This is a genomic window from Pseudoduganella namucuonensis, from assembly GCF_900116645.1.
Classification (GTDB): Bacteria; Pseudomonadota; Gammaproteobacteria; order Burkholderiales; family Burkholderiaceae_D; genus Rugamonas; species Rugamonas namucuonensis.
Genome location: NZ_FPBO01000011.1, coordinates 78964 through 136634 on the forward strand (window position 1 = coordinate 78964; position 57671 = coordinate 136634).

The following is a 57671-nucleotide window of genomic DNA, read 5'->3' on the forward strand; positions in this document are numbered from 1 at the left end:
CTTCCCGACCGGCGTGGAAGTGTCGACCGCGATGGTGCACGGCGGCCCGTTCCCGGCGACGGCCGACGGCCGCAGCACCTCGGTGGGCACCGGCGCGATCACGCGCTTCCTGCGCCCCGTGTGCTACCAGAACCTGGCGCAGGCGCTGCTGCCGGAGTCGCTGCGCGACGGCAATCCGCTGGACATCTGGCGCCGCCGCGACGGCGCGCTGGGCAAGGCCTAAGGCATAGCACCTGAAGCCCCGGGCGGACCGCGACATCGCGGTCCGTTCCACACAATAAAAATACTGGAAGAGACACCATGACAGAACTGGCCAAATTCGGCAGCCTGCGCGGGAAACGCGTATTCATCACCGGCGGCGGCACCGGCATCGGCGAAACGCTGGTGCAGGCGTTCTGCGAGCAGGGCGCGCTGGTCGCCTTCGTCGACATCGCCCACGACGCCAGCGAGGCGCTGTGCGAGCGCGTGGGCGCCGCCGGGCACACCGCGCCGCTGTACCGCCACTGCGACATCACCGACATCGCCGCGCTGCAAGGCACCATCGCCGAACTGGCGGGCAAGCTGGGCGACTTCGACATCCTCGTCAACAACGCCGCCAACGACCACCGCCACCAGACCGAAGAGGTGACGGTCGAATACTACGATTCGCGCATCGCCATCAACCAGCGGCCCATGTTCTTCGCCGTGCAATCCGTCCTGGAAGGCATGAAGCGCAAGGGAAGCGGCTCCATCATCAACATCAGCTCCATCTCCTTCCACACCAAGAGCGGCGGCTATCCGGTCTACGCCACCACCAAGTCGGCCGTCATCGGCCTCACGCGCGGGCTCGCGCGCGACCTGGGCCAGCACGGCATCCGCGTCAACACCGTGACGCCGGGCTGGGTCATGACGCAGCGCCAGATCGACCTGTGGGTCGACGACGCCGCCGAGGCGGAGATCAAGAAGGCCCAATGCCTGCCGGGCAAGCTGCGCCCCGAGCACATCGCCTCCATGGTCATGTTCCTCGCCGCCGACGACAGCGCCATGTGCACCGCGCAGGAATTCATCGTCGACGCCGGCTGGGTCTAAGGAAAAAAACGTTGCCCCCATCACATCGGTGTCAGGCGCGACATTCGGACAAATCGTGCGCTATGCGCCCAGAATGTCCGAATGTCGCGCCTGACACCGATGTAGGCGGGGAAAGTTTTGCTGCTTTTTTGAGATGAGGTTTGTATGACTTTGCATCGCACGCTGTATCCGGTGCTGGCGCTGGCGACCGCCGCGCTGGGCGCCGCCACGCCTTATTCCTACGCCGCGCCGCTGTCCAGCCCGGACCAGCGCCTGGCCGTCACCTTCGCCATCGACGCCGGCGGACTGCCCGTGTATTCCGTCGCCCTCGACAGCAAGCCCGTGCTGCTGAAGTCCTCGCTCGGCTTGAAGCTGGATGGCGCGGACTTCACCCGCGGCCTGTCGCTGGCGTCGTCCTCGCAGCCGGCCGCCATCAGCGACCGCTATGAGTTGAACACCGGCAAGCGCCGCGTCAACATCTACAAGGCCAACGAACAGGTCTACACGCTGCGCAACGCGCGCAAGCAGAAAATGGACGTGGTGTTCCGCGTGTCCAACGACGGCGTGGCCTTCCGCTACGTGGTCGCCGAGCCTTCGCTGCCGCTCAAGAAGTTCGTCAGCGAGGAGACCAGCTTCGCGTTCGCGAAGTCGGCCCTGGCCTGGCTGCAGCCCATGTCCAACGAGCTTACGGGCTGGATGAACACCAATCCGTCCTACGAGGAGCATTACAAGATGGGCGTGGCGGTCGGCACGCCGTCGCCGTTGAAGGCGGGCTGGGTGTTCCCCGCGCTGTTCAAGACCGACGCCGCCTGGGTGGCGCTGACCGAGGCGGGCATCGACGGCAGCTTCCACGCCTCGCGCCTGCAGGCGCAGTCGCCGGACGGGGTGTATCGCATCGGCGGCCCGGCCAAGACCGAGGTGTTCACCGGCGGCGGCCTGCTGGCGCAGACGCGCGGTACCTTGACTTCCCCGTGGCGCGTGCTGGCCATCGGCAGCCTGCCCACGGTGACCGATTCCACGCTGGGCACCGACCTGGCCGCGCCGGCCGTCAAGACGCCGGTGTCGCTGGCGCAGCCCGGCCACGCCTCGTGGAGCTGGGCGATCATGAAGGACGACGCCACCGTCTACGACGTGCAAAAGCGCTTCATCGACTACGCGGCCGACATGAAGTGGGACTACACCTTGATCGACGCCGACTGGGACCGCAAGATCGGCTACGACAAGATCAAGGAGCTGACCGCCTACGCCGCCACGAAGAACGTGGGCGTGCTGGTGTGGTACAACTCGTCCGGCGCCTGGAACCAGACCGAGTACTCGCCCAAGGGCAAGCTGCTGACCCGCGAGGCGCGCCGCGCCGAGTTCGCGCGCATGCAGGCCATGGGCGTCAAGGGCGTGAAGGTGGACTTCTTCGGCGGCGACGGCCAGTCGATGATCGCCTATTACATCGACATCCTGAACGACGCGGCCGACCACGGCCTGCTGGTGAACTTCCACGGCGCCACCTTGCCGCGCGGCTGGTCGCGCACCTACCCCAACCTGATGACGGCCGAGGCCATCAGGGGCTTCGAGTTCACCACCTTCGAGCAGCGCGACCAGGACGCGGTGGTCAAGCACGTGTCCATGCTGCCGTTCACCCGCAACCTGTTCGATCCGATGGATTTCACGCCCATGGTGTTCGGCGACATCCCGAAGATCAAGCGCGCCACCCGCAACGGCTTCGAGCTGGCCGAATCGGTGCTGATGGTGTCGGGCATCCAGCACTTCGCCGAGATCCCGGAGGGCATGGCCACCGTGCCGGCCTACGTGAAGAGCTACCTGCAGGACCTGCCGCGCAGCTGGGACGATTCCAAACTCGTCGACGGCTTCCCCGGCAAGTTCGCGGTCATCGCGCGCAAGGCCGGCGACAGCTGGTATGTGGCGGGTGTGAACTCGGAGGAGTCGGACAAGGCGCTGGAACTGGACCTGTCCTTCATCGGCGACCGCCAGGGCGTGCTGATGACGGACGGCGCCGGCGAGCGCGAGTTCGCGCAGTCCGCCATCCAGGCGGGCAAGGGCGTCAAGGTAAGCATCAAGCCGCGTGGTGGTTTCGTCGCGGTATTCAAATAAAAAAGCAATCAGGAGGGTAATAAAATGAGCATCATCCGCAACAGCATTCTCGCAATCACCATGGTCAGCGGCGCGGCATGGGGCCAGGTCTCGGTCACCATCGATCCGGCCAAGCCGGGCCCTGTCATCAACAAGAACGTCTATGGCCAGTTCGCCGAGCATCTGGGCACCGGCATCTACGAGGGCATGTGGGTCGGCCCGGACTCCAAGCAGCCCAACACCAAGGGCTGGCGCAACGACGTGCTGGGCGCGCTGAAGGAACTGAAGGTGCCGCTGGTGCGCTGGCCGGGCGGCTGCTTCGCCGACGAGTACCACTGGCGCGAGGGCATCGGCCCGCGCGGCGAGCGGCCGGTCAAGGTCAACACCATGTGGGGCGGCGTGGCCGAGACCAACGCCGTCGGCACGCACGAATTCTTCGACCTGGCCGAGCTGCTGGGCGCCGACACCTATGTGAACGGCAACCTGGGCACCGGTTCCAACCAGGAGATGGCCGAGTGGATGGAGTATATGACGTCCGACACCAAGTCCACGCTGGCCGAGTTGCGCCGCAAGAACGGCCGCGACAAGCCGTTCAAGGTGGACTTCTTCGCAGTCGGCAACGAGGCCTGGGGCTGCGGCGGCGACATGACGCCGGCGCACTACACCAACCTGTACAAGACGGCGGCCAGCTTCATCAAGGCGCCGCACGGCGCCAGGCCGAAGTTCATCGCCAGCGGCGGCAACGACCATGACTCGAAATGGACCGAGACGCTGTCCAGGGAAGTCAAGAACAATATGGACGGCATCAGCTTCCACTACTACACCATCCCGACCGGGAAGTGGGACGTGAAGGGCGCCGCCACCGGCTTCCCCGAGACCGAGTGGATCTCGACGATGAAGAACACGCTGGCGATCGACGGCATGATCCGCAGCAACGTCAAGATACTGGACAAGAACGATCCGACCAAGAAGGTCGGCTTCATGGTCGACGAATGGGGCACCTGGTACGACGTGGAGAAGGGCACCAACGCCGGCTTCCTGTATCAGCAGAACAGCCTGCGCGACGCGGTGGTGGCGGCTTTGAACTTCAACATCTTCCACGCCCACGCGGAACGCGTGCGCATGACCAACATCGCGCAGATGGTCAACGTGCTGCAGGCCATGATCCTGACCGACAAGGACAAGATGCTGCTGACGCCGACCTACCACGCCTACCGCATGTACGTGCCGTTCCAGGACGCGACCTCGCTGCCGGTGTCCATCAAGGGCAACGTGAACTACAGCCTGGGCAAGGTCTCGGTGCCGCAGGTGAGCGCCTCGGCCGCGCGCGGCAAGGATGGCAAGATGTACCTGGCGCTGGTGAACACCAATCCGAACAAGGACGTGGACGTGACGGTGAACGTGGCCGGCGGCGCGGCGAAAGCGGCGCAGGGCAGCGTGCTGACCGCCCCGGCGATGGACGCGCACAACACCTTCGCCGCGCCTGACAACGTGAAGCCGGCCGCCTTCAGCGCGCAGGCCGCCGGCGGCAAGCTGTCGGTGAAGGTGCCCGCCAAGGGCGTCGTCGTGGTCAACGTCGAGTAAGCGATGAGAACCTCCATCCTGTTCCAGGCGCTGGCGTTGGCCGGTGTGGCCACGCTGGCCGCCTGCGGCGGCGGTGGAGGTGGCGGCAGCCCAGCCGCCATCTCCCCGCCGGCCACGACGGCGCCGGTGACGCCAACGACGCCCACCACGCCAACCACGCCGACGACGCCCACCGACCCGGTGACGCCATCCGTGCCGTCGCAGGCCGCGCTGGCCTTCGCCAACGTGTCGGTGCACGACCCGGCCGTCATTAACGCGGGCGGCACGTTCTACGTGTTCGGCTCGCACCTGGCGGCCGCCAAGTCGCCGGACCTGATGAACTGGTCCGGCATCGCCGACGGCGCCACCGCCTCCAACCCGCTGTTCGCTGACGTGACCAAGGCGCTGGCCGCGACCTTCGCCTGGGCGCAGACGACGACCCTGTGGGCGCCGGACGTGATCCAGCTGGCCGACGGCAAGTTCTATATGTACTACAACGCCTGCAAGGGCGACTCGCCGCGCTCCGCGCTCGGCGTGGCGGTGGCCGACAAGATCGAAGGCCCGTACGTGGACAAGGGCATCATGCTCAAGTCCGGCATGTGGGGCGAGATCAGCGAGGACGGCAAGACCGTCTACGACGCCACCAGGCACCCGAACACGGTCGACCCCAACGTCTTCAAGGACAAGGCGGGCAAGCTGTGGATGGTCTACGGCTCCTACTCGGGCGGCATCTTCATCCTGGAGCTGGACGAGGCCACCGGCAAGCAGAAGGCCGGGCAGGGCTACGGCAAGCACCTGATGGGCGGCAACCACGCGCGCATCGAGGGCGCCTACGTGCTGTACAACCCGGCGTCGGACTACTACTACATGTTCACGTCCTTCGGCGGGCTGGACGCCAACGGCGCCTACAACGTGCGCGTTTCGCGTTCGCGCAACCCGGACGGCCCGTACCTGGACGCCAAGGGCACCGACATGGCCACCGTGAAGGCGAATCCGGCGCTGCCGCTGTTCGACGACGCCAGCATCGCCCCGCACGGCCAGAAGCTGATGGGCAACCACCGCTTCGAGCTGGCGGCGGGCGAAACCGGCACCGCGCTGGGTTACGTGTCGGCCGGCCACAATTCGGCTTATTATGACGCGGCGACGAAACAAAGCTTCATGGTCTTCCACACCCGCTTCCCCGGAACGGGCGAGGCCCACGAGGTGCGCGTGCACGAGCTGTTCATCAACGAGGACGGCTGGCCGGTGCTGTCGCCGTTCCGCTACGCGCCGCTGAGCAAGGCGGTGCCGGCGCAGACGGCGGCGGTGTCCGCGGCGCAGGCGGCGGGCAGCTACAAGCTGGTCAACCACGGCAAGGATATTTCGGCGGCGGTCAAAGTGTCGCAGAATATCAAGCTGAACGCGGACGGCACGGTCACTGGCGCGGTAACGGGCAAGTGGTCGCACAAGGGATCGAACAACATGTCGATCACCTTGGACGCGGGCGGCGCGTACAGCGGCGTGCTGTCGCGGCAGTGGAACACCAACGCCAGCGCCTTCGTGGTCACGTTCTCGGCGCAGTCGGCCGACGGCGTCTCGCTGTGGGGCGCGCGCACAGGCAATTGACGTCGTCACGGGGGCAGACCCAGGGTTCGTCCCGTAGGTCTGTCCCCGGTTTGAAGTCCAGAGGTAAGCAATGAAACAAGCAATCCGATACGCGGCGGCAGTCGCGCTGGCCGCGCTGGCCACCTTTTCCCAGGCCGCCCAGGTGGGCGTGCACGACCCCGTCATGGCCAGGGAGGGCGGCAAGTACTACGTCTTCAGCACCGGTCCCGGCATCACCTTCTACAGCTCCACCAACATGAAGGACTGGAAGCCGGAAGGCCGCGTCTTCCCCGGCCATCCCGCCTGGGCCAAGAACGCCGCCCCCAGCTTCGACGGCCACATCTGGGCGCCGGACATCCAGCACTTCAACGGCAAGTACTACCTTTACTATTCCGTCTCCGGCTTCGGCAAGGTGACCTCCGGCATCGGCGTCACCATCAACAAGACGCTGGACCCGGGCTCCCCCGATTACAAATGGGAAGACCAGGGCATGATCCTGCAATCGGTGCCGGGGCGGGACCTGTGGAACGCCATCGACTCCAACATCGTGGAGGACGCCAAAGGGCAGGGCTGGATGAGCTTTGGCTCCTTCTGGTCCGGCCTCAAGCTGGTGAAGCTGAACGCCGACCGCACCAGGCTCGCCGAGCCGCAGGAATGGCACACCATCGCCGCCCGCGCGCGTCCCGCCTTCACGCCGGACGAATCCGGCGGCCCGGCGGAGATCGAGGCGCCGTTCATCTTCAAGAAGAACGGCTATTACTACCTGTTCGCCTCCTGGGGCCTGTGCTGCCAGAAGGAGAAGAGCACCTACCACGTGGTGGTCGGCCGTTCGAAGAAAGTGGCCGGCCCCTACCTGGACAAGAGCGGCAAGGGCATGGTGCAGGGCGGCGGTTCGCTCGTCATCGAAGGCAACAAGGACTGGAAGGGCCTGGGCCACAACAGCGCCTACACCTTCGACGGCAAGGACTACATGGTGTTGCACGCCTACGAGACCGCCGACAAGTATGAACAGAAGCTGAAAATCATGGAAATGAAATGGGACAAGGACGGCTGGCCGACGGTCGATCCGGAAGACCTCAACCGCTACCAGAGCAAACTGCTGCCCAAATGAACACACCCCAACCCCGCCTGGCGCTGCGCCGTATCGCCTTCGCCGCGGCGCTCGCCCTGGGCGCCGCCATCCCGGCCGCCGCCGCCGACCTGTTCCCGCTGTCCGATGTGCGCCTGCTGCCCGGCCCCTTCCTGGAGGCCCAGCAGACCGACATGCAATACCTGTTGGCGCTGGAGCCGGACAAACTGCTCGCTCCCTTCCTGCGCGAGGCCGGCCTGCCGCCCCGCAACGCGAGCTACGGCAATTGGGAATCGACGGGCCTGGACGGCCACCTCGGCGGCCACTACCTGTCCGCCCTGGCGCTGATGTACGGCTCCACCGGCGACACCGAGGTCCTGCACCGCCTGAACTACTTTGTCGCGGAACTCAAGCGCGCGCAGGAAAAGAACGGGGACGGCTACATCGGCGGCATCCCCGGCGGCAAGGACGCGTGGAAGGCGATCGCCGAGGGCAAGCTCCAGGCCGACAACTTCTCCGTCAACGGCAAGTGGGTCCCCTGGTACAACCTGCACAAGGTGTACGCCGGCCTGTACGACGCCTGGCGCCTGGCCGGCAACCAGGAGGCGCGCGGGATGCTGGTCGCCCTGTCCGACTGGGCGCTGGAGCTGAGCGGCAAGCTCACGCCGGAACAGATGCAGCTGATGCTGCGCAGCGAGCATGGCGGCATGAACGAGGTGTTCGCCCAGGTCGCCGAGATGACCGGCGATAAAAAGTACCTCGAGCTGGCCATCAAGTTTTCGCACCAGGCCATCCTGCAGCCGCTGGAGCAAAAGCGGGACAAGCTCACCGGCCTGCACGCCAACACGCAGATCCCCAAGGTGATCGGCTTCAAGCGCATCGGCGACATGACGCACGACCCGAAATGGCAGGAGGCCGCGCGCTTCTTCTGGCAGACCGTGCGCGACAACCGCACCGTGGCCATCGGCGGCAACAGCGTCAAGGAGCACTTCCACGACGACAAGGACTACAGCTCCATGGTCCAGGAAGTGGAAGGCCCCGAGACCTGCAACACCTACAATATGCTCAAGCTCACCGGGCTGCTGTTCCAGGGCGACCAGAACGGCCGCTACGGCGACTACTACGAGCGCGCGCTGTACAACCACATCCTGTCCTCGCAGCGGCCGGACACCGGCGGCTTCGTCTACTTCACGCCCATGCGGCCCAACCACTACCGCGTCTACTCGCAGGTGGACAAGGGCATGTGGTGCTGCGTGGGCTCGGGCATCGAGAGCCACGCCAAGTACGGTGAATTCATCTACGCGCACGAGGGCGACGCGCTGTTCGTCAACCTCTTCATCCCGTCCACGCTGGACTGGAAGGAGAAGGGTGTGCAACTGCGCCAGGAAACCCTGTTCCCGGACGAGGACCGCACCCGCATCACCGTCGACGGCGATGGCGCCTTCACGATGAAAATACGCTACCCCGAATGGGTGGCGCCGGGCGCGCTGCGGATCAGCGTCAACGGCAAGCCGGTGAAGGTGGACGCGGCGCCGGGCGGCTACGCCGGCATCGCCCGCCACTGGCGCGCGGGGGACAAGGTGGAGGTCCGCCTGCCGATGAAGACCCGCCTCGAACAGATGCCGGACAAGTCCAACTACTACGCGGTGCTGCACGGCCCCATCGTGCTGGCCGCGAAGACGCAGCCCTTCGCCGGCGAAAAGCTGAACTACTTCTCGGACGATTCGCGCATGGGCCACATCGCCCAGGGCCAGGTTTGCCCGCTGGAGGCGGCGCCGCTGCTGGTGAGCGACACCAAGTCCTTCATGAACCGCTTCAAGCCGGTGCCGGGACAGCCGCTGACCTTTACCGCGCCGGGACTGGTGCAGGGCAAGGGCGCGGAGTCGATCCGCTTCATCCCATTCTTCCGCCTGCACGACTCGCGCTACATGATCTACTGGCAGCACGCCACGCCGGCCAACATGTCCGTGATGCGCGCCAACACAGCGAAGGCCGAGGCCGAGCGCCTGGCGCTGGACGCGCGGACCATCGACCAGGTGGCGCCCGGCGAGCAGCAGCCCGAGTCCGACCACTTCTTCAAGGGCGAGGGCGCGGACGCCGGCATCAACAAGGGCCGCCACTGGCGGGACGCCAGCAAGTGGTTCAGCTACGAGCTGACGGACAAGGAGGGCAAGGCCAGGACGCTGCGGCTGGCGTTCTCGCGCGCGGACGCGGGGCGCAAGTTCGACATCATCGTCAACGGCGCGCTGCTGCAGAGCGTGGAACTGAAGGGGGACGCGCCGGAGGAAATCTACACTCGCGATTTCGCGGTGCCCGAGGGGCTGGGACAGAAACTCACGGTGCGGTTCGAGGCGCGGCCGGGTTCCAAGGCGGGGGGCTTGTACGGCTTGCGCCTGCTGCGCTGAAAGGCGCTACCGAGCGTCGTCCGTGATGAACAAGGACGGCGCTTCGGGATCGCCTATTGTGTTTGTCCAGCCGACTTTCTTTCGTCTACCGATACCGACTGCCAAATGGTGTACAGATGCCGCTTATATGCGGCATTTTCTGGAAGCAGAAGGGCCCGGTCAAACGTGTGCGTGCCACCAAACGGCGCCTGTCCCGGCAACTTCACCAACGATTCACCGCGCACCGCTAATTTGGTTGGTCCTTCCCTCAGCACAACCTTGATGGTCGAGCTGTCAACGCCGCCGCCGCAGAATAGCTGGTAGGGCAGGGACACCTCGGTAACGCCGTCATTGTTCAAATCCGTAAAGCTCACGGCCGACTTGAAGAACGACGCCTCGGAATCCAGTTCCCGACAGTCCACAAAATCGTGAACCTTCCACTCGACAGTCCATCTCCCTGGGCGGCGCAGGTGGTAGGTTCCGTTGAGTTCTATACGTCCGAACCTGCCGGAGCGTGGATTTGTGGGGGCGGGCATGGCCTTGCGGTCCAACACCAGCAGGTGCTCGCCTTTGGCATCCATGGTGAGATACGCACTGATGAGTGCGCCGTCAGACGATATCCTTTTCCTCCGCTCCTAAAATACTTCCAGCGGGCGAACGACTCGGCTCCGGGAACTACCTCGAAAGCCGGAAGATGCACAACGAGATTCAGTTTTCGCAGTTAAATCTCATTCAAATATGAACGGACCACTTACTTTGTTATACGTATTGTAAAAATAAGTTTCCTGCCCGTCGAGAATGATCTCAGCTTCTACTTTTCCCCATTTGGCTTTTTTTGAAGGTTAAACAATGCCGGTCTGTTGAATCGTTACCAAATTTTTCGGAAACGAACGGTTTACTTCCGTAAAATCAAGAGTGATGAAGTGTTTAGTGTAGGTGCCTTGGCCGACAAGGATGACCATGCGTTTTGTTTCAGTCTTTCCTGTTTGACTTGGCCGTCTTGGTAGACGTTCACGCGAGATGTTGGTCATCATTTCTGACATGATGGAGATGGTCCCCACCCTGCTTGTCAACTTGATCCTTGGCAGAGAGTAGCATTTCGTTATTCAAAAGGAGTTTTTCAGCGGTTTCGCGCAGCTTGCCATCCCATCGAATGAATAAAGCATGTAGTAAAGTAATTTGATTTAATCATGGTTTCTCATCGAATGGAGATTGTCACGTCCAACAGTGAGCGAGCAGCGGCTAATTTAGATGAGTCGCACGTCTTCTTGTGCAAGTTAATTTTGTCGGTGACGAGCTCCATCGTGCTCAAGCAGCGGCCGATGGGTAGGTCTGATGCCTAACCCTGCACAGTATCCCATTGCCAAATGGTTGCGCCATACTCGGAGGCCACCTCTGGCATTGCCTCACCAGCGTTGAAGTGGCGACGGGAGTTCATATGCGCTGGAGTAAAATAGAAGCCGCTCTGGGGACAAAGCTGACCGGCCGGAACTCGGATAACCGTGGCGTTGCTTTCTGCATTGTCTTCTTCGTTACTTTCATACTCCCCGGGTACCACTTCGACGAACACCCACTCACATGGCTCATATTTGAACGCATGTCGTGCGACCAGACTTGGTGCCAAACTTGCCTTTTTAAGGGAGCGTTCAAGGAAAGAGTCGCTTTGTAATCCAGCGTCATTTAAATTTGCCTTGACGAAATTGAACATCTTGTCATCGCTTGCCCATAGATCAGATCTGCCAACCTCTCTCAAAGCAGCCAACCCCAGACCGTTAAATGTGGCACAGTCAAGCAATTCTCCGCCAGGATTGCCAGCCCAAGCGAATTGGGGACTGCCGTTGGCATCGCTTTGTGGGACATATACTCCAGTTACCGGTGGTGCCTTACCCGACATACCGTTAATGTCGGGTCGAAGGCGAAGCTTTGGCAACTGTGGGATTTGCTTGGCGTAAGCACACCATGCTAGATGGAGACGAAAGTCATCCCACCCGTGTTGTGGATAGTTTCTCTGGACGGTGGAGTCTATCTGGCCGGCATGATCTGAAATTTCTTGGAATTTTTTGTTGAACACGGCCTCTTCATCTGGCGTGGCCCAGTCCATCGAGTATTCGGCAAGCCCACGGGCGCAGTAATTTGCATCGGTGATGCTGTATACGTCAGATCCGCGTCGGGCAATATTCTTGGATATGGATTTTTGAAAATCCACAAGGAGTTGCCAAGCGTGGTTTCCCCAATTTTGAGATGTGTTGCGATATCCCCACTGTTTATTTATTAAAAGATCGTCGCGTCGTTGAGTATTTGCTTTGTCGAGCGTTGCATCCGTGAATTCGATCAGATCATTTATCCGTGCCTGAAGGTTTTCAAGAAACTCAAGTGATGAGAAATGATAAAGCAGCGCTATTTGTTTTTTTTGCCAATGGCCGAGTTCATGCGTAATTTTCATATTGTTTGTCGTCCTGCGTAGGAATTGCTTGTTAAGGCTGGCCACTCAGGGTTGTCGCCTGACCAGGTAACGTGGGGAGGCCTATACGGTCTGGCATGCCCGCGCCGCCAAAATCGGAATATCCCCAACCTGTGTCAAATGGTCCGCTAATACTTGGGTGATTGATTGACTCCCTGATGCCAACGTAAGAGCTTTGCTTTTCTTTGGGAAGCTTATAGAACGCTTCTTGGCTAAGAGGGCGCTGCAGCCGGTCTTTACGGCTTCCGCCTAGCTCGTAGTAACGCATGACATCATTTCTTGTGTCGTTGCGTGCTACGTTAAAGACGATCTGCTCCCATCCGCCCTCCAAATGTATGTTTTCCAAGCTTTCTTTGACTTGGCTAGAGGCTTTTCCCCGCCATACCTTTAATGTCTCTCCGGGCTTCACATCATAGATAACGAACTGCCCATTTACGTTCCAGTCCGGCCACACAGCTAAGTGCTTTCGCCATGCAGCACGTGGATTTGGCGCGCTTTGTATCTCCCGATACACTGCCTCGCTAACCCAGCAATCGCTCATTGCCCGGCTGTTTGGCGACAATACTCGGTAGAGACGGGCAGGTCCTTTGATCTCAACGGCGGCCAGATCGTGGAAGGATTCCACATTGTGCTTCTGTAGCGGCGGCCACCCATCCTTAACCGCGTCGTCAACGGAACTCTTCAATTTAGCATATTGTGCAGGAGGGAACTTTCCATTACTCCCTTTGCTAAGCCATTCCGGCAATGGCTCAGCATTGCGCATCAGTGTAACCGCCGCAGACTCTGGCAAGCCGCCACGGTAATGGATGTTATTGACGTTCACGATACCGTGCTGCTTGGCAATCGATTCCCTCTCCAGGCGCATGATAATCGTATCCAGGATATCTTGCACTGGCCTCAGCGCCTTCGCAAGGTAGTCGTCTGCCACTTCACGTATTTTTCTGACCTGCTCCAGACACGCACGCGCCTTTGCTCCGGCAGATGGAATCAGGCTGACCTTATCCGTCAACTGTTGAAGTAGCGTAATCCCCCGGTCGAATGCTTTGAGCAGCGCGCCGATGTTGACCTTCCCTCGTAGGTCTTTGATCTGGATGGCCAGCCACTTGAACACCTCGTCGACGCGAAGTTGTTTCAAGTATTTTTGCACGTCGCGGCGTCGCAGGAAGGTGATTACCCACGTCATGGCCATATCGACGGCCTTGATCGTGGCGTCGCCACCCATGCGCCGGACAAATGCAAAAAAGATCTTCAATACACCTTTGACCAGCGAGCCCAAGGTGGGGAAAAGCCCAATCAAAGTAAGTGCCAACGCGACCCAAGCCCACGTATCCTTGACGTCCTGACGCAGTTTATTGCAGTTCGCGATCAGGTCCCTCACATCGCATACCTGATCGACCAGCGGAATCATGGAGATCGCCGCATCCATGACAATTTGGCCGGTTGATCGTTCTTCATTGAAGTCGCCTTGTATCGCTTCCCAAAACCAGATAAACGGATTGGTGCCTGGGTCTTCTGCTTTAGGCTGATCGTTGGTGAGCCAGGCCAGGGCGTCCCGTAGTTGGGTGGTATTAATTTCGGCCATTCATCGCTTTCGATTATGCATTTGCCAAGTCTTCCAATGGCGAGGCAGGCTTGTCCTGCTCGGGGACGCGTGGCTTGTAGACAATTTTCTTCACGGGCTTGTTGAGCACGTTTTCATGGCGTGCCTTGCCGGTCTTGTCGAGCAAGCCGGTGAGCGGTGCGCCTTGCTCGAAGTGAATTTCGTACTCAACGTCGGCGATGCCCTCGGCGGTTTCTGGATCGATATAGTTCAACGCGATCCAATGAGTCGGCTCCGCACTCAGGCCCGTGGGAAGTTTGGGGAGCTCCGCAGCCCCGCGCGCACCGCCGTCGAAGACGTGCTGTCCGCCCTTGACGGTGAAATTGCCGGGACAGGCAAACGTGATATTCCCGCCATCCAGCGTGATGCTGGACTCGCCCGCCTGCAGCACGATCTTCTGGCTCGCCTTGATCTCGATTCCCTCGTTGACCGAGATAACCGTGATCTCCTTGTCCGCCAAAATCTCCAACTGGTCCGTGTGCGCTTGCAGCGACACCGGGCCATTGCCCGCGAACGCCTGCACGCCCCCCGCGTGGCTGTAGAAGCCCGCCGAGTTGCCCGCCACCGACGCCACCGTGTGCGCGGCGGCCAGGTGCAGGTCGCCCTGCGTGGTCCATTGCAGCTGCTTGCCCGCGAACAGCACGGTGGAGGCGGGCGTGGCCCAGTTGACGCTGGAGGGCGCGTCCATCAGCACCAGTGGAGCGCCGAACTTCTCCACCGGCTGCGCGTTGTCCGGCTCGCGCGTATCGGCCAGCGACTTCACGGCCTGCTGGCCGTTGACGGCGCCCCCGTGCTTGCCTTTCTCCTTCGGATCGATCTGCGCGATGAAGTCCTTCAGTGCGTCCGCGGCGTCCGCGCTGGCGAGCGCCTGCTGCTTGACGGCTTGCTCCGCCAGCCGCTTGCCCAGCTCCCCGGCCGCTTTCATACGTCCGAGCGCGTCGGCCGCGTCGAGCTGGGTGGACGTGATGCCGCTACCCTTGGCGTTGCGCGCGCTGGTGGTGAGCAGCACGCCTTCGCCGCCGCGCACCACCGCCCAGGCGTCGGTGCGCAGTTCGAAGCCGGATCCGCGATAGGCGCCGCGCTGCGCCGAGCCAGGCGCCTGCTGGATCAGGTAGCCGAGGTTGAGTTGCGTGGCGGCGCCGCTGGTGGCCAGGCGCGTGCGCACCTGCTTGGGCGTGTCGTCCAGCTGCCACTGGCTGTAGCCGCCGCCGTCGAAGTTGTGGCTGTGGATGCCGGACAGTGTGCCCGCGTGGTTGACGCCCGAGTCCACGCCGGCCGCGAACGGCGGCGCGTCGGCGCCGGTGTAGAGCTGCGCCACCACCACGGGCCGGTCCATGTCGCCTTCGATGAAGGCCACCAGCACCTCGGTGCCGATGCGCGGCGTGAACTGCGAGCCCCAGTTGGGTCCCGCCAGCGCCTCGGCCACGCGCACCCAGGCGCCGGCGCGCTCGTCGCCGGGGGCGCTGCCCTTGGTGTCCGTGTTGTGCCGCATGCCGCCCGCGCTGGCGCCTTCGCCGCGCTGCCAGGGGAATTGCACGCGTACCTGGTGGTCGCGGTTGGTGGTCGACACGCTGTCGGCCAGGCCCACCACGACCGCCGTTTGCGGGCCGAGCGCCGTGCTAGCGTGCGGCGCGGCCGTCGCCTCGGGGACGATGGCGACCGCCTCGCGCACGCAGCCGAAGCTGTTGCGGTAGGTACCAGGCTCCACGCCGTACTGCGGGCCGCCCGCGATGGCGGACCGGTAGTTGTTGCGCGCCTCGTGCTCCACCCACAGCACCTTGAATCGGTTGGCGCCGTCGGGGTAGCGTTCGTGCTGTGTGAGCTGGAAGCCGTGGCCGTGGGCCAGCCGCCGCACCGCGCCGCCGCCCTCGAACACCTTGTTGCGCAACTCCAGCGCCTGCAGCATCAGGGCGCTGTGCGGGTCGGCCGGCCCGTGGCCGGTCCGGGCGCCGGTCGCGATGCGTTCGCCGCTGCCGTCGTAGATGGCCAAGGCGGGCAATTCGCCCGCGTCCAGGCTGGATCGCTGCTCGGCCGATGGCGCCAGCAATTGCGCCGGGTCCCAGCTGGCGATGCCGATGGCGTTCGGCCGCAGCTCGCGGCGCGCCGCGAAACGGTCGATGGCGTCGTCGGCCTCGGTGGCGCGCACGCCGTGGAAGCGGATCTCGACGCCGCCCGGCGTGGCGGGCGCCGCGGCGGCGCCGTCGAAGAAGACAACCTTGTGCCTGGCCTGGCCGTCGCCGCCGCCGCCGCCATCGTCATCGTCCTCGCCTACCGGATCGTGCTCGAAGCGCCAGCTCAGGCCCTCGGAGGCCAGCAGGCGCTGGAGGAATTCGAAGTCGCTTTCGCGGTACTGGGTGCAGATGGGCCGCGGCGCCAGTTCCCGCGTGATGTCGAACTCGAATCGCACCAACGGATAGTCCGCCAGCAGCTCGGTCAGGATGTCCCGCGCGCTCTTGTCCTGGAAGATGTAGCTGTCGCGGCGCAGGCGCAGCAGGGCCAGCGCCGGCTCCAGCAGCAGCCGGTAGCGGGCGACGCCGCCGTCCGCGCCCAGCCAGGCCGCCTCGGTGCAGACGCCGTGCCAGGCGCGCCGGCCGCCGTCCGGCTGCAGCAGCGAGACGGTGAGTTCCTCGCCGATGAACTGGTCCAGCTCCAGATTGGTCGAGGTGCTGAGCGCGTGCACCTCGAACGCATACAGTTCGTTGACGGCTTCGCGCGCGCTGAAGTGCTCGGGCATCAGCGATTCCGGCAGGGCGCGGTCCTGCGCGCCGGCCAGCGTGATCAGCCGCTCATGCTGGCTCAGGCCCGTGCCGAACGGGCCGGGCGCGGCGGATAGGTCGGACACCAGCCGCATCAGGGCAGGGTGATGGTCAGGTTGGCGACGCGCGGCGCCATCTTGACGACATCGTTGTAGGCGTGCAGGCGCTCGTCCGTGTGGCGGCCCAGCGAGGTGCGCAGGCCGATGTAGCCCAGCACGCACACCAGCGCGAACACGGAGCACAGCACCCACACCGGCAGGTCGCTGCGCAGCTTGTGGACGATCTGGTCGGGCCGCTCGGCGTGCGGCGCGAAGCCGCCGCGCTTGCCCTTGAACTGCGCGATCTCGTCGCCCAGGCGGCTGGTGAGATAGGTCAGCTTTTCCGAGCCCTCGAGGATGTAGCGGCCCTGGAAGCCCAGCAGCAAACACATATGGAACACCTCCAGCGCCTGCAGGTGCGCGGCGCCGCGCGCGCGCAGCGATTCCAGGCGGTTGTAGAAGTTCTCGCCGGCCAGCTGGTCGCCGAACAGCTGCAGTTGCAGGGGGCGCACTTCCCAGGCGTCGCGGATCGAGTAGTTCGAGCGCAGGATGATCTCGTCCACCGTGGCGCAGAAGGCGTATTTGGCGGCGTCGATGTCGTCGGCGGAGGCGCCGTGCTTGCGCGCGCTGCGGCCGAACTCGTCCAGGAACTGCGTCATCCTGGCCGCGAATTCGGTGTTGTCCAGCGGGCCGCTGCCGTTCTTCAGCATGAACAGGGCGTAGAAGCCGTCATACATCAGGTCCTGCAGCGTTTGCGGTTTGTTAGAGGCCGGCGCCGGCGCGGCCGCCGGACCGGCGGAGAACAGCGAGGGCGCGAGTGATGGGGTGGCCATGGTGTTCATGGTGACGGGTCTCTCAGGAGGTGACGGCCAGCAGCTCCAGCTTCAGCTCGCGCAGGCCGGATGGCACATAGATGGAAATGGATTGGGCCTGCAGCATGCGTTCGTACATCTGGCCCTTGCTCTCGATGACGAAGTAGCAGGCGTCCGGCCGCACGGGGATCGCCGCCGGCACCTGCGGCGCGTGCTGCAGCCGCACGCCCGGCATGGCCGACAGCACGAACTTCTCCACGTCGTCCGGCGCGCCGATCTTGAAGCGCAGCGGCACCACGTCCACCAGTTCCACGGCAGGCAGGTCGGCCGAGACGGCGACGTAGAAGGTGGTCTTGTCGTCGATCTTGCCGGAGTCCAGCATGCCGTGGTGGTAGGAGGGCTTGACCTCGTTGAGCGCGATGGCGAAGTACTTGGACGAGATCACCGTGTCCAACAGCTCGCGGATGATCGTGTGCAGCCGCGCGAACGCGGGGCCGGGATCGGCGTGCTGGTAGGGCGGCAGGTCGGACAGGGTCCAGCTCTTCGAGAACGTCATCAGCGCGCCGGCCAGCGACAGCAGCTGTTCGTACAGCCGCTCCGGGTGCAGCAGCGGGTGGTGGAAGTAGTGCGTCAGGCCCGCGAAGGCGGAGCTGGCGGTGTGCAGCAGCCAGAACGAGGACATGTCGCCGGAGCGGAACTCGATCACGTGGCGGCTCGGTTCGCGGTGGTGGCCCTGCAGCGCGGCCACCTTGGCCTGCAGCGCGTCGATCAGGCGGCGCAGCTGCAGGAACAGCTGCGGCGCGGCGCGGATCGACAGCGACGGCGGCACGAAGGCCGGGTCCAGTTCGAAGCCGCCGCTGGCCGCGCGGCGCAGGCGCAGCAGCGGGAAATGGGTGTAGGAGTCGCGCGGCTCGTGCTCCGGCACCAGGCGCACGGCCTTGGTCAGGTAGCTCAGCTGCGCCTCGGCCGCCTGGGTGTACAGGTCGGGCGTGTCCTGGTTGGACTGGATGAATCGCACGCCACTATTGGTGGCGTTTCCCGCTTGCCCGGCCATGCCGAAATTGCCCCCGAAGGGCTTGAAGGCGGGCAGGGCGGCGTGGAAGGTCACGCTCTGCTGGTTCTGCGGCAACTGGCCCAGGTCCACCGTGTCCGGCAGCGCGTCGGCGCCGGGCGCGTCGTACAGCTCGCCGTCCTGGAAGCGCAATGACAGCTCCAGCAGGCGCAGCGTGTTGTTGGCCAGCGCCTCCCGGTCGATCTCGATCTGGTTCACGCCCCAGGCGTAGGGATGCAGCGCCTTCACGCTCTCGTGCAGCCGCTGCTCGTGGTAGCGGTCCTGCTGCTGGAAGTGCTGGGGCCGCAGGAACAGGCCCTCACCCCATAGTACTTTGCTAGTCATCTTATCAAAAGAGAAATTTTTAAAAGTGCCAGAACACTAACATTTCTCAAAGAAACTTGTCGCGAGCGAGCGCGTCAATCGTGCGCGCTGAAAAAAGGCGGTATTGCCGCGCCGAATTCAATCGAACGCGCGAAAAAATAAATTTCTGATAACGTGTCGGCCGTGAAACAATTGGTAATTAAACATCTTTTTTGCAAGTCAGTCCGAGGGAACGTATGAAACCAGTACTTACATTGAGTCGTCTGGCCGCCGCCGCGTGCGCCGTGGTCCTGAGCGCGTGCGGCACCGCGCCGCAAGTGGCCGAGGTGCCGAAACCGACCATCGGCGCGTTGATGTCGCAGGCCAGCCAGGCCGCGTCGTCCGGCCAGAAGGAGCAGGCCGTCGCGCTGTGGAAGCAGACCGCCGCCGCCTTCCCGGCGGAGAAGTCGCCTTGGGTGAACATCGCCCAGACGCGCTACGACGCCGGCCAGTACGGCGAAGCCATCGTCAGCGCGCAGGAGGTGCTGGTGCGCGACCCCAACGACCAGCTGGCCAACAGCATCATCGCCATCAGCGGCCTGCGCCTGTCGACCCGCGCGCTGGCGGACCTGAGCCGCCAGAACAACCTGAGCGGACCGCTGCGCACCGAGTCGCAGGACCTGGCCAAGCTGCTGCGCGAAAGCCTGGGCGAAACCGTGCTGGTGCCGCCGCAGCCGGCGCAGCAGGCCGCGCCGGCGCGCACCGCCGCGCGCGGCGCGAAGAAGCCGGCCGCCAAGCCGCGCGAAGCTTCCAGCGCCGATCCGTTCGGCGCGCTGAAGTGATCCACAAGTAATCCTTACCAGTCGAGAACAGGGGAACCCCATGGCTAAAAATGAAAGTGTCCAGAAGCGCCTGCAGAAGGTCCGTCCGCCGCGCGTTCAGATGAGCTACGACGTCGAGATCGGCGACGCCATCGAGAGCAAGGAACTGCCCTTCGTGATGGGCGTGGTCGGCGATTTCGGCGGCAATTCGGAGGTGGAGCAGAAGCGCCTGAAGGACCGCCGCTTCGTCGGCGTGGACCGCGACAGCTTCGACGAGGTGATGAAGGGCGTCGAGCCGCGCGCCGCCTACCGCGTGGCCAACGAGCTGACCGGCGAGGGCGGCGAGTTCGCCGTCGACCTGAAGTTCCGTTCGATGGAGGACTTCCGCCCCGAGTCCGTGGTGCAGCAGGTGGAGCCGCTGCGCAAGCTGCTCGAGGCGCGCACCAAGCTGGCCGACCTGCGCAACAAGCTGGCCGGCAACGACAAGCTGGAGGACATCCTCAACGATGTGCTGAGCAGCACCGAGAAACTGGCGGAGCTGAGCCGCGCCAACCCGCAAGCGAAGGAGTGAGCATGTCCGCCATTTTGAGTTCCGAGTCGAGCACCGCCGCGCCGGCGCAGGCCGCCGAGTCGGCCCTGCTGGACCAGATCGTCGAGCAGAGCAAGGTCGCCAAGTCCAGCGTGGAGCACGCGCGCGCCAAGGACCTGATCGCCGAACTGGTGAGCCAGGTGATGGAGGGCACGGTGGTCGTGTCCGACAACCTGGCCGCCACCATCGACGCCCGCGTGGCGGAGCTGGACCGGGTGATCTCGGCCCAGCTGTCGGCCGTGATGCACGCGCCCGAGTTCCAGAAGCTGGAAAGCAGCTGGACCGGCCTGCACTACCTGGTGCGCAACAGCGCCACCGGCCAGAACATGAAGATCAAGATGCTCAACGCCACCAAGCGCGAGCTGGTGAAGGACTTCCAGAGCGCGCTCGAGTTCGACCAGAGCACCATGTTCAAGAAGGTCTACGAGGAGGAGTTCGGCACCTTCGGCGGCGCCCCGTTCGGCGCGCTGCTGGGCGACTTCGAGATCACCCGCCAGCCGGAGGACATGTACTTCGTCGAGCAGATGTCGCACGTGGCCGCCGCCGCGCACGCGCCCTTCATCAGCGCCGCCTCGCCCGAGCTGTTCGGGCTGGAGAGCTATAGCGACCTGGGTCGCCCGCGCGACCTGTCCAAGGTGTTCGACACGGTGGAATACGCCAAGTGGAAGTCCTTCCGCGAATCGGAGGACTCGCGCTACGTCGGCCTCACGCTGCCGCGCTTCCTGGGCCGCCTGCCGTTCAACCCGGCCGACGGCGCCGTCACCGAGGGTTTCAACTTCGTCGAGGACGTGGACGGCACCGACCACCACAAATACCTGTGGTGCAACGCGGCCTACGCCTTCGGCGCCAAGCTGACCGCCGCCTTCGAGGACTTCGGGTGGTGCGCCGCCATCCGCGGCGTGGAGGGCGGGGGCCTGGTGGAGGACCTGCCGACCCACACCTTCAAGACCGACGAGGGCGAGGTCGCGCTGAAATGCCCGACCGAGATCGCCATCACCGACCGCCGCGAGAAGGAGCTGAGCGACCTCGGTTTCATCTCGCTGGTGCACTGCAAGAACACGGACTACGCGGCCTTCTTCGGCGCGCAGTCGGCCCAGAAGGCCAGGAAGTACAACACCGAGGCGGCCAACGCCAACGCGGTGCTGTCGGCGCAGCTGCAGTACATCTTCGCCGTGTCGCGCATCGCGCACTACATGAAGGCCATGATGCGGGACAAGATCGGCAGCTTCGCCGCCGCCTCCAACGTGGAGGACTTCCTGAACCGCTGGCTGACGCAGTACGTGCTGCTCGACGACAACGCGACGCAGGAACAGAAGGCCCAGTTCCCGTTGCGCGAGGCGTCGGTGCAGGTGGCGGAGGTGCCGGGACGGCCCGGCGTGTACCGCGCCGTGTCCTTCCTGCGCCCCCACTTCCAGCTCGACGAGCTCTCAGTTTCGCTCCGATTGGTCGCGGAGCTTCCCGCTTCGACCAAGACCTGATCTTCAAGTCGCAATAGTAGTTTTTAACCCACTGAAAGGAATAACATGGCAATCGACGTCTACCTGCAAATCGACGGCATCAAAGGCGAGTCCAGCGACAACGCCCACAAGGACTGGATCGAAGTCAAGTCCGTTGACTTCCAGGTGCTCCAGCCCAAGTCGGCCACCGCGTCCACCGGCGGCGGCCACACCGCCGAGCGCACCGAGCACAAGGACATCGTCGTGTCCAAGCTGGCCGACCTGGCCACGCCCATCCTGCTGCAGACCTGCTCGTCCGGTAAGACCATCCCCAAGGCCAAGCTGGAGTTCCTGCGCGCCGACGGCCAGGGTGAACGCATCAAGTACTTCGAGATCGAACTGGAAAACGTGCTGATCTCCAGCGTGGCGCCCAGCGTGCAGGCCGGCGACATCCTGACCGAGGACGTGGCGCTGAAGTACTCCCGCGTCAAGTGGAAGTACACCCAGCAGAAGGTCGGCGGCGGCTCCGGTGGCAACACCTCGGGCGGCTGGGACCTGTCGGCCAACCGCACCATCTGAGCCATGGCTGAACAGTCGATTCCGCGGCCATGGCGGTGAAAGGCTACACGCCCGGGCTGTTCGACCGGCTGTTCGACGAGCCCGCACACGGCGCCGGTAGCGGCACCGTGGCGCGGCTCTCGGTCGAGGAGATGAAGGACGCGGTCGCGCGCGACCTGGAAGCGCTGCTGAACACCCGTTCGGTCCTGCGCGAGGAACTGCTCAAGCGTTATCCCGAGTGCGGCCGTTCCATCGCCAGCTACGGCCTGAGCGACTTCGCCGGCCTGTCGCTGTCGAGCACCGACGACCGCGCCCACATCTGCCGCGCGCTGGAGCGCGCCATCCTGCGCCACGAGCCGCGCCTGCGCAACGTGCAGGCCTCGCTGGAGGTGCGCGAGGGCGCCATCAACCGGCTCGGTTTCAACATCACCGCGCTGCTGGTGGCCAGCGCCACCCAGGAACCCGTGAACTTCGACGCAGTGCTGCAACCGTCAAGCCTGCATTACACCATCAGCAAGGGGCGCCGACCGGCGCAGCCAGGAGCCTGAGATTGGAACAGCTGTTACCGTATTACGAAAGGGAGCTCGGATTCCTGCGCCGCTATTCGCGCGAATTCGCCGAGCGCTACCCGAAGATCGCCGGCCGCCTGCTGGTGGGCGGCGAGGTCTGCGAAGACCCGCATATTGAACGCATGATCGAGTCCTTCGCGCTGCTCAATTCGCGCATCGCCAAGCGGCTCGACGACGACTACCCCGAATTCACCGAGGCGATGTTCGAGGTGATGTACCCGCACTACCTGCGGCCATTCCCCTCCTGCTCGATCGCCCGCATGGACTACAGCGGCGCCGCCTCCCAGCTCACCACCGCCAGCGAGATCCCGCGCGGCACGCAACTGGGCACGCGCCCCGTGCGCGGCGCCGCCTGCACCTTCCGCACCGCCTATCCGGTCACCGTGGCGCCGCTGGCGCTGACGCAGGCCGCGTTCTCCGCCATCATCGCCGTGCCCGAGGCGCTGCGCGCGCCGGCCGGCGCCACTTCCAGCATCAGCATCACGCTGGCGGCCACCTCCGAGCAGGCCGGCCCGCTGCAGCTGGGCCTGGGCAAGCTGCGCTTCTTCATCGACGGCGAACCGTCGTTCTGCGCCGCGCTGCGCGACGCGCTCTTCATGCGCACCGTGGCCGCCTACGCCGAGGCCGACGGCAACGGCCGCTGGCGGCCCTTGCAGGCCTCGCCGCTGACGCCGGCCGGCTTCGAGGAGGACGAATCGCTGATCGACTTCTCGGCCCGCTCGCACGCGGCCTACCGGCTGCTGACCGAATACTTCTGCTTCCCCGAGAAGTTCAACTTCTTCGACATAGACCTGGCGGCGCTCGGCGCCGCGCTGCCGTCGGGCGCGCGCAGCGTGACGCTGCACCTGGCGCTGTCCGGCCTGCGCACCGACTCGAACACGGCCCGCATCCTGGGCACGCTGTCGACCAACAATGTGCTGCTGGGCTGCACCCCCGTGGTCAACCTGTTCCGCCAGCGCGGCGAGCCGATACGCCTGACCCACACCACCGCCAGCTACCCGGTGCTCGCCGACGCGCGCCGCGCCTTCGCCTACGAGGTGCAGGCCATCGAGTCGGTGCGCCTGGTGCGGCAGACGCCGCAGGGCGAATCCATCACCACCTTCCGCCCCTTCTATTCGCTGAAGCACGGCCAGACGCCCGACAAGAACGGCCACTACTGGGTGGCCCGCCGCAACGAGACCACGGCCGAGAAAAGCCCCGGCTATGAAACCGAGATCTCCATCGTCGATATCGACTTCGATCCGGCCGAGGTGGAGACCGACACCCTGAGCCTGGAGCTGAGCTGCACCAACCGCGACCTGCCGTCCATGCTGTCCTACGGCATGCGCGGCGGCGACCTGTTCATGGAGGGCGGCTCCAGCGTGCGCTCCATCAGCATGCTGCGCAAGCCGACCGCCTCGCAGCGCTTCGAGCGCGGGCGCGGCGCGCACTGGCGCCTGATCTCGCACCTGTCGCTGAACCACCTGTCGCTGGACGAGGACGGGCTGGACGCCTTCCGCGAAATGCTCGCCCTGTACGACCTGCCGCGTTCCCCGGCCACGCAGCGGCAGATCGGCGGCGTGCTCGGCATCGCCCACAAGGCCGCCAACACCTGGCTGCCGGGGAACCCCTTCGCCTGCCTGGTGCGCGGCGTGGAGGTGCGGCTGACCATCGACGAGGAAGCCTTCGTCGGCAGCGGCATCCACGCCTTCGCCCACGTGATCGAGCGCTTCCTGGGCCTGTACGTGCACGCCAACAGCTTCACGCGGCTGGTCGTGGTGTCCCATAAAACCGGAGAGGAACTGCTGCGATGCCAGCCACGAAGCGGCGATTTGAGCCTGCTGTAATCGAGCGCCTGTTCGCCGAGCCTTACCGTTTCGAGTACTTCCAGGCGGTGCGCATGCTCGAACTGTGGCTCAAGCGCCGCGGCGTGCCGCAAGAGGGCGCGATCGCCAACTTCCTGCGCTTCCAGAATTCCACCTCGCTGTCCTTTCCCGCCAGCGAGCTGGAATCGCTGCAGCCGGAACCGCGCGACACGGCGCGCGACGCCCGCGGCCTGGGCGAGGCGCTGCGGGCATCCGAGCTCAAATACGTGCGGCTCACGCCCACCTTCATGGGCTTCCTGGGCAGCAGCGGCACGCTGCCGGCCCACTACACGGAGCGCGTCGCCGCCCACGCGCAATACCAGCGCGACGACGGCCCGCGCGCCTTCCTCGACACCTTTTCCAACCGCGCGCTGGCGCTGTTCTACGAGGCCTGGCGCAAGTACCGGCTGGAGCTGAAGTACCAGGGCACGGGCAAGGACGGCTTCCTGCCGCTGCTGCTGTCGCTGGCGGGACTGGGCAACGCCTCGCTGCGGCGGCGCATGTCCAACCACGGCGACGGCGTGCTGGACGAGTCGCTCGGCTACTTCGCCAGCGCGGTGCGGCAAAAGCCGGCGTCGGCGGCGCAGGTGGCGCGGGTGCTGTCCGAGTACTTCGGCCAGCAGGTGCGCGTCACGCAGTTCGTCGGCTGCTGGTACGACGTGCCGCAATCCCAGCAAAGCACGCTGGGCGGCAACAACGCGGTGCTGGGCGGCGGCGCGCTGGCCGGCGCCCGCGTGTGGCAGCGCGACCTGCGCATGCGGCTGGTGATCGGCCCGCTGGACCGGGCCAGCTTCGAATCCTTCCTGCCGGGCGGGAAGGCGGCGGGCGCGCTGAAGAACATGCTGGCCATGTTCACCGGGCTCACGCTGGAATACGAGGTGCAGCTGGTGCTGCGCGCGGCCGACGTGCGCGGCATCAGCCTCGACGGAAACCGCAGCGGCGGGCGCCTGGGCTGGGACAGCTTCGTGCTGGGCGGCGGCCAGGCGCAAGACCGCGCCGACGTGCGTTACGAAATCCATACATTATAAGAAGGAGCGCTACCCCATGAGCATCAACCTGAAGACGCTGATCGGCAAACTGAACGACACCTGCCGCGTGGCCGCCACCCGCGCCGCCGGCATTTGCGTGTCGCTGGGCCAGTTCGAGGTCGACATCGAACACCTGTTCCTGGCCCTGCTGGAGCAGCCCCAGAGCGACCTGGTGGTCATCGCGCGCCACTGCGGCATCGGCGTCGGCATGCTGGAGGCCGACCTGCAGGCGGAACTGAGCCGCTTCAAGAACGGCAACACGCGCACGCCGGTGTTCTCGGCGCGCCTGCCCAAGCTGCTGGAGAACGCGTGGCTGATCGCGTCGCTGGACATCCAGTCCGGCCGCCAAGTGCACATCCGCAGCGCCCACCTGCTGCAGGCGCTGCTGACCGATTCCGAACTGTCGCAGCTGGCCCAGCGCAGCTCGAAGCTGTTCGCCAGGTTCGAACTGGACCGGATCCGCCACAAGCTGGACGAGATATCGGCCGGATCGCAGGAAGCCGTGCCCGCCGCGGGGGGCGACGCGGAGCCGGGCGACGACCCGGTGGGCGAGGCCGCCGCCGGCGCGCCCGGCAAGACCCCGGCGCTCGACCAGTTCACCACCAACCTCACGCGGCGCGCCGCCGACGGCAAGGTCGATCCCGTGATCGGCCGCGACGACGAGATCCGCCAGACGATCGACATCCTGATGCGCCGCCGCCAGAACAACCCCATCCTCACCGGCGAGGCCGGCGTGGGCAAGACCGCCGTGGTGGAGGGCCTGGCGCTGCGCATCGCGGGCGGCGACGTGCCGGACGTGCTGAAGGGCGTGCAGATCCACACGCTGGACATGGGCCTGCTGCAGGCCGGCGCCAGCGTGAAGGGCGAGTTCGAGAACCGCTTGAAGAACGTCATCGACGAGGTGCGCAAAAGCCCGCACGCCATCATCCTGTTCATCGACGAGGCCCACACCATGATAGGCGCGGGCGGCCAGGCCGGCCAGAACGACGCCGCCAACCTGCTCAAGCCCGCGCTGGCGCGGGGCGAGCTGCGCACCATCGCCGCCACCACCTGGGGCGAATACAAGAAGTACTTCGAGAAGGACGCCGCGCTGGCGCGCCGCTTCCAGGTGGTGAAGGTGGAGGAGCCCAGCGAGGAGCTGGCCTGCGCCATGCTGCGCGGTATGGCGCCGCTGATGGAGAAGCACTTCAACGTGCGCGTGTACGACGAGGCCATCACCGAGGCGGTGCGCCTGTCGCACCGCTACATCATGGGGCGGCAGTTGCCGGACAAGGCCATCAGCGTGCTCGACACGGCCTGCGCCAAGGTGGCGCTGGGGCAGAACGCCACGCCCGCGCTGCTGGAAAACCTGGCGCGCAAGCTGGAACGCCTGGACGCGGAGACGGCGTCGCTGGAGCGCGAGCAAAGCGCGGGCGGCGGCGCGAACCACGGCGAACGCCTGAAACAGCTGGCCGAGGACCGCGCGGCGGCCGCGCAATCGCACGCGGAGCTGTCGGCGCGCTGGGAACAGGAAAAACAACTGACGGAGCAGATCAAGGCGGCCCTCGTGGTGCTGGAGGCGGGCGGCGAGTCCGACCCGAGCCAGGGCAGGGATTTGCGGGCGCTGCTGGACGAGCTGAAGGCGCTGCAGGGAGAAACGCCGATGGTGCCGGTGCAGGTGGACGGCAACGTGGTGGCCGGCATTGTCGCCGGCTGGACCGGCATCCCGCTCGGCAAGATGGTGAAGGACGAGATCAAGACGGTGCTCAAGCTGAAGGACATGCTGGAGGAGCGCGTGCTGGGACAGCCGCACGCGCTGGAGGCGGTGGCGCAGCGCGTGCGCACCTCGCGCGCCAACCTGGACGACCCGAACAAGCCGAAGGGCGTGTTCCTGTTCGTCGGCCCTTCCGGCGTGGGCAAGACCGAGACGGCGCTGGCGCTGGCGGACGCGCTGTACGGCGGAGAGCGCAAACTGGTGACGATCAACATGAGTGAATACCAGGAGGCGCACAGCGTCTCCGGCCTGAAAGGCTCGCCGCCCGGCTATGTGGGCTACGGCGAGGGTGGCGTGCTGACCGAGGCCGTGCGCCGCAACCCCTACAGCGTGGTGCTGCTCGACGAGGTGGAGAAGGCGCACCCGGACGTGCTGGAGCTGTTCTTCCAGGTGTTCGACAAGGGCGTGATGGACGACGCGGAAGGCCGCGAGATCGACTTCCGCAACACCATCATCATCCTCACCTCGAACGTGGCGTCGGCGACGCTGATGCAGGCTTGCCTGAACAAGACGGCCGAGGAACTGCCCGCGCCGGACGCGCTGGAGGAGATGATCCGTCCGCAGCTCAATAAACAGTTCAAGCCCGCCTTCCTCGGGCGCCTGAAGGTGATTCCCTTCTATCCGATACCGGACGACGTGCTGGCCGAGATCATCGAACTGAAACTGGCCCGCATCGGGCAGCGCATCGGTGTCAACCACAAGGCGGAGTTCAGCTGGGACGAGGCCTTGGTGGACGCCGTGCTGGCGCGCTGCACCGAGGTGGATTCCGGCGCGCGCAATGTGGACCACATCCTGAACGGCACGCTGCTGCCGGAGATCGCGGAGTCGGTGCTGGCCAGGATGGCGGAGGGCGCGGCGATCGGCAAGATCAAGGTGGGGGCGAACAAGCAGGGGCAGTTCAAGTACACGATCCGCTGACGCGCGGAGGGCGCGGCCCATGTGTATCGCCGGCGTCGGGGGAATGGTGGCCTGATTACTTCAGGTTGTATTTCCCCCAGAGTTTTTTAAGTATGCCGGCGTTTTCCATGTCTGAAAGGAGCTTGTTGAGCTCGGCGACATCGGGATTGATGCCTTTGCGGACAAGGATGGTGTACGAATTGACTGCGTCAAACTTTTTTGAGACCAGAATCTTCTTGTGCACTTCCGGATGCTTGGAGAGGTAGATTTGCAGGTATTCCTTCACCACCACCGAGATGTCGGCGCGTCCGGTGACCGCCGCCTCGATGAGCCCGTCATGCGAAGTCGTCATGTGGGCGTTGAACGTTTTCTTCAAGAATTCATGGTCGGCGTTGAAATTCGCGAATCCGTAGTGGTAGCCAAGTATCCCCCAAATCGTTTTTCCTTTGAAGTCGTCAAAATATCGCTGGTCTTTGGATTTGTCCGCCCGTGTAATGTAGACGGTGCCGCCGTGCATGATGGCGTCGGTCGCCTCGATCGCTTTGCCTTGCCATCCCCATTCCAGAGCTTCAAAAAATATAAGATCGTACTTTTTTTCGTCAAAATTGATAAAACGACGCTTGGATGATGTGTCCACGAATTGAAAATGGTACTTTTTCTGAAACGTGTTCAGGGCGGCAATCAGATCGAGCGTCAAACTCGTGCTTCCCGCCGTCTTGTCAACGAACGGCGGGAATTCATAGCCGCCGACTTTGACGACTTGCTGCGCATTTGCCGGCATGACGTAAAGCCCAATAAGGAAAACAAGCAGCCAAGTCAAACCCATGCTTATATTCTTCGTCCATCGGCCCGGTCGCGCGCGGAACTGGGGAGGCAAAAATCCAACACTTGGATGGGCGGGCATCGCGATTTTCCGTTCTGGCAAACAAGCTGAAAAAGGGGACTGTGCCCTGGGCTCCGCTTCGATTTTAGACACAGGAGCCACAACATGGAAGCGCTGCGGTTCTGGTGGCGGCCCCGGCCGTTGCTTTCGCATCTTTATGCTACGTGGACGAGTGCTTTCGGCATCCCATATTGCGGGGTCGCGGTTAAGGTATCAGGCAGCGAAACGTCACCTTCACCATCGACCGGGAGTCACTTGATGTCCAATTTGCAGCATGCCAGCGTCGGCGCCAGTCCGCCATCCTTCATCGATTTGCGCGAGTTCGCGGATGATAAGACTCTAGGGGCGCCTTCGCCCGTCGGAGCCGAGTCCGACGACCGTTTTCTTCGCGACCGGCGCTTGCTCGATCTGCCGCCAGGCCCAGTCACGTGCGGCGTCATCGCGCTCGAAGCGGGAAGCGGCACGGTGCAGTCCCTGCCGGCCGACGAATTCGTCATCGTCCACGAAGGCGCGCTGACGATCACGCGCCAGGACGGCACGCTGGTGCTGGGAGCGAACGACAGCGCAGTGCTTCAGCAGGGCGTGGAATTCGGCTGGTCCGCGGAGGGACCGGTTTCGCTGATATTCATGCGCTATGGTGGCGGCACGCCGGGCGAGGGCGGATTGACGCCGATTATCAAGTCGCCAACGCTGGAGCCGTCCGGTCCGCCGCTGGCCGAGCTGCTGGTGGGGCCGACCCCGGCCTGCCGCAATCACACCGACTATCGTTCCCCCGACGGCGTGTTCACCTGCGGGACCTGGGACTCGACGCCCTATCACCGCCGCGCCATGTCGTATCGCCACTATGAATTGATGTATCTGCTGGAAGGCAGCGTCACGTTCGAGGATGAAACCGGCCGCCGTGGCACGTTCTCAAAGGGGGACATCTTCCTCGTCGAGCAACACGCCCAATGCAGCTGGGAGAGCCGCGAGCATGTGGCGAAGGTCTACGCGATCTACCGGCCGCTATAGCCCCGGGCGCCTCAGTCCCGCGGCCGGCCTTTGACGCCCAGCAGTTCCTCGATATGGTCCATCGACGCCTGGTCCTTGACCACGGAACGCAGCCAGCTATGCAAGTCCTGGTCGGCCGCGTCGGCGGCCTTGTCGGCGAAGTAGGACACGGGGCTGTGCGGTTCCGTGCGGCGGAAGAACTGGGCCACCAGCCGTAACTGCGCCACGGCCTGCGTGCGGTTCTGGATCGCGCCCGGGGGCGAGGATGACGCCAGGTGTATGGTCGCGATCTGCCCGATGCTTCCTTCCTCCGCGTGGATGGCCTGGCCGCTATCGTTCATAGCCACTCCTTCGTCGGCCACCTGCACGGCCCCGTTATTGACCGCGCTTGGCGGCAGCACGTGTATCAGCGCTTGTAACGCCTCCCGCGCGGCGGAGAAGCCCGGGCTGTCGTCGCCCAGGCGAGCATCGGCGGCCTTCTCGAAGGCCTGCAAGGCCTCCATGCACGCCGCGGCGTCCGTCGCCAGCGCTTCGCGGAACTGCGGGGACGAGTTGCGGCGCGCGGCTTCCAGGTCCGCCAGTTTCAGGCCGCCCGGCGGTGGGCCGCCATTCGCGGCCTGCTTGCGCGCGGTCTCGAAATCGACCATGGAATAGGCGCTGCCGCGGCCCTCGGTCAGCGGGATGGCGCGCAGCAGCGCGGGCGTGCGCGCCAGTATCCAGCTCAGGTTGCCGACGCGCTGCTCGTTGTCGCCGTCGGACTCCGGAAACAGGCCGTTGTACCAGTAGTCCTCGCACAGGCCCGCCAGCACGCGGAAGCCCTCGGCCAAGCCGCGCAGGTGGTGCTGCCTGGCCGCGGCTTCGGCCAGCCATACGGCCAGCCGCAGGTCCTTGCTGCGCGTCTCCAGCAGGGCCGCGCAGCGCTGCACCACGAAGCCCCAGTCGGCCTCCTTCAGTTCCGTCACCCACTCGCCCTGGTCGAGCGACGGGTCGTCGAACTGGCGGGCCTGCGCGATGGCGTCCAGCTCCGGGGAAAAGGCCAGGTCGCTGCCGCCGGGGTGGGTGGCGCTGACGGGTTGTAAGATCTGTTCTGCTGAAAACATGGTGTCCTCTCTGATGCCGGCGCCTATTGCTGCGCCATGCGGAATTCGATGCGGCGGTTGCGCGCGCGGCCCTCGGCGGTGTCGTTGCCGGCCACCGGCCGGTCCGGTCCCTGGCCGGACGCGGTCAGCAGCTCGCCGTTGATGCCGCGGCTGGCCAGGTAGGCCTTGACCGCCTCGGCGCGCGCCTGGCTCAGGCCCTGGTTGGTGGCGCGCAGGCCCAGGCTGTCGGTGTGGCCGATGATGTCGACCTTGCGGCCCTTGAGCTTGACCAGCGCGGCCGCCATCTCGTCGAGGATGGCGCGGCCGGCCGGCGTGAGGCTGGCCTTGCCGCTTTCGAATTCTACGATGCGGTTGGCCAGCGTGCTGTCCAGGATGCCCTGGTCGCTGGCGGACACGCGCAGGGCGTTGTTCACCGTGTAGGTGGGGTTCAGGCTGGTGGCCGCGTTGCTGGCCAGCTTCTGGCGCTGCGCCTCGTTGGCGACCTCGCCGCGCAGCGTGACGGTGCTGCCGTCTATCTTCAGCTGGCCGCGGCTGATCTGCTTGAGCTCCGGCGTGATCAGCTTTTGCACGTAGGTGTTCCAGTTGGCGGGCGTGACGACCTGGCCGACCGAGATCTGGTCCACCACCTTGTCGGCGCCGTAGACTTCGCGCAGCTTGGCCAGCACGCTGGCCTTGCTGGCCTCGTCGGCGACGGTGCCGGCGGCCAGCACCTGGCCGGGTTGCGGGGCGGGGGCCTGGGCCAGCGCTGTTCCGGCGACGGACAAGGCCAGCGAGAGCGAGATTAGCTGCGGGAGGAGGGCGGTGTGGCGCATGTTCAGCTTCCGATATAGGCCGCGTGCAGCGAGTCGAGCGCGGACTTGAGTGACAGGTTGGGTTGCGACAGGTAGGTCGAGGCCTTCTTGCTGGCGTAGTCGGCGTGCACCTGGTCCTCCACCCAGTCCAGCTGGTCGAAGGCGATGTGGTGGTCCACGCCGACCTGCGGGTCCATGATGGCTTGCAGCGTGTGCGCCGAGGCGCCGCTGAAGCCCAGCACCAGCACCGGACGGTTGGCCACGCGTGTGAGGAACAGCGCCAGTTCGAAGTCGGCGCGCGCCAGGAACGGCGTGATCAGGTGCATCCAGTAGGCCGCCACCAGGTTGCGGTACATGGGGTCGTTGGGCAGCGGCAGCAGCAGGCTCTTTTCGAGGCGGCTGGAGCTGCTGGCCAGCACCGGCTGCAGCAGCATGCCCAGCGCGAGCAACATCTGCCGCACGGAACCGGCGAAGCCGGCCTGGGACAGCATGGCGTCCAGCGCGCCCACGGTCTGCAGCTCCATGAAGTCGTTGAAGGCGGCGTCGTAGGCGGCCGGGCGCAGGTCCAGGTCCACCACGTGGCTGGCGGCGGCGTGCAGCGCGGACGTCGGTTCGGACGCCTGCAACACGCCGGCCGTCAGGCTTTCCAGCCGGGTCCACAGGCGGCTCAGCACCAGCGGCGCGTTCGGCACGAAGCCGGCCGGCTCGGGCGCCTCCATGCTGCTCATCATGAGGAAGGGGAAGCGGCGGCTGGACTGGTCGCTGCTGGCCACGATATGTCCGCCGATCGCATGGCGGCGGCGTGGCCCGACGAAGGCGAAGTGCAGCGGCGCCAGGGCGTCGTAGGTGAGCTTCCAGCGCGCGTCGGCGCTGAGCAGGTCCATGGCCTGCGCCAGCCAGTTGTCCAGCACCTTGATCAGCGCGGGGTTGTCGCTGCCCTTGACGAAGTCGCCGCGGCTGGGGATCTTGCCGAAATAGCCGACGGCGGTCGGCGTCACGTTGCCCTTCATTGCCGCACCTCCGCGATGGTGGCGCGGCCACCGGCCATGGTGGAGGTGGACGGCGCCACCGGCGCGGCCGGGGGCGGCACGGAGGGGCGGCCGGGAATGCCGGATGGAGACGTTCCGGGAGCGGGCGCCGGCTGTCGCGGCGCCGAGCCCGGCGGGGTTCCGGCGGGCGGCGCGCCCGGTGCGCCGGATGGCGCTCCCGGTGGCGCGCCGGGCGCACCGGCTGGACCGCCGGCCGGAGCACCGGGTGACCCGGCCGCAGGCGTTCCGCCGGCCGTTCCGGTCGCCGCGCCACCCGTCGCCGCGGCGGGCAATGCCGACGGCAGGACCACGGTGTCCGGCAGGCGCAGGCGCTTGAAGCCGGACGCCTGCTGCGGCACGGGGGCGGGAGGCGGCGCCGGCGTCGGGTTGATCTTCAGGTTGGCGGTGACGGCGACACCGGCGTTGTTCCAGGTCAGCTCGAACACGCCGCCGTCTTTTTTCTTGCGGGTGGATGCGTCTATCATTTTCTTCAGGCCGAAGTGGCCGGTTTCGTTCAACAGCACCACCTGGCGGCCTTCCGGCGTGATGGCGGTGATGCGGGCGCCGGGCACGCCCTGGGGATTCGGCCACACCATGTTCACCCATGGTTGCGGCTGGCCGCGCCAGCGCAGCGCCTGGCCGTCGATCTCGATGGTGAACTCGGTGGCGCCGGCCGAGCCCAGCGCCTGCAGCTCGAAGCGGGTCTGCGCCTCGCCGGCGGTGGACGCGACCGCGTTGGCCACGCCGGCCGCGTTCAGCGGCGCCACCCAGGCCGGGAAGCTGGCCGCGACGGTGGGCGCCAAGTTGATGCCCATGTTGGCCCAGGTCCTGCCGCTCAGCGTGTCGCCGCGCCGTACCACCAGCGGGCCGACGGTGGTGTTGAAGAACTTGGCGATGGCGCCCTCCGGTCCGAAGATCTCGCCGATTTCGGCGTTGCTCGCCTCGGCCTTGGACTCGGTGGCGAACGGATACTTCAGCGCCAGGTTCTGGCGGAACGGCGCGATCACCTGCGCCGCCCAAACCTTGTTGATCTCTTCCTCGGTGGGACGGACGATGACGGCGAAGGTCTGCATCAGCGGACGCACGAGGATGGGGCGCAGCGCCTCCTTCTGGGTGTCGGTCATCCCGGTCAGCATCTGCTCGTCCACGTAGCGCAGCGCTTCGGCGAGTTCGGAGCCGCTGCCGTCCAGCGTTTGCTGCATCAGCTGCTTGGCGCCGGGGCCGGTGTCGCCCTGGTTCTTGATCTGGTTGATGCGGCCGCGCAGCTTGGCCAGCTGCTCCATGTAGCCGCGCATCAGCGAGGCGTCCTTGTCCTTGGCCACCACCAGGCGCGCCACGCCGGCGAATTCACGGCCCACGGGGCCGAGCGGCAGGGCGGCGTTCTGCGCCGACGTGTTGGAGATGTTCACATTGATCTGCGACGGCGCCTGGCGCAGGATGGTTTCGCGGAACCAGCCGGCCACGCCGCGCTGCGCGCGCTGCATGCCCGCGTCCAGCAGCGACGGGTTGTCCCACGAGGTCTGCTGGTAGACGGTGGAGACCAGCTTGTTCAGCGGCGACACCTGCGGGTCGCCCAGGCGGTTCATGGCCGCCGCCGCGTGGTCGAAGCCGCCCAGGTCGCGGATGGTCACGCCCTGGACGAACTTCTGCCATTCCCTGGCGTAGTCGTTCTTGTACAGCTCCACCAGCGATTTCTGGATCTGTTCCGGGCTGCCCTCCAGGGTCAGGTCGTCCTTCGACGCCGTCTTCAGCACCCAGTCCGCGCTTTGCAGCTCGCCGTTGGCGGCCTCCTTGAACGCGTCCTGCACGAAGCCTTCCCAGGCCTCGCGGGTGAAGCCGCCGGGGATGGCGTAGCTGCCCAGCAGCAGTTCCTTGTCCTGGTCGCCCACGATGCGGGCCACGGTCATCGACGGATAGCGGGTGGCGGCGCGGGCCTTCACGTCGGCGTACACGCGCTCGCGGGCGGGCAGGCCGCGCACCACGCGGCGCAGCTTGTCGCGGCTCTGGTCCACCAGGGCCAGCTTGGTGTCGATGGTGGGCCAGGAGGTGTCGTTCACCTGCGCCAGGTAGAAGGAGATCATGCGCTCGGCGCTGCGTATCATCTGCTCGCGCGGCATGGCGCCGCGGTTCGAGTCCAGCCATGAGCGCCAGAAGCGGGTCAACTGGTCGTTCAGGTGGCCGGCCTCGGCGCGCGACTTATCGCCCAGCATCAGATAGGTTTTCAGCGCGTTGTAGGCGTCTTCCGCGTTGGCGGGCGAGGCGTCCTTGAATTGCAGGGACGCGTTGGAGAGCACCGCCGGGCTTGCGCCCGCGCCCGTGGTGGCGACGGCGGCGACCGGGCGCGCGGCGGGTTGCAACGCCTCCGTTCCCGCGTTCAGATCCGTCAGGAAGGCTTCCAGCGACTGGCCCACTGGCTTCAGCATCACCTCGCGTACGCCGTTGAAGTATTCCTCGCGCAGCTTGCGATCCAGCGTCTGGCCCTGGTACAGGCCCAGGCTGAGCGACAGCGGACGGCTCTTCTTGTAACCCTCCAGCTGCTCGATGCGGTCCTGCAGCACCTCCAGCGCCTGGAAACGCGATTGCAGGTCGAAGCGCTTGTCCTGCAGGCGCACGGCCTGCTGCAGGTCCGCCTCCACGTTCGCCACCAGCTGGCGGTTGTTCATATAGGACCAGCTCCAGCCGCCCAGGGCCAGGCCCACCACCGCCATGGCGGCGAAGAAGGCCGCGTAGCGCATGCGGGTGCGGGCAGGGCTGGCGTATTGCGCCACCAGGTTCTTGTCCGCGAAGATCACCTGGCGGAACAGGTTGAGCAGGAAGTAGCCTTTCTGCTGGTGCGCCGCGTCGTGGTGCGGCGGCTGCAGTTTCAGGTCGAAACGCTGCGCCACGCGCTGCGACGAGGCGGACACCGCCTCGCCCTCCTGCAGCGCGCTGGTGAAGTAGAAGCCGCGGAACACGGGCTTGAACTGGAAGGGGTTTTCCTCGAACAGCGTGGCGATGAAGGTGCGCAGCGGACCCTTGATGGACGCGAACTCCAGCGGGAAGGTGAACACGCCCGGCGGCATGCGTTCGCGCCACTGCAGCGCCATGCTGGCGCGGCTCATGTCCTTCAGGCCGTCGTGCAGCTCGTCGAAGCGGGTGTCGAACTGGTCCAGCACCTGCGAGCTGGTGGTCTGCTGGCTGTAGGGCAGGGTGGCGCCCCACACGCGGTCGCGCTCACCGAGCTCGCTGTCCTGGAAGAATTCGTTGAAGCCGTTGATCAGATCCGCCTTGGTGAACACGATGTAGACGGGCGCGTGCACGGCCAGGCGTTCGGTCACTTCCTGCACGCGCTGGCGCAGGTTCTTGGCCAGGTTGATGGCGAACTCGGGACGGTTGCCCGCCAGTTCGGCCACGCTGACGGCGATGATGACGCCGTTGATGGGCGCCTTCTTGCGGTACTTCTTCAGCAGGTCCAGGAAGCCGAACCACTCGGCGCGGTCCTCGTCGGCCACCGAATAGCGGCCGGCGGTGTCGAGCAGGATGCCGTCGGTGGTGAAGAACCAGTCGCAATTGCGGGTGCCGCCCACGCCCTGCACGATCTTGCTGTCGGCGAAGGGGAACTGCAGGCCGGAGCTGGCGATGGCGGTGCTTTTGCCGGCCGCAGGATTGCCGATCACCATATACCAGGGCAGTTCATACAGCGCGTCGTTGCCGGAGAACTGGCCCAGCTTGGACTGCTTGATGGTGGCGATGGCGTCCAGCATGCGCTTGCGCAGCGCGTCCGTCTCCTGGCGCTGCAGCGCGTCCGCCTTGGGCGGGGCCTGGTGCGCCTGCTGTTCCAGCATGTCGCCCAGCTGCCTGGAGGAGCGCTGGTGGCGCTGCCGGCGCCACAGCCAGACGGCCGCGCCGATGGCCAGGGCCACGGCGTAGACGGTCCAGGCCAGCGAGGAGGGCAGCCGCAGCAGGGCGGCGCCGATCCACAGGAAGGCGCCGAGGGCGATCCATCCGAGCAGCAGCAGGGCGGTGCGCGAGGTGAGGGAATGCCGGAGCTTGTCGATAGTCATAGTGGTCATGGTCTTGGTCATGCAGGCGTCGCGGGCCGGATCAGGGCCGCGCAGCGCAGGTAGGGATCTTCGTTGGCGATGCACAGCACCGGCTCGCCGCGTTCTTGTGTTTCGTGCCAGGCCAGCGCCAGGGCCGCCAGGAAGCCGGCGTTGCCCGCCTGGCCGGTGGCGTTGCCCAGCGCGAGGATGTCCTTGGCCGGGTCGAGCCGCGGCTGCAGCGCATGGCTGGCGGCCATCAGTTCCATCACACGCGCGCCGCGGTGGCCGGTGTCGGCGACGATCAGTGCGACGGCCGGTTCGGGCGCGACATCGTCCGGCGCGGCGGCGGGTTGGCCATCCGGCGGAGTTGCCTGCGCCGCCCGCGCGGAAGCTTCTTGTTCCAATGGCTTGAGCGCTTGCCGCGCCAGTTGCTTGAGCAGCGCGCACTCGCCGCTGCGGGCCTTGTCCACGTCGTCCCTCCGGCTGCCCGCCGCGACGGCGGCCAACAGCGGGTAGGGGCCGGCGCCGAGCAGCCTGGCCTGTTCCTCGTCCGCCAGCAGCAGGCCGGCCGCGCCCTCGCCGGGCATGGCGCCCTGCGGCTGCGACGACGTGAACAAGAGGTTGTCCCCGGCCCACGCGTCGATGGTGGCGGCGCCGATATGCGACGCGCAGGCCAGCAGCAGCGCGATGCATGGCTCGGCGCTGTCTCGCAGCGCGGCCAGCAGCGGGCCGGGATGTTGGTCCGGACGGGTGTTGACGGAAACGCGATCTTGCGGCCAGCCTGCCAGCACCAGTTGCTGCCGCAGCCAGCGGCCGGCCACGTCGCGCCATTGGCCGTTCCAGTCCGGCGGCAGCAGGGCCGCCAGTTGCAGCATGGGGATGGCGTTCATCGCGCGGCTGGCCTGGCCCGGATTGCCATGGCCGCCAGCCAGCGCGGCGGCTTCCGCCAGCCGCTGGTGGCCGGCCGCCGACAGCGCCAGTTCCTCGACCACGGGCGTGGCCAGCGCCAGCGCGCGCCAGAACTCGGCGCGCGCGTTCAGGGCGGCCTGGCCGTTGTCCTCCAGCCACTGGTTGACTTCCCGAGCGATGGCCTCTTCATCCACGCCATCGGCCCGCAGGCTCATGACGGGAAAGCCGTCATCGTCATGCAAATCCTTGTCCAGTTCCGGACGGGCCTTGTTGGAGGCCATGGCTTCGGCAAGCGCCGCGGCCGACTCGCCGTGCGGCGCGCGCAGCGCGGCGGCGGCTATCCGCAGTCCGGCCACCGGAAGCCGCGCGGCGGTGTCCGTCGCCGATGCGGCGGACACGCCAGATGGCGCGTTGGCCCCGGTTGCGGCGGGCTCGCGCGCGCTCCACGTCTCCGCGCCCTTGCGCAGCAGCCAATACCCCATCAGCAGCGCCAGCGGCAGCGCGAGCAGATACGCCGCCAGCTCGCCGGTGGCGGGCATGCGGTTGGTGCTGCGCCAGTACCATATGGAGCCCGTCCAGCTGCCCCCGAAGGCCAGCACGGAGAGCAATGCGCCCCTGAACCATGCCTGCATGGCGTTCAGACCTGGTCCGTGGTGGCTTGCTGGGACGCGATCAGCGACGCGCCGCAGCTGGTCTTGTCGCCCTGGCGCGCGGCGGGCTGGCCGTCCACCAGCATGGTGGCGTCGCCTGTGACGATCACCCCGGGACCGTGCACCGCGCACGCGACCTTGTCGCCGACGCGGGCGATGCCGATGCCCGCGCTGTCGCTATGGGGCGACGCCTGCACCACGGCGCCGCCGTGCGAGAGCTTGTCTCCCAGTCTGATGAAAGGCCCTGCCATATCTATGCTCCTGTCTATCGTTTCATCACGCCGGCCACACGCAGTTCCGTGTGACCGAAGTCGCGCATCTTCCAGCGGCCGCCCCACGTCAGGCCCAGCGACTCCGCCACCTCGCCATACAGCTGGTAGCCGCGCATGGCCCACGGGTCCTGCTCGCTGATCACCAGCCTGCCGTCTCGGACGAAGGCGCAGTCGGCGGCAAGCCCGTACTGGTGCCAGCTCTGGAACGCCGCCGCGTTGGTCACGCCGGGACCCAGCCTGGCCAGGGTGTCCTGGCGCTCCGGGCTGCGGTAGCCTTCCAGGATCGCCATCTCATATCCGTGCCGCTCCTTCATGATGCGGAACGCCATCAGCAGGCGCTGCGCATAGGTCTTGTCCAGCAATGCCCAGTCGCGGCTAGCGGTGGCGATCATCGGCCGCTCCAGCTGTACTTCCGCCGTGGTGAAAGCCAACGGCGGCAGCGGGGGGGGCGGCACCAGCTGTTCGCCCTCCAGCAAGCCGGCCACCTGCGGGTTGACCTCCCGCGTGGATGCCTCGAATCCGCTCAGCGAAGGACGGCCGCCGGCCAGCAGCGCGATCAGCGGCGGCACGCAAACCAGCAGCAGGCCGGCCGCGCACAGCATGTAGTTCCTGCGCAGGAAGGCCGCCACGCCGGCCAGTTGCGCGCGGCCCGAACGCTGCAACTCCATCGCGCCCTGTTCCTGGCGCTGCGCCAGCGTGGCGAAGCGGCGCCGCAAGCGCAGCCCGGTGCGTTCCAGCGTGCCCACGAACAGATCGCGGCCGGCTGGAAACAGCACCAGCCAACTGATCAGGCAAGCCAGCAGGAAATACATCGCCACCGCTAACAAAAACACACAGCACCCCGTCGTCTGGCCCGAAAAAGTTATCCTAAAAGCATTGCTCTGAGTATATCTTAAGCTTCTGACAATGCCGCGCACGATTGAAACGCGGGGCGCGCTGTTATCTTTTCTACCATGCGTCACGTTTTTGTTGTTTAAGGTAGAGTCGCGGGAAAGTTAATAAGGAGTCAATCTTGCAACATGACGAACCGCAGCGGCCGGCGGCCCGGCCCAGCCTGTTGTCCAGCGAACCGGCCGCGGCCGGGAACGAGCCAGGCATCCTGAGCGACCTCGATGGCGGCCGCAAGAAGAAGGCCGCCCCGGCCTCCGCGCCCGGCGTGAAACGCCGCCGCAAAGGGCTGGTGTGGGGCGGCGTCGCCGTGCTGGTGGCGCTGCTGGGCGGCGCGACGGCGTGGGTGATCGACGGTCCGCAGAGCGGGACGGTGCTGGCGCAAATGGAGCCGGCCCCTGCGGATAAGCTGGAGCCGCTGTCGAGCCCCGAGGATACCGGCACTGTGGCCTTGGTCGACAACGGCGCCGGCGTCCCGGACCCCGTCCATGCGATGGCTGGGGCGGGCGAGGCGGCCACTGCGGCGGTGGATGCGTCTGCCGCTGCTGGCGCAGGCGCCTCGCCGGCGGCTACGGTCACTCCGCCAGCCGCCGCCGCGTCTTTGGCGAATACTGCAGCCCCGCCCGTCGTAGGCGCATCTGAATCGGCGCCGGGCAATAGCGCCGACATCGCCGCCGCGCTGGCCGCGCCGTCGCTGGCCAAAGCTGCGGCCGCACCGGCGGTCGCCACCATACAGGACGCGCCGGCGGCCGAGCGCGAACAGTCGCTGCATGAAATGCTGAACGGACCGGCGCCGGTTCGCAAAGTCGCGGAAGCCAAGCCGGCCGAGACCAAGGCCGCCAAAAAGAAAACCAGCGAGCGGGATATACGCGTGGCGGCGCAGGCGAAAGCCAAATCGTCCGCGCCGAAATTGGCCAAGGCCACCACGACGCGCAAGAAAGAGGCGAAGCCGGCGCCAGTGAAAGATAACGACGTGGAATTGCTGGCCGCGCTGGTGGCCCATACGCGGCCGGCGAAAATGGAATCACTGGCCTCGCGCCTGAAACAATGCCGCCAATTGGGTTCCAAAGGAGCGGATCAGTGCCGCGCGCGGGCTTGCGCCAATGCCGCGGATGATCAGCAGTGCAAGCCTCCGGTGAGTTTGGCGAAAGAAACGCCCGAGGCGTAGCGCGGCCTTTCCGAGCGTCTTCAGCTAATGGACCATTCCATTTAGTAAGCGCGTGTTCCGCTTACTAAAGGGGATGGTCAAGGACTTCTTGATTCATCGGCTGATGTGGTCTTGTGGGTCTTGTATTGTTCCGCGCTGACTCCGACCCTAATGCCGTTAAGTTAAGGTCCGTTTGGGCCCCGTAGGGCGGGGCTTTAGTTCCGCCGGATGTATGCAGGCCCGCACGCATCCGGCGGAATAGCGCTGCGCGCTACTCCGCCCTACGTGTCAATTGGCTTAACTTAACGGCATTAGACTCCGACCCGAGTTTCCATTATTGCTGTGCCATCCTGGGCGGGTATGTGAGTGGGATTATTTTTTCATGACTGGATCCTAGGGCAATTACGGTTCGACTTGCAGGTATGCCATGGGCGTTGAAGCCGTATTCAATGATTGCCATTTGCCAGGAATGGGGCTCTGGCTTTCATGCGAAGTTCATTGCAGAGATGGAAAAGACGCCGACTTGATCCTAACTGAAATCTGCTTGATAGCTGAACGGCTGGCGCCCATTCTTCTGATTCTCCGTAGCTGACTCCTTCCAACGGCCGCAGATGCGTCGCAGCGCCTGCGATTTTCGCCTCGTCAGGCCAGTTTCTAGCATGATCAAGCCAGAATTTGATGCGAAAAGGGCTTTAAACAGCGTTTCAGCATCACTGCGGACGAAAAAAAGCCGCCCAGCGTGCGCGGGGCGGCTCTCATAGACCGGGGACAGACCACGATTTTCGAGCAATATTTCCTCAAAAACGTGGTCTGTCCCCGGTTTGGAAGCCTGGCTTAATTGGAGGACAGTGGTGGCTTAGCCAAGATATTTCCAAATCGTAAGGCCATAGTGTGAACCGAGGTTCGGAATGATTTCACCTTCGGTGAATGTATTGACTTGATGTGGGATGTCCAGGGATTCCCACTCGCCCGTTCTGGGGCATGGGTCACCGGCTTTTGTCCTTAATTCGTTATCCTTGAGTGGCGCTGTTCCTGCAGGTGTGTACTGAACCTCCGCATCGTGTGCGAAATCAACCAAGTCCTTGGGGTAAAACGCTGCATTTTGAAAACATGTGTCATCTATCCCTAGTATGAAAGTGATGGCGGCCGCTTCCCATGACCAATATCCTTTAAACACAAGATTGCGTTTGTGACTATCGTAATAGGCTTCGCGCCGACTCGCTTGATACCAGTCTTCCAGATATTCGCGCATTAGATCCGAGCGTTGTGGGGCGTCGGCATCAAATATCTTGATAGTTTTAAAATAGGGAAGGTGTCTTATACATTCGCTGGGCGGCGGAGTCGCCCTGTCAATGCTGGTTGTGAGTATGCGTTCCAACATGCCGTCTTGCTGCGGGTTGTTGTAGTCTATCCAGGACGCGATTTCTTTAAGTCTATTTGAGTACCCGAAAAGAAGAGCAAAACTTAGAAGCTGGTTTGCGTAGCTGTAGTCATCGTCGCCGAGCGGAATGTGCGCGGAATGAGTGCTGCCGTCAGGGAGACTGTCGTTATATACTTTGGAGTACTTTGTATACTCTTCCCAATAATTCAGCACAGAGGCAAAGAAACTACGCAGCTCGATCAATGGATGGCCCGCGCTGTAACAGCTTACAACGAGGTCCAGCGACATCCAGGCCCCTTGGCTTGTTGTCATCATAATATTTTCAGGTGGCAGGGCATCGAGCCGCTCCTTTGGAAGCATGAGCGACTCTCGGACAATCTCCAGCAACTCTGAGGTTTCATCGAAGTTCGACGAATACACCTTGTAGTCAAGAAGTTTTTCTCTTTTGTTGTTTTTGAAAAATTCAGGGCTGAGTTTCTGCATAAATTACCTATTTAAAATATTATCCGGCAAGTGCATTATCACTTGGATATCGTGCGCTGCGCCTTTGGATTGTTGGTGTTTGTGTAACTGCCGGCCCGTCACAAGCGATATCCATCGCTGATACGGCGCTGGAGCATCTGGCGATAGGGTTCGCCGTGTTCGAAATCGATTGATCAACGGTAATAGGAGCTGACCATTGGCGGTTAAATTCTCCTTGGCCACGCCTCGAAGGATCCACTGGTGACTCATTTGGGTGGCTAAATTGGTCGGATTTCCGTCCTTGTCCACACCCGGCTTGTTGACGCCTTTTCTCACAGACTCGTCATTAGCGGGGCTACCGTCAATGGGCACACGCTGGTTCGCGTGTTGATCCCGGTTTTGATTGTGGAAGATGTTCGGTTGCCCACTTGGCGTGGGATTTGCCGCTTCGTTCGCACGCAATACGTCGAAATTGGCCTTCAGATCCGCTGGCAACGCGGCCATCAGCTTGAACGAATCGAAGATGCTCGATTTCGTTTCGCCTACGACAAAAGGCTTGGCGATGTTGACCTTGTTATGCCACAAATGGTCAATGCCATTGTGCGGCACGCTGTACTCTTCGGTCAGTTTTCCGCCGTTGTTGGATTTGCGGAAGCCGACATGCTTGGTCTTCACGTAATAGTCCGTGATGTGCTCCGCCGGAATGCCGCTGAGCCAGTTCCGCTTCTTAGGCTGTCCCTTCTTCTTGGTGCTGGCCGTTGTCGAATTCGGCGAGGCCCGATTGGCTTTCACGTCCTGGCTACGCTTCGCCACCAGCTTGCGCTCGGTCCGTGCCGCTTGGATCTGCTGCCGCGACGCGGTGGCGCCGAACGCTTCCTGCGCTTCACGGCGCGTGGCCTTGCTGGTCGTCGCCGCCACGGCCGCCGTGCTCCCCGGCAGCTCGTGCCCCATCATCTTCGCGTGCATGGCCTTCAGTTCGCCGAAGGCCTCGTCTATCATCTTCGGCGCGCTGCGCTGCACCGCCTGCAATTCGCCGATGATCTGCCTGACCTGCGGTCCGCCTGCCACCGCCTTCACGATCCAGCTGTCCAGCCCATCGATGAAGGCGGCGATCACCTTGGTGAACAGGCCTTTGGCCTCGCCGGCCAGCATGCCCCAATCCACCTTGCGCATGTATTTCTCGACATTGCCGCGCAGCTTGGGCGACACCGCCTCCAGCACGCGGCCGAAGCTATGGCCCTGTTTCATCAATTTGAAGCCGACCTTGAGCGCGTCGCCCGCCGCCGGCACGCAGCCGACCAGCGTGATCGCCAGCTCCACCCAGCCGCCGATGGCGGCCGGCGATTTGGCGATCGCGATGATGCCCACGATGAGATCGCGCGCATCCATCGCCTGGCCGACGCCGGGCACCACGCCCAGCACGCCGGTGACGATGATGTGCGACGGCGACGAACCGGCGCCCGTCACCAGGTCGGTCAGCCAGGTGCCTATGCTGTTGTCGGCGCTGCGCAGCGCGCGGGAGGCCGGTCCGGCCGCTGGTATGGTGCTCATGCCTGTTCCTCGTCGCCTTCGTGCAGCTCGCGGTAGCCGCGTTCGGCCTCGCGCGATGCGGGGCTGTCCTCGTCCGCGTAGCGGTAGTCGTCGTAGTGGAAGTCGTATTCCAGTTCGCTGACGCCGTCGCCCATGGCGTCGGCCATTTCCGCGATCTCGTCGGGGAAGAAGTTGTCCTTGTAGTAAGCGTCCTCCTGGGCCAGGTAGGCGTCCAGGATGGCTTTCGCTTCCTCGTCGGTCTTGGGCTTGGCGCCGGCGACCGCGTTGGGCTTGAGCGGCTTGCGCAACACGGCGTCGCGCTCGTCCTCGCCGTAGACGACGGTGGCGCCGGCGTTGGGGATGTTTTCCAGGCGCGCGAACCCTTGGGCATCCAGCTTGCCCGCGATAGTGACGCCGGTGTCGAACAGCACCTTGTAGGGCGCGCCGACCATGGGCTGCATGTCGTCCCAGCGGTAGTTCAGTTCCAGGAAGTTGTCCATCTCGCCGGCCTTGGGCATGTGGGGCAGGGTGGGGCTGGCGCTTTGCGGGCCGGTGAGTTCCTTCTGGCTGGCCTTGAATTCCATCTTGCCCGGCCCGTGCACTTCGATGTTGCCGCCTTCGAGCTTGATCCATGCGCCTTGCGCGGTGAGCCGGACGTGGCTCTTGGCCGCGATGTTGATGGACTTGGCGGTGCTGGCCACGGTGATGCCCTTGTCGGCCGTGACGCGCGTGGGGCCGGCTTGGCTCTGGCTACTCAGTTTGCCGCTGGCGGCGTGCAGCTTCAGGCCCGTTTCCTGGTTCGGCTTGTCCGCCTTGGACGCTTTCCCGTAAGTGAACAGGGAGATGCCGCCGCCCACGGTGTGCAGCGCGTTGCCCTGGACGGCGAAATTGATGTCCTGGCCGGCCGTCACGCTGCTGTTCGAGCCGGCGCCGAGGATGGCGTTGGCCGGTGTCAGGGCGGCGATGCCGGATGGGGTGGACAGTTGCAGCAGCGCGGCGCCGTAGCTGATGGCGCTGCCAGCGCCGCCCTCGGCCTCGCCCGCGCCCGCGCCGTTGTCGCTGGCGCTGGCCGCTTCCGCCGTGCGGGCCAGTTGCTCGATGGCGGGCAGGGAGCTTCCCGCCTCCGGGGCCGCCGCACCGCCGGCGCCGGATCCGCTTCCGGAGGCGCCACCGGACGCGCCGCTGGCGCCACCCGCCCCGCTCGACGCCCCGGCCGCGCCAAGTACCGCGTTGTGCTTGGCCGCCGTGTCGGCCAGCGCCGCCGCCAGTTGCTGGCTTTGTTCGATCTGGCCGACCGCTTCGCGCGAGTCCAGTTGCGCGCCGCTGGCGCCCTGGCGCTGGTCGGCGGACAGCAGCATGCCGCGGCCGGCGCGCAGGGCCACGCTGTGCTCCGTCTTCAGTTCCGCGCCGAAGCCGGATGGCGCCAGCCGTTCGTTGTCGCTCTGGTGGCGCAGGTGGCCCAGGTTCAGTTCCGCCGTGCCGGTGTGCTGTTTGGCGTGGTGCTGCAGCGCCAGGCGCGGCTGGCCGTCGCTGTCGTCGAACAGCAGCTGGCTGTAGGCGCCGCCGCCGGCCTGGCTGCTTTGCATGGCCTGGCTCTTCAGGCCGGAGAAGACGGCCGGGTGGGCGTGGGCGCCGCCGGTGCCGGGGAACCAGGCGGGCGCGTTGCCGGTGGCCGGGGACGAGCCCTGGGCGGCCTGGTTCTGTGGCGCGTCCTCGCCGCCTTGGCCGTTGTACAGCGCGCCGATCACTACCGGGCGGTCGATGTCGCCCTCCAGAAAGTCGACCAGCACCTCCTGGCCGACGCGCGGTAGCGCGTTGGCACCCCAGTTGGCGCCCGCCACGGGCGCGAGCGGCGTGGCCACGCGCAGCCAGGTGCCGGCGCTGTCGTCGCCGGGCGCGCCGGTGTGGGTGTCCGGCGCGGGATGCGGCAAGCGGTTCTGGCCAGCGTCGCCGCGCTGCCAATGCATCTGGACCTTGACGCGGTGGTCGCGGTCCGTGTGGATGACGGCGCCCAATGGCCCGACCACGATGCCGGTCTGCTGCCCTCGAACGGTGGGCCGTGGCCGCAGCGGCACGCCGTGCGCGTCGTCGCGCGGGGCGCGGTAGGGGACGGCGCCGCGGATGGCGTCCACCCGGTTGCGGTATAGCGGCCGCTCGCCGGCTTCCCTGCCCACCGCGTGCAGGCTGGTTTGCCCTTCATCCGCGATGGCGAGCGACAGAGGGCTGCCGCCCAGGCGCTCCTGGACGCCGGCGCTCAACTCCGCGCTCAAGTTGTTGTGCATCAGGTGCACGACGCGCAGCACGGCGAATTCCTCGTCGGCCAGCGCGTGTTCGGTCAGCGTGAAAGTGGTCCCGGGCGCCAGCGTGCGCACGGTGCCGGCGCCCACATGGATCTCCTTGGCCGCCTCCAGCGCCTCCACGGCGATGGCGGCCATGCGCTGGCCCTGCTCGCGGCTGGCGTAGGCGTAGGCGCCGGGAACGTCGTTGCTGATCAGCGACACGCCCTCGGCCTGTTCGCCGCTGGCGCTGGCGGCGCGCGTGTCCCGGGTGCGGTAGTCCCAGCTTTGCAGTTCCACGGCGTTGGTTTGCAGCCGGTATTCGGCGCGCCAGCGGTCCATGCTGTCTTCGCGCATGACGGCGCCGGGCTGGGTATAGCGCACCGCGGCCTGGGGATTGGGCTGGAAGGCGGCGTTGTGGTCGGCGATCACCAGTTCGTGGCTGCCCAGCGTGGGCGCGGCGGCGTCGCCGGTGTGCGTGTAGAAGTGGAACAGGCCTTCCTCGGCCATCAGGCGCTCGGCGAAGGCCAGGTCGCTTTCCTGGTATTGCGTGGTCAGGCTGCGGCGCGGGTAGACGGCGCGGTCGCGAAGGTCGTAGCGCCAGGCCGGCGCCAGCTTGCCCTGGCCTTGCCAGGCGCCGAACACCGCGTCCAGAATGTCGAACACGGTCATGTCCTGGAAAATGCGGCTGTCGCGGGTGCGGGCCAGGAACGCGGTCCAGGGCTCCAGCGTGAGTTTGTAGCGCGCCATGCCGCCATTCGCGCCCAGCATCTCCGCCGCGGTGACGTGGCCGTGGAAATGGCGCTCGCCGGACGGCGTTTGCAGCGCCAGCAGGGCGGGCTGGCCGAGCAGGGAGCGCAGTCGCACGTCGGCCCGCAGCGACAGCGCCGCCACGTCGAAACGGAAGCCCCGGCCCAGGGCTTCCTCTCCGCGCACGCATTCGGCCAGCAATTCGTCTGCGCCGAGCGGCGTGGTCAGTCGCAGCAGGCGCGAGTGCTGTATAAATAGGCCGGGGGGCATTGCGGTCATGGGAACTGGATCGGTACTTGTAAATTAAACATGATTGCGAGGTGGCATTACACCTGACAAATTCAGGCCTTGCAAGAGCGATTCAATTGAATCGGGGTGGGCGCCATATCAAAATAAGTATCGGTTACGAGAAAAAATGAATTGGATGGCTATGGCGCTTTCTTCTACCATGAGCGGAATAACATTCCACCGGAGACATCATATGAAGATCACGCGCAGAACCATCCTCGGCACCGCACTGGCACTGGGTATCGCAGCCATGGGCGGCACCGCCGCTCCAGCCTTCGCGGCCAAGCCGCTGGTCATCGGTTTCTCGCAGGTAGGCGCCGAGAGCGAGTGGCGCACCGCGAACACCGCGTCGATCAAGGACGCCGCCAAGAAGGCCGGCGTCACCCTGAAATTCGCCGACGCGCAGCAGCGCCAGGAAAACCAGGTGAAGGCGATCCGTTCCTTCATCGCCCAGCGCGTGGACCTGATCGCGTTTTCGCCGGTGGTCGAATCGGGCTGGGACACGGTGCTGAAGGAGGCCAAGGCCGCCAAGATCCCCGTGATCCTGACCGACCGCTCCGTTAACGTTAGCGACCCCTCGCTGTACACCACGCTGATCGGCTCGGACTTCGTCGAAGAGGGCCGCAAGGCCGGCCGCTGGCTGGTGGACTACGCCAAGAAGTCGCCGGCCGCGACGCTGAACATCGTCGAACTGCAGGGCACCGTGGGTTCGGCCCCGGCGATCGACCGCAAGGCCGGCTTCGAGGAAATCATCAAGGGCAATCCCAAGCTGAAGGTCATCCGCACCCAGACCGGCGACTTCACGCGCGCCAAGGGCAAGGAAGTGATGGAGGCGTTCCTGAAAGCCCAGGGCAAGAACATCAACGTGCTGTACGCGCACAACGACGACATGGCCATCGGCGCGATCCAGGCCATCGAGGAAGCTGGCCTGAAACCGGGCAAGGACATCATCATCATCTCCATCGATGGCGTGCGCGGCGCGTTCGAGGCCATGCTGGCCGGGAAGCTGAACGTCACGGTCGAATGCAGCCCGCTGCTGGGTCCCCAACTGATGGAGGCGGCCGCCAATGTGGTGGCCGGCAAGCCGGTGCCCAAGCGTATCGTGGTAACCGAAGGCGTGTTCCCGGCCGAAGTCGCGGCCAAGGAATTCCCGAACCGTAAATACTGATAACGATGGTTGCTCAGACTACCGCGCCGGTCCTGGAACTGACCGGCATCCATAAAGAGTTCCCGGGCGTGAAGGCGCTCAGCGAGGCGGGCCTGCGCCTGTATCCGGGCGAGGTGCATACGCTGATGGGCCAGAACGGCGCCGGCAAGTCGACGCTGATCAAGGTGCTGACCGGCGTGTACACGCCGGAGCGCGGCACCATCGTGATGGAGGGCCGGGAAATCCATCCGGCGTCCACGCTGGAGGCGCAGGAGCTGGGCATCAGCACCGTGTACCAGGAAGTGAACCTTTGTCCCAACCTGTCGGTGGCGGAGAATATCTTCATCGGCCGCTATCCGCGCCGCTTCGGGCGCATCGACTGGAAGCGCATGCGCGCCGAGGCGGCGGCCATGCTGTCGCGGCTGCAGGTCGACATCGACGTGTCGCAGCCGCTGTCGCGCTATCCGCTGGCGATCCAGCAGATGGTGGCCATTTCGCGCGCCCTGAACGTGCAGGCGCGCGTGCTGATACTCGATGAACCGACTTCCAGCCTGGACGAGGCGGAGGTGCAGCTGCTGTTCTCCGTGCTGCGCAAGCTGCGCGAGCAGGGCATGGCGATCCTGTTCGTGACCCACTTCCTGGACCAGACCTACGCGATCTCGGACCGCATCACCGTGATGCGCAACGGCGAGCGGGAAGGGGAGTACGCGTGCAGCGAGTTGTCGCGGCTGGCGCTGGTGAACAAGATGATCGGGGCACCCGTGGACGCGGCGGCGCCCGGACAAAACCAGGCGCAGAATCCGGGGTCAGACCAGACAGGTCTGACCCCGGCGGTTGGCGTTGGTTCTAACAACGCTGAAGTGCTGCTGGAGGTGCGGGAACTGGGCCGCCGCGGCGCCCTGACGGCGACCAACCTCGCCATCCGCAAGGGCGAGCTGCTTGGCCTGGCCGGCCTGCTGGGCTCCGGCCGCACGGAACTGGCGCGCCTGCTGTTCGGCGCGGACAAGGCCGACAGCGGCGGCGTCATGGTCGATGGCCGCAACAGCGCCGCGCCGTTCGCCAATCCGCGCGACGCGATCGCCGCCGGCATCGGCTTCTGCTCGGAGGACCGCAAGCACGAGGGCGCGATCCTGTCGCTGTCCGTGCGCGAGAACCTGATCCTGGCGATGCAGGCGCGCGCCGGCATGCTGCGGGCCATTCCGCTCAAGCGCCAGCAGGAGCTGGCCACCAACTACGTCAAATGGCTGGGCATCAAGACCGCCAGCATCGAGACGCCGATAGGCTCGCTCTCCGGCGGCAACCAGCAGAAAGTGCTGCTGGCGCGCTGGCTGGCGACGGAACCGAAGCTGATGATCCTCGACGAACCGACGCGCGGCATCGACGTGCGCGCCAAGGAGGAGATCATGGATTACGTCACGACGCTGTGCCGCAAGGGCATGTCCATCCTGTTCATCTCGTCCGAGCTGCCCGAGGTGCTGCGCTGCAGCGATCGCATGGTGATCATGCGCGACCGCAAAGCCTGCGGCGAGTACCAGCGCGGCGACCTGGATGAAACCACCGTGCTGCAAGCCATCGCAGGGGAGGCGGCATGAACGCGCCACTGAATCCGGCCGCCGCGGCGGCCGCCGCGAAGCCCGCGGCACCCAACAAACCTGAAAGCTTTTCCATGCTGTTGCAACACCCGCTGAGCAAGCCGCTGGCCGCGTTGGCCGCGCTGCTGCTGATCGACCTGATCTTCATCCCCGGCTTCTTCAAGCTGGAATGGAAGGACGGCCACCTGTACGGCTCCGTCATCGACATCGTCAACCGCGCCGCCCCGCTGATGCTGGCCGCGCTGGGCATGACGCTGGTGATCGCCACCCGCGGCATCGACATCTCCGTCGGCGCCGTGGTGGCGCTGTCCGGCACCATGGCCGCCATGCTGATCGGCGGCACCATGGTCATGAACAACGGCGTGCCCGAATACGCCGCCAACACCCCGATGGCGCTGGCGCTGGCCGCCGCCATGGGCGCGGCCCTGCTGTGCGGCGCCTGGAACGGCGTGCTGGTGTCCTTCCTCGGCCTGCAGCCCATCGTCGCCACCCTGATCCTGATGGTGGCCGGCCGCGGCCTAGCCCAGTTGCTGACGGACGGCCAGATCGTCACCGTCTACTACAAGCCCTTCTTCTTCCTGGGCAGCGGCTACCTGTTCGGCCTGCCGTTTTCGCTGTACGTGGTGGCGGCCGTGGTGCTGGCCGTGGGCCTCATCATGCGCAAGACGGCGCTCGGCCTGTTCATCCAGGCGGTCGGCATCAACCCGGTGGCCGCGCGCCTGGCCGGCCTGAAGACGGCCACGCTGATCTTCTTCGTCTACGTGTTCTGCGCGGCCTGCGCCGGCATGGCCGGTCTGATGATCAGCTCCAACATCAAGAGCGCGGACGCCAACAACGCCGGCCTGCTGCTGGAACTGGACGCCATCCTGGCCGTCACGCTGGGCGGCACCTCGCTGGCCGGCGGAAAATTCAGCCTGGCCGGCAGCATGATCGGCGCGCTGATCATCCAGACGCTCACCTACACCATCTATTCGCTGGGCGTGCCGCCCGAAGTCAACATGGTCGTCAAATCCATCGTCGTGTTCCTGGTCTGCCTGTCGCAGTCGCCGGAATTCAAGCAACTGTTCAAACGGAGGGCCGCATGAGCGCCACCGCCAACCCCGTCGCCGGCGCGCCCGCCGCCGCGCAGCCGTTCGCGCTGAAGTCCTTCATGTCCGCGCCGTACTTCACGTCGCTGGTCACCGTGTTCCTGCTGGTGCTGATGTTCGGCGCCGGCGCCGCCGCCTACACCGGCTTCCTGTCGCTGCAGGTGGTGCTGAACCTGTTGATCGACAACGCCTTCCTGCTGGTGATCGCCATCGGCATGAGCTTCGTGATCCTGTCCGGCGGCATCGACCTGTCGGTCGGCTCCGTGCTGGCCCTGTCGACCATGATCGCCGCATGGCTGCTGCGCAGCGCGCAGTGGCCGCCGTCGCTGGTGATCGCCACCGTGCTGGTGCTGGGCGCGCTGTTCGGCGCCGCGCAGGGCGCGCTGATCCACTACTTCAAGCTGCAGGCCTTCATCGTCACCCTGGCCGGCATGTTCCTGGCGCGCGGCCTGTGCTACCTGATCAGCATTGAATCGATCACCATCGAGGACCCGCTGTTCGTGGCCATGTCGCAGACGCAGCTCGACTTCATGGGCGGCTTCATCTCGCCGGGCGCCATGATCGCGCTGGTGCTGCTGGGCGTGGCCATCTACGCGGCCCATTACACGGCCTTCGGCCGCGCGGTGTACGCCATCGGCGGCAACGAGCAGTCGGCCCAGATGATGGGCCTGGCCGTGGGCCGCACCAAGGTGCTGATCTACGCGCTGAGCGGCTTCTGCGCCGCGCTGGCCGGTGTGCTGTTCTCGTTCTACATGCTGTCCGGCTACGGCCTGCACGCGCAGGGCACGGAGCTGGACGCCATCGCCGCCGTCGTCATCGGCGGCACCCTGCTCAGCGGCGGCTACGGCTACGTGGCCGGCGCCCTCTCCGGCGTGCTGATACTGGGCACCATCCAGACCCTGATCGCCTTCGACGGCACCCTCAGCTCCTGGTGGACCAAGATCGTCATCGGCGGCCTGCTGTTCGTGTTCTGCGTGGTCCAGCGCCTGATGTCCTTCGGCGCGAAGCAAAACTAATAAAACCTGGAGATAAAATGTTCAAGCAATCCCTGATCGCCGCCGCCATCGGCCTGGCGGGCCTCGCCGCGCCCGTCGGCGCCGGCGCCGCCAATCCGCTGTTCAGCGACATGTTCACCGCCGACCCGGCGGCGCTGGTCGACAACGGCCGCGTCTACCTCTACGTGGGCCGCGACGAGGCCAAGGAGACCGACAAGGACTACGTGATGAACGAGTGGCGCGTGTACTCCAGCTGCGACATGAAGAACTGGAAGCCGCACGGCGTGCCGCTCAACGTGAAGACCTTCGCCTGGGCCAAGAAGGACGCCTGGGCCGCCGACATCGTCAAGCGCGATGGCAAGTACTACTTCTATTCCACCGTCTCCCACGCCACCATACCGGGCCAGGCGATCGGCGTTGCCGTGTCGGACAGCCCCACCGGCCCGTTCAAGGACGCCCGCGGCAGCGCCATCATCACCAACGACATGACCAAGGAAACCGACATCGGCTGGGACGACATCGACCCGGCGGTGTTCGTGGACGACGACGGCCAGGCCTATCTGTACTGGGGCAACCAGGTGATGAAGTACGTGAAGCTCAAGCCCAACATGATCGAGTTCGAGGGCCCGATCCACACCGTGGCCGTGCCGCACTTCACCGAGGCGACCTACCTGCACAAGCACAAGGGCACCTACTACCTGTCCTGGTCGCGCGAGTTCCCGGAGGAGACCGCGTACTCCACCGGCCCGAGCGCCACCGGCCCGTGGACCTACCGCGGCGTGATCATGAAGAAGAACGCGATCGTGAAGACCATCCACCACGCCATCGTCGACTTCAACAACAAGTCCTACATCTTCTACCACAACGACAAGCTGCCCACCGGCGGCGAGTACCGCCGCTCGGCCGCCGTGGAGGAGCTGCACTACAACCCGGACGGCACCATCAAGTTCATCCCGCAGACCGCCGAGGGACCGGCGGCGAACCCGTCCCCGGGCTGTCAAGGGTGATATCAACATTGCCGATATCGCGCCCTACCGATATCGGCAATGATATGATCTCCTAATGGATACCCTCAACCCCAACTGGTTCTTGCGCGCCCGGCTCAAGACCCGCCAACTGTTGCTGCTGATCGCGCTGGACGAGCACCGCAACATCCACCGCGCCGCCGAGGCGCTGCACATGACGCAGCCGGCGGCGTCCAAACAAATCAAGGACCTGGAGGAGATGCTCGACGTGCGCCTGTTCGACAGGCTGCCGCGCGGGATGGAGCCCACCATCTACGGCGAGACCATGATACGGCACGCCCGCATGGCGCTCACCAGCCTCTCGCTGGCGCACGACGACGTGGTGGCGCTGAAGGCCGGCCTGGTCGGCCAGGTGGAGGTGGGGGTCATCATGACGCCCGCCATGGCGCTGCTGCCGCAGGCCATCGCCGCGGTCAAGAAACAGGCGCCGCTGCTGCGCATCGGCGTGCACGTGGAGCCATCGAACTCGCTGATGGGCAAACTCCAGCACGGCAACCTGGACTTCATGATCGGCCGGATCCTCGAGAAGGAGGGCAGCGAGGGCCTGATCTACGAGGAGCTCACCGAGGAGCCGGCGTGCGCGGTGGTGCGTCCCGGCCACCCGCTGCTGGACAACCAGCGCCTGCAACTGGACGACATCGCCGACCGGCCGTGGGTGCTGCCGGCGCCGGGCAGCATCATGCGCCACCGTTTCGACATGATGTTCCGCCGCGCCAGCCTGGAGCCGCCGTCGAACGTGGTCGACACCACCGACATGCTGGTGGTCACGCCGCTGCTGCAGCAGACCGATTCGCTGCACGTGATGCCGCTGGAAGTGGCGCGCTACTATGAAACGCTCAACATCTTGAGGGTGCTTCCTATCGACCTTCCATGCAAAATGGACGCCTTTGGTATCATTCGTCAACAAGACCACTTGTTGTCGCCCGGCGCCGACCTGTTGTTGCGCGCCGTCCGTACCGCTGCCAAAGAAATCTACTGACCATGACCATCGTCTATTCCAGTCTGAACCACTCGCTGCGCGTGCCGCTGGCAGCTGAAATCCACTCGCGTCCCTTCCTCAAGCTGGAGGCGCCCGAGATCATTTCGCACTTCGCCGTCTACCGCAACACGGATGGCGGCACCGGCGCCCCCACGGGCCACAGCCACCACGCCACGCTGACCGCGCTGTGCAAGCACTTCGGCGTCTCGGCCCCGGCCAACGACGCCAAGTACTTCTTCCACGACTTCGGCCGTTTCCGCCTCAAATGGGAATGCCACACCGAGTTCTCGACCTACACCTTCGCCGAGCGCCCGCTGGAGGCCATGGCCACCGAGGACGCCTTCGACAACATGCCCTCCACGCACCTGCCGCAGGAATGGCTGTTGACACTGCAGGGCAAGCTGATGGTGGCCGCGCACGTGGTGCTGCAAAAGGGGCCGGCCACGCCGGAGACGTTGCAGCGCGCCTTCGAGGGCAACACGCTGGCCGGCAGCCAGGTGATGCAGGGCGGAGAGCTGTACAGCGACTTCGCCATCCAGTCCGATGGCTTCAGCCGCTTCGTCATCAGCGACGTCGGCATGCGCGCGCAGCAGGCCGGCCGGCTGGTGCAGCGGGTGTTGGAAATCGAAACCTACCGCATGTTCGCTCTGCTAGGGCTGCCGCAGGCGCACCAGGCCGCGCCCGCGCTGAACGGCATCGAAGCCGAGCTGGTGACGCTGGCCGGCGCCATGGTGCAGACCGACGCCGCGCAAGCCAACACCGGCAGCGTGGACGGCGCCACCGAGCAGGCGCTGCTCGGCGAGATCACGCGGCTGGCCGCGCGCATCGAAAAGCTGTCGCTGGAAACGAGCTACCGCTTCTCCGCGTCCAAGGCCTATTTCAGGCTGGTGAACGCGCGCATCGAAGAACTGCGCGAGGCGCGGATCGAAGGCATCCCGACGGTGGGCGAATTCATGGACCGGCGCCTGACGCCGGCGATGAACACCTGCGAGGCGCTGGCCGGCCGGCAGGAAGCGCTGGCGCGGCGGGTCGCCAACACCAACGACCTGCTGCGCACGCGGGTCGGCATCATCCAGGAACAGCAAAACCGGCAGATCCTGCAATCGATGAACAAGCGCGCCGCGCAGCAACTGCGGCTGCAGCAAGCGGTGGAAGGGCTGTCGGTGGCGGCGATCTCGTACTACGTGGTCGGCCTGCTCGGCTACGCCACCAAGGCCGGCAAGGCCATCGGCGTGATCGGCAACCCCGAAGTGTTCATCGGGCTGCTGGTCCCCGCGGTGGTCGCCGGCGTCTGGCTCTCCCTGCGCAGCATGCACAAACGCCTGCACACCGCCTGAACTGGTTATCAAATTTACATCGGTGTCAGGCGCGACATTCGGACATTTTGCATCGATGTCAGGCGCGACATTCGGACGGGGCGCCGAGTCATTTTGCCGCGCGCCATCAGTTGCCGTCACCCAGGCCGTATTTGCGCACGGCCCGGCTGACGGTTTTGGCCGAGCACTTGAAGTGACGGGCGATTTGTTGCATCGTGTACGCTCGGGAGGCGAATGCCCGCGCGATCGCTTCACCCCGGACAGCGTAGCGCGATTCGTATTCGGCCAGCGGCAACGCGAACGCGCTGCGCTGCGCCTTGGAGATGAATTCCAACGGCGGCGGATTGTCGCCGCACAGGGTCGCGATATCGATGTGTCCCAGCATTAGGTCGTGTTCCATCGCAAGCATGGGGTTGGCCATGTCCACACCCTGCGCGACAAAACGCTCATACGCCACGATCGCGCGAGCCGGCTCGCCATCGAAGCGGGATAGCACCCACACCGTATCGAGCCACTCCGGCGCGTCCACCCGCTGGATGTTCGCCTGATGACTGCTCCAAATCCAGTCCCCGGCATGTTTCACCAGCCTGGCGCGCACCGGATTGAGCACCGTGTACCGGACCACTTCCATCATTTGCTCATCCTTCCGCAACAGCACGGCGTGATACCTGGCTTGGAACAGATGGCCGATCAGCCCATGCCGGTGGTTGAAATACTGGGAATACTCGCCGTTCAGCATTTGCATGATCAGCGGGAGGTTGGCGTCCGGCGTTTCCACCACCAAATGGTAGTGGTTTCCCATCTGGCAGTAGCAATACACCACGCCGTTGTGCCGGGTGACCACCTTGCCCAGGATGCTCAGCCAAACCAGCCGGTCACGTTCGTCCATATAGATTTGCACGCGCCGGTTGCCGCGCGCCGTGATGTGATAAATAGCCCCGGGAAATTGAACTCGCAGCGGACGATTCATGGAAAGCTCCTTGGTTGCGGTGCATGCGCGCCGGAAATGTCCGAATGTCGCGCCTGACACCGATGTGTTTTTGACAACCGAGAGCTTACGCGCGGCGGGGGGCGCGCCGTTGAGGGGCCTCAACGCTTGGATGCTATTCCATTTATCGGAATACTCAATTCTAGTTGGCGGATATTCTCGTTCGACTCGGAATAATCCACACTGTCGTTGCTGGCTCACCCACAACGATCTAAAGGAATTCGCCATGAAACTGTATTTCCACCCGCTGTCCGGCCATGTGCACCGCGCCCGTCTGTTCTTGTCGCTGCTGGGACTGGAACACGAATTGGTGCTTGTCGACTTGCTCAAGGGCGAGCACAAGTCGCCGGCGTTCTTGCGCCTGAACAGCTTCGGCCAGTTGCCGGTGCTGGACGACAACGGCACCGTCGTGCCGGATTCGAACGCCATCCTGGTCTATCTGGCCAAGCGCTACGCGGGACCGGCTTGGCTGCCGGAGGAGCCGGCGGCGGCGGCCGGGGTGCAGCGCTGGCTGTCCGTGGCGGCGGGGGAGATCGCCTACGGGCCGGCCGCCGCCCGCGTCGTCAACCTGTTCGGCCGCCAGGCGGATATCGCGGAGCTGGTCGCGCGCGCCCACCGCATCCTGGCGCTGATCGACGCGGAATTGACCGGGCAGCCGTGGATCGCCGGCGCGGCGCCGACCATCGCCGACGTGGCGCTGTACAGCTATATCGCCCGCGCCCCGGAGGGCGACGTGGACCTGGCCGCCTACGTCAACGTGAACGCCTGGCTGGCGCGCGTGGAGGCGTTGCCGGGCTTCGTGCCGATGGCGGTGTCGCCCGTCGGCCTGGCCGCGTAAGGAGGCGCGCCATGGACGGCTTACCGGAGCAAGCACCTTCGCCCTGGCACGCGGGCGAGGTGGCCATGCAGCGCGCGGTCGGCATGGC

44 protein-coding genes and 1 pseudogene (2 of these 45 only partly in view) are annotated in these 57671 nt (G+C 65.2%); 26 read left to right on the forward strand and 19 right to left on the reverse strand.

Annotation, left to right across the window (positions count from 1 at the left end):
* From BM436_RS13780 to BM436_RS13810, 7 genes are all read left to right on the forward strand, one after another.
* A protein-coding gene (locus BM436_RS13780) for an aldehyde dehydrogenase (NADP(+)) (protein ID WP_093556105.1) crosses the window boundary here: on the forward strand, window positions 1-223 show its 3' end. The gene continues 1349 nt to the left of window position 1, outside the view; the window shows 223 of its 1572 coding nt (coding positions 1350-1572); its start codon lies off the left edge, out of view; its stop codon occupies window positions 221-223.
* Between the two features lie 77 nt (window positions 224-300).
* Window positions 301-1068: an SDR family NAD(P)-dependent oxidoreductase gene (locus BM436_RS13785; protein WP_093556106.1), complete on the forward strand. Its 768-nt coding sequence runs from the start codon at window positions 301-303 to the stop codon at window positions 1066-1068.
* Window positions 1069-1212: 144 nt separating this feature from the next.
* Window positions 1213-3153 carry a glycoside hydrolase family 97 protein gene (locus BM436_RS13790; protein WP_093556107.1) on the forward strand — a complete coding sequence of 647 codons (1941 nt, stop codon included), beginning with the start codon at window positions 1213-1215 and terminating at the stop codon, window positions 3151-3153.
* A gap of 24 nt (window positions 3154-3177) precedes the next feature.
* Window positions 3178-4716 (forward strand): alpha-N-arabinofuranosidase, encoded by a 1539-nt coding sequence (locus BM436_RS13795; protein ID WP_093556108.1) that lies wholly within the window; start codon window positions 3178-3180, stop codon window positions 4714-4716.
* 3 nt (window positions 4717-4719) lie between these two features.
* On the forward strand, window positions 4720-6300 hold the full coding sequence (locus tag BM436_RS13800) for a glycoside hydrolase family 43 protein (protein WP_093556109.1): 1581 nt from the start codon (window positions 4720-4722) through the stop codon (window positions 6298-6300).
* Window positions 6301-6370: 70 nt separating this feature from the next.
* Window positions 6371-7390, forward strand: coding sequence for an arabinan endo-1,5-alpha-L-arabinosidase (locus BM436_RS13805; RefSeq protein WP_093556110.1), 1020 nt, complete (start codon window positions 6371-6373; stop codon window positions 7388-7390).
* The gene (locus BM436_RS13810) at window positions 7387-9753 is read left to right on the forward strand and encodes a glycoside hydrolase family 127 protein (RefSeq protein ID WP_093556111.1); all 2367 of its coding nucleotides are present in this window, start codon (window positions 7387-7389) and stop codon (window positions 9751-9753) included. Before BM436_RS13805 ends, BM436_RS13810 begins: the two co-directional genes overlap by 4 nt.
* A 53-nt stretch (window positions 9754-9806) precedes the next feature.
* Here BM436_RS13810 and BM436_RS13815 read toward each other — a convergent pair whose 3' ends face one another.
* The 7 genes from BM436_RS13815 to tssK all read right to left on the reverse strand — a co-directional run bounded on the left by BM436_RS13815 (window position 9807) and on the right by tssK (window position 18795).
* Window positions 9807-10313 (reverse strand): M949_RS01915 family surface polysaccharide biosynthesis protein, encoded by a 507-nt coding sequence (locus BM436_RS13815; RefSeq protein WP_093556112.1) that lies wholly within the window; start codon window positions 10311-10313, stop codon window positions 9807-9809.
* 261 nt (window positions 10314-10574) lie between these two features.
* A complete protein-coding gene (locus tag BM436_RS36185) occupies window positions 10575-10766 on the reverse strand; it encodes a hypothetical protein (protein WP_143133119.1) in 192 nt (63 codons plus the stop codon).
* Window positions 10767-11071: 305 nt separating this feature from the next.
* Window positions 11072-12175, reverse strand: a complete 1104-nt coding sequence (locus BM436_RS13820; protein WP_093556113.1) for a hypothetical protein — start codon at window positions 12173-12175, stop codon at window positions 11072-11074.
* A gap of 31 nt (window positions 12176-12206) precedes the next feature.
* Window positions 12207-13775 (reverse strand): hypothetical protein, encoded by a 1569-nt coding sequence (locus BM436_RS13825; RefSeq protein ID WP_177307182.1) that lies wholly within the window; start codon window positions 13773-13775, stop codon window positions 12207-12209.
* Between the two features lie 13 nt (window positions 13776-13788).
* Entirely contained in the window at window positions 13789-16644 is a 2856-nt protein-coding gene (locus BM436_RS13830) for a type VI secretion system Vgr family protein (RefSeq protein WP_093556114.1), read from the reverse strand.
* Window positions 16644-17429 carry a type IVB secretion system protein IcmH/DotU gene (gene icmH, locus BM436_RS13835; protein WP_093556115.1) on the reverse strand — a complete coding sequence of 262 codons (786 nt, stop codon included), beginning with the start codon at window positions 17427-17429 and terminating at the stop codon, window positions 16644-16646. The genes BM436_RS13830 and icmH overlap by 1 nt, the downstream gene beginning before the upstream one ends.
* A 13-nt stretch (window positions 17430-17442) precedes the next feature.
* On the reverse strand, window positions 17443-18795 hold the full coding sequence (gene tssK, locus BM436_RS13840) for a type VI secretion system baseplate subunit TssK (RefSeq protein ID WP_093556116.1): 1353 nt from the start codon (window positions 18793-18795) through the stop codon (window positions 17443-17445).
* 215 nt (window positions 18796-19010) lie between these two features.
* Here tssK and BM436_RS13845 point away from each other — a divergent pair, with 215 nt between their 5' ends.
* The 8 genes from BM436_RS13845 to tssH are packed head-to-tail and all read left to right on the forward strand — an operon-like array spanning window position 19011 to window position 28269.
* Window positions 19011-19595: a tetratricopeptide repeat protein gene (locus BM436_RS13845; RefSeq protein WP_229490263.1), complete on the forward strand. Its 585-nt coding sequence runs from the start codon at window positions 19011-19013 to the stop codon at window positions 19593-19595.
* 40 nt (window positions 19596-19635) lie between these two features.
* Entirely contained in the window at window positions 19636-20145 is a 510-nt protein-coding gene (gene tssB / locus BM436_RS13850; protein WP_093556117.1) for a type VI secretion system contractile sheath small subunit, read from the forward strand.
* 2 nt (window positions 20146-20147) lie between these two features.
* Window positions 20148-21641, forward strand: a complete 1494-nt coding sequence (gene tssC, locus BM436_RS13855) for a type VI secretion system contractile sheath large subunit (RefSeq protein ID WP_093556118.1) — start codon at window positions 20148-20150, stop codon at window positions 21639-21641.
* 45 nt (window positions 21642-21686) lie between these two features.
* Window positions 21687-22178, forward strand: coding sequence for an Hcp family type VI secretion system effector (locus BM436_RS13860; protein WP_093556119.1), 492 nt, complete (start codon window positions 21687-21689; stop codon window positions 22176-22178).
* A 35-nt stretch (window positions 22179-22213) separates the two neighbouring features.
* On the forward strand, window positions 22214-22705 hold the full coding sequence (tssE, locus tag BM436_RS13865; RefSeq protein ID WP_093556195.1) for a type VI secretion system baseplate subunit TssE: 492 nt from the start codon (window positions 22214-22216) through the stop codon (window positions 22703-22705).
* 2 nt (window positions 22706-22707) lie between these two features.
* A complete protein-coding gene (gene tssF, locus BM436_RS13870; protein WP_093556120.1) occupies window positions 22708-24552 on the forward strand; it encodes a type VI secretion system baseplate subunit TssF in 1845 nt (614 codons plus the stop codon).
* Complete coding sequence (tssG, locus tag BM436_RS13875) at window positions 24516-25598, forward strand: type VI secretion system baseplate subunit TssG (RefSeq protein ID WP_093556121.1); 1083 nt, start codon at window positions 24516-24518, stop codon at window positions 25596-25598. The genes tssF and tssG overlap by 37 nt, the downstream gene beginning before the upstream one ends.
* Before the next feature lie 16 nt (window positions 25599-25614).
* Window positions 25615-28269, forward strand: coding sequence for a type VI secretion system ATPase TssH (gene tssH, locus BM436_RS13880; protein WP_093556122.1), 2655 nt, complete (start codon window positions 25615-25617; stop codon window positions 28267-28269).
* Window positions 28270-28324: 55 nt separating this feature from the next.
* Here the strand turns inward: tssH and BM436_RS13885 are convergent, their stop codons facing one another.
* Window positions 28325-29284: a substrate-binding periplasmic protein gene (locus BM436_RS13885; protein WP_093556123.1), complete on the reverse strand. Its 960-nt coding sequence runs from the start codon at window positions 29282-29284 to the stop codon at window positions 28325-28327.
* Between the two features lie 105 nt (window positions 29285-29389).
* Between BM436_RS13885 and BM436_RS13890 the strand changes: the two genes are divergently transcribed.
* Window positions 29390-30142, forward strand: a complete 753-nt coding sequence (locus BM436_RS13890; RefSeq protein ID WP_093556124.1) for a cupin domain-containing protein — start codon at window positions 29390-29392, stop codon at window positions 30140-30142.
* An 11-nt stretch (window positions 30143-30153) separates the two neighbouring features.
* On the opposite strand, the gene tssA is transcribed toward BM436_RS13890, so the two are convergent.
* The 7 genes from tssA to BM436_RS13925 are packed head-to-tail and all read right to left on the reverse strand — an operon-like array spanning window position 30154 to window position 39726.
* Window positions 30154-31221 carry a type VI secretion system protein TssA gene (gene tssA, locus BM436_RS13895; protein ID WP_093556125.1) on the reverse strand — a complete coding sequence of 356 codons (1068 nt, stop codon included), beginning with the start codon at window positions 31219-31221 and terminating at the stop codon, window positions 30154-30156.
* Between the two features lie 23 nt (window positions 31222-31244).
* Window positions 31245-32033, reverse strand: a complete 789-nt coding sequence (locus BM436_RS13900) for an OmpA family protein (protein ID WP_093556126.1) — start codon at window positions 32031-32033, stop codon at window positions 31245-31247.
* Window positions 32034-32035: 2 nt separating this feature from the next.
* Window positions 32036-33022, reverse strand: a complete 987-nt coding sequence (gene tagF / locus BM436_RS13905) for a type VI secretion system-associated protein TagF (RefSeq protein ID WP_093556127.1) — start codon at window positions 33020-33022, stop codon at window positions 32036-32038.
* The gene (tssM, locus tag BM436_RS13910; RefSeq protein ID WP_229490266.1) at window positions 33019-37092 is read right to left on the reverse strand and encodes a type VI secretion system membrane subunit TssM; all 4074 of its coding nucleotides are present in this window, start codon (window positions 37090-37092) and stop codon (window positions 33019-33021) included. Before tssM ends, tagF begins: the two co-directional genes overlap by 4 nt.
* Before the next feature lie 8 nt (window positions 37093-37100).
* Window positions 37101-38603, reverse strand: a complete 1503-nt coding sequence (locus BM436_RS13915; RefSeq protein ID WP_143133121.1) for a hypothetical protein — start codon at window positions 38601-38603, stop codon at window positions 37101-37103.
* A 5-nt stretch (window positions 38604-38608) separates the two neighbouring features.
* Complete coding sequence (locus BM436_RS13920) at window positions 38609-38872, reverse strand: PAAR domain-containing protein (protein ID WP_093556129.1); 264 nt, start codon at window positions 38870-38872, stop codon at window positions 38609-38611.
* Window positions 38873-38886: 14 nt separating this feature from the next.
* Complete coding sequence (locus BM436_RS13925; RefSeq protein WP_229490268.1) at window positions 38887-39726, reverse strand: M15 family metallopeptidase; 840 nt, start codon at window positions 39724-39726, stop codon at window positions 38887-38889.
* A gap of 179 nt (window positions 39727-39905) precedes the next feature.
* On the opposite strand from BM436_RS13925, the gene BM436_RS13930 reads away from it, so the two are divergent.
* Window positions 39906-40949 carry a hypothetical protein gene (locus tag BM436_RS13930; RefSeq protein ID WP_093556131.1) on the forward strand — a complete coding sequence of 348 codons (1044 nt, stop codon included), beginning with the start codon at window positions 39906-39908 and terminating at the stop codon, window positions 40947-40949.
* Window positions 40950-41784: 835 nt separating this feature from the next.
* On the opposite strand, the gene BM436_RS13935 is transcribed toward BM436_RS13930, so the two are convergent.
* From BM436_RS13935 to BM436_RS13945, 3 genes are read right to left on the reverse strand one after another with little or no spacing between them, the layout of a single operon-like run.
* Complete coding sequence (locus BM436_RS13935; RefSeq protein ID WP_093556132.1) at window positions 41785-42792, reverse strand: PoNe immunity protein domain-containing protein; 1008 nt, start codon at window positions 42790-42792, stop codon at window positions 41785-41787.
* Window positions 42793-42795: 3 nt separating this feature from the next.
* Complete coding sequence (locus BM436_RS13940) at window positions 42796-44322, reverse strand: hypothetical protein (RefSeq protein ID WP_093556133.1); 1527 nt, start codon at window positions 44320-44322, stop codon at window positions 42796-42798.
* Window positions 44319-47606, reverse strand: a complete 3288-nt coding sequence (locus BM436_RS13945) for a type VI secretion system Vgr family protein (RefSeq protein ID WP_229490270.1) — start codon at window positions 47604-47606, stop codon at window positions 44319-44321. The genes BM436_RS13940 and BM436_RS13945 overlap by 4 nt, the downstream gene beginning before the upstream one ends.
* 202 nt (window positions 47607-47808) lie before the next feature.
* Between BM436_RS13945 and BM436_RS13950 the strand changes: the two genes are divergently transcribed.
* The 7 genes from BM436_RS13950 (at window position 47809) to BM436_RS13980 (ending at window position 55778) form a co-directional block, all read left to right on the forward strand.
* The gene (locus BM436_RS13950; RefSeq protein WP_093556135.1) at window positions 47809-48783 is read left to right on the forward strand and encodes an ABC transporter substrate-binding protein; all 975 of its coding nucleotides are present in this window, start codon (window positions 47809-47811) and stop codon (window positions 48781-48783) included.
* Between the two features lie 5 nt (window positions 48784-48788).
* Window positions 48789-50354, forward strand: a complete 1566-nt coding sequence (locus BM436_RS13955; protein ID WP_093556136.1) for a sugar ABC transporter ATP-binding protein — start codon at window positions 48789-48791, stop codon at window positions 50352-50354.
* A 74-nt stretch (window positions 50355-50428) separates the two neighbouring features.
* A complete protein-coding gene (locus tag BM436_RS13960; protein ID WP_229490280.1) occupies window positions 50429-51439 on the forward strand; it encodes an ABC transporter permease in 1011 nt (336 codons plus the stop codon).
* A gap of 65 nt (window positions 51440-51504) precedes the next feature.
* Window positions 51505-52458, forward strand: a complete 954-nt coding sequence (yjfF, locus tag BM436_RS13965) for a galactofuranose ABC transporter, permease protein YjfF (protein WP_093556197.1) — start codon at window positions 51505-51507, stop codon at window positions 52456-52458.
* Between the two features lie 17 nt (window positions 52459-52475).
* Window positions 52476-53444, forward strand: coding sequence for a glycoside hydrolase family 43 protein (locus BM436_RS13970; RefSeq protein WP_093556138.1), 969 nt, complete (start codon window positions 52476-52478; stop codon window positions 53442-53444).
* A gap of 55 nt (window positions 53445-53499) precedes the next feature.
* Complete coding sequence (locus BM436_RS13975) at window positions 53500-54441, forward strand: LysR family transcriptional regulator (RefSeq protein WP_093556139.1); 942 nt, start codon at window positions 53500-53502, stop codon at window positions 54439-54441.
* A gap of 2 nt (window positions 54442-54443) precedes the next feature.
* Window positions 54444-55778 (forward strand): DUF3422 family protein, encoded by a 1335-nt coding sequence (locus BM436_RS13980; protein ID WP_093556140.1) that lies wholly within the window; start codon window positions 54444-54446, stop codon window positions 55776-55778.
* Window positions 55779-55884: 106 nt separating this feature from the next.
* Here BM436_RS13980 and BM436_RS13985 read toward each other — a convergent pair whose 3' ends face one another.
* Window positions 55885-56727, reverse strand: coding sequence for a transposase (locus BM436_RS13985; protein WP_093556141.1), 843 nt, complete (start codon window positions 56725-56727; stop codon window positions 55885-55887).
* A 244-nt stretch (window positions 56728-56971) separates the two neighbouring features.
* Here BM436_RS13985 and BM436_RS13990 point away from each other — a divergent pair, with 244 nt between their 5' ends.
* Window positions 56972-57583, forward strand: a complete 612-nt coding sequence (locus tag BM436_RS13990; RefSeq protein ID WP_093556142.1) for a glutathione S-transferase family protein — start codon at window positions 56972-56974, stop codon at window positions 57581-57583.
* 11 nt (window positions 57584-57594) lie between these two features.
* A pseudogene (locus tag BM436_RS13995) lies at window positions 57595-57671 on the forward strand (FAD-binding oxidoreductase); its annotated part runs 832 nt beyond the window's last position; the annotation flags it as partial.

What these genes read in the sequence shown, in the direction of transcription:
- BM436_RS13940 (WP_093556133.1), bottom strand. Translation starts at nt 44,322, where the DNA reads ATGAGCACCATACCAGCGGCCGGACCGGCCTCCCGCGCGCTGCGCAGC.
- BM436_RS13955 (WP_093556136.1), top strand. Translation starts at nt 48,789, where the DNA reads ATGGTTGCTCAGACTACCGCGCCGGTCCTGGAACTGACCGGCATCCAT.
- BM436_RS13935 (WP_093556132.1), bottom strand. Translation starts at nt 42,792, where the DNA reads ATGCAGAAACTCAGCCCTGAATTTTTCAAAAACAACAAAAGAGAAAAA.
- tssA (WP_093556125.1), bottom strand. Translation starts at nt 31,221, where the DNA reads ATGTTTTCAGCAGAACAGATCTTACAACCCGTCAGCGCCACCCACCCC.
- BM436_RS13845 (WP_229490263.1), top strand. Translation starts at nt 19,011, where the DNA reads ATGAAACCAGTACTTACATTGAGTCGTCTGGCCGCCGCCGCGTGCGCC.
- BM436_RS13820 (WP_093556113.1), bottom strand. Translation starts at nt 12,175, where the DNA reads ATGAAAATTACGCATGAACTCGGCCATTGGCAAAAAAAACAAATAGCG.
- BM436_RS13825 (WP_177307182.1), bottom strand. Translation starts at nt 13,775, where the DNA reads ATGGCCGAAATTAATACCACCCAACTACGGGACGCCCTGGCCTGGCTC.
- tssB (WP_093556117.1), top strand. Translation starts at nt 19,636, where the DNA reads ATGGCTAAAAATGAAAGTGTCCAGAAGCGCCTGCAGAAGGTCCGTCCG.
- tagF (WP_093556127.1), bottom strand. Translation starts at nt 33,022, where the DNA reads ATGAAGGGCAACGTGACGCCGACCGCCGTCGGCTATTTCGGCAAGATC.
- BM436_RS13950 (WP_093556135.1), top strand. Translation starts at nt 47,809, where the DNA reads ATGAAGATCACGCGCAGAACCATCCTCGGCACCGCACTGGCACTGGGT.
- tssM (WP_229490266.1), bottom strand. Translation starts at nt 37,092, where the DNA reads ATGACCACTATGACTATCGACAAGCTCCGGCATTCCCTCACCTCGCGC.
- BM436_RS13800 (WP_093556109.1), top strand. Translation starts at nt 4,720, where the DNA reads ATGAGAACCTCCATCCTGTTCCAGGCGCTGGCGTTGGCCGGTGTGGCC.
- BM436_RS13915 (WP_143133121.1), bottom strand. Translation starts at nt 38,603, where the DNA reads ATGCAGGCATGGTTCAGGGGCGCATTGCTCTCCGTGCTGGCCTTCGGG.
- BM436_RS13815 (WP_093556112.1), bottom strand. Translation starts at nt 10,313, where the DNA reads ATGGATGCCAAAGGCGAGCACCTGCTGGTGTTGGACCGCAAGGCCATG.
- BM436_RS13790 (WP_093556107.1), top strand. Translation starts at nt 1,213, where the DNA reads ATGACTTTGCATCGCACGCTGTATCCGGTGCTGGCGCTGGCGACCGCC.
- BM436_RS13975 (WP_093556139.1), top strand. Translation starts at nt 53,500, where the DNA reads ATGGATACCCTCAACCCCAACTGGTTCTTGCGCGCCCGGCTCAAGACC.
- BM436_RS13810 (WP_093556111.1), top strand. Translation starts at nt 7,387, where the DNA reads ATGAACACACCCCAACCCCGCCTGGCGCTGCGCCGTATCGCCTTCGCC.
- BM436_RS13920 (WP_093556129.1), bottom strand. Translation starts at nt 38,872, where the DNA reads ATGGCAGGGCCTTTCATCAGACTGGGAGACAAGCTCTCGCACGGCGGC.
- BM436_RS36185 (WP_143133119.1), bottom strand. Translation starts at nt 10,766, where the DNA reads ATGATGACCAACATCTCGCGTGAACGTCTACCAAGACGGCCAAGTCAA.
- BM436_RS13860 (WP_093556119.1), top strand. Translation starts at nt 21,687, where the DNA reads ATGGCAATCGACGTCTACCTGCAAATCGACGGCATCAAAGGCGAGTCC.
- tssH (WP_093556122.1), top strand. Translation starts at nt 25,615, where the DNA reads ATGAGCATCAACCTGAAGACGCTGATCGGCAAACTGAACGACACCTGC.
- BM436_RS13785 (WP_093556106.1), top strand. Translation starts at nt 301, where the DNA reads ATGACAGAACTGGCCAAATTCGGCAGCCTGCGCGGGAAACGCGTATTC.
- BM436_RS13985 (WP_093556141.1), bottom strand. Translation starts at nt 56,727, where the DNA reads ATGAATCGTCCGCTGCGAGTTCAATTTCCCGGGGCTATTTATCACATC.
- BM436_RS13805 (WP_093556110.1), top strand. Translation starts at nt 6,371, where the DNA reads ATGAAACAAGCAATCCGATACGCGGCGGCAGTCGCGCTGGCCGCGCTG.
- tssK (WP_093556116.1), bottom strand. Translation starts at nt 18,795, where the DNA reads ATGACTAGCAAAGTACTATGGGGTGAGGGCCTGTTCCTGCGGCCCCAG.
- BM436_RS13970 (WP_093556138.1), top strand. Translation starts at nt 52,476, where the DNA reads ATGTTCAAGCAATCCCTGATCGCCGCCGCCATCGGCCTGGCGGGCCTC.
- yjfF (WP_093556197.1), top strand. Translation starts at nt 51,505, where the DNA reads ATGTCCGCGCCGTACTTCACGTCGCTGGTCACCGTGTTCCTGCTGGTG.
- tssC (WP_093556118.1), top strand. Translation starts at nt 20,148, where the DNA reads ATGTCCGCCATTTTGAGTTCCGAGTCGAGCACCGCCGCGCCGGCGCAG.
- tssG (WP_093556121.1), top strand. Translation starts at nt 24,516, where the DNA reads ATGCCAGCCACGAAGCGGCGATTTGAGCCTGCTGTAATCGAGCGCCTG.
- BM436_RS13890 (WP_093556124.1), top strand. Translation starts at nt 29,390, where the DNA reads ATGTCCAATTTGCAGCATGCCAGCGTCGGCGCCAGTCCGCCATCCTTC.
- BM436_RS13830 (WP_093556114.1), bottom strand. Translation starts at nt 16,644, where the DNA reads ATGCGGCTGGTGTCCGACCTATCCGCCGCGCCCGGCCCGTTCGGCACG.
- BM436_RS13960 (WP_229490280.1), top strand. Translation starts at nt 50,429, where the DNA reads ATGCTGTTGCAACACCCGCTGAGCAAGCCGCTGGCCGCGTTGGCCGCG.
- BM436_RS13900 (WP_093556126.1), bottom strand. Translation starts at nt 32,033, where the DNA reads ATGCGCCACACCGCCCTCCTCCCGCAGCTAATCTCGCTCTCGCTGGCC.
- BM436_RS13990 (WP_093556142.1), top strand. Translation starts at nt 56,972, where the DNA reads ATGAAACTGTATTTCCACCCGCTGTCCGGCCATGTGCACCGCGCCCGT.
- BM436_RS13795 (WP_093556108.1), top strand. Translation starts at nt 3,178, where the DNA reads ATGAGCATCATCCGCAACAGCATTCTCGCAATCACCATGGTCAGCGGC.
- BM436_RS13980 (WP_093556140.1), top strand. Translation starts at nt 54,444, where the DNA reads ATGACCATCGTCTATTCCAGTCTGAACCACTCGCTGCGCGTGCCGCTG.
- BM436_RS13885 (WP_093556123.1), bottom strand. Translation starts at nt 29,284, where the DNA reads ATGCGAAAGCAACGGCCGGGGCCGCCACCAGAACCGCAGCGCTTCCAT.
- icmH (WP_093556115.1), bottom strand. Translation starts at nt 17,429, where the DNA reads ATGAACACCATGGCCACCCCATCACTCGCGCCCTCGCTGTTCTCCGCC.
- BM436_RS13945 (WP_229490270.1), bottom strand. Translation starts at nt 47,606, where the DNA reads ATGACCGCAATGCCCCCCGGCCTATTTATACAGCACTCGCGCCTGCTG.